Source organism: Neorhizobium turbinariae, assembly GCF_023223505.1.
GTDB lineage: Bacteria > Pseudomonadota > Alphaproteobacteria > Rhizobiales > Rhizobiaceae > Neorhizobium > Neorhizobium turbinariae.
Genome location: NZ_JALPRY010000015.1, coordinates 1 through 54593 on the forward strand (window position 1 = coordinate 1; position 54593 = coordinate 54593).

Below are 54593 nucleotides of genomic sequence, written 5' to 3' on the forward strand. Positions count from 1 at the left end.
TGTGGCGCCCTTATAGAGAGGCGATTTCTTTCCCGCAAGCACCAAAATCATCTTTCCTGCAAAAAAATCCGGAAGACCTTCGAAAGGCGCAAAGAACCCCGAAGATCCGGGCTTTTCAGCAGCTTAGCTCTGCCCCGGTTTGTGGATCAAGGCCACATGCGGTGGCGGGAACCGCTTGCGGCGCGCTGTAAACGCTCGCCGTCATGGCGTTGAAGTTCCGGCGTGGCAAGTTTGCCGGTACGGGCCCGGTGGCGGACGGATCGGTGGCCGCAGGAAGGGGTGGTGCGGCGGAGAAAATGGTACCGGTCCCGGCGCGCACGCCCGTGGGCTGCGTGGCAAGACCCGCCATGGGGTTCTGCACCGGTTGCTCAGGTGCCGGCGGGAAGGCATCTTGCGGTGTGGATGCCGAAGCGTCGCTCACTGCGGCCACCTGGGGCGATTCTTCAGGATTGGCAGGCGAGGGTCGGGCAACCGACACAGCGGTTCCGCCATTGGCGAGATCGCGCTTCAGGGCTTCAGGAATGGCGTTGCGCGGTGCGGCTGCCGGCGAATCTTCGGCCACCTTCTTCGTGGATGTGCATCCTGCAAGGGTGAGGAGCGAGAGCCCGGCTACCGCCAGAACAAGTCTGGCGCCTGGGATGGTGGAAGGCACTGAATGCAATTTTTGCCCCGTCAGTTCATGTCGCGCGCATCATGCCGCGAATCATGTCCGACAGCATCGGACCGGGGCTTCGCACGGACAAGCGCCCAATGTGTCAGGACGAGGGCGGCGACAGCCTGGAGTAAGCTTCGCCAAAGGGTGCGGCGGCCATGGGCGGCCGCCGCGACAGATCTTACCAGCTTCCGATATTCGGCGCGGACGCCCAGGGTTCGGCAACCGGCAGATTCTCGCCCTTCTGCAGGATCTCGATCGAAATGCCATCCGGCGAGCGCACAAAGGCCATGCGGCCTTCGCGCGGCGGGCGGTTGATGGTGATGCCGTTGTCCTGCAGGTGCTTGCAGAAGTCGTAGATGTTGTCGACTTCATAAGCGAGGTGGCCGAAGTTGCGGCCGCCGGTATAGTCCTCGGTATCCCAATTGTAAGTCAGCTCAAGGCAGGGCGCCTTGCTCGGGTCGCCCGATGCGATGTCTTCCGGTGCTGCAAGGAAGACCAGCGTGAACCGGCCCTTCTCGTTTTCGCTCCTGCGGATTTCCTTCAGGCCGAACAGCGTTGTGTAGAAATGAAGCGAGGCGTCCAGGTCCTTGACCCGCACCATGGTGTGTAGATAGCGCATTCTTATTCTCCCTGAGCGAAAACGCAGAAAAAAGTGCCGGATGGCGCTGCGAATATGTGTTCGCGCCAGCCTCGAGCAAGGCTTCCGGAATAGACGTCAAGGTGGATAAAGCCAAGGCAGGGTCTTGCGCTAGACGGTTACCGGGATGTTAATCTATCCTCTAAGAATCAGTTAATCGTCAGGTGTAACGCGTAATCGAGGGGCCGACAGGATATGGCAGACAGGATGTCGTCGAAGGGCGTTGCCACTTTCGAGGAACTCGCGGGCGAACCGGTCGAATTGATCGAGATTACCGGCGTCGTGAAGTGGTTCGACGTGGCGAAGGGCTTCGGATTCATCGTTCCTGACAACGGGATGCAGGATGTTCTCCTGCATGTGACCTGCCTTCGGCGCGACGGTTACCAGACCATCCTGGAAGGCACGCGCATCGTGGCCCTCATCCAGAAGCGGGACCGCGGTTACCAGGCATTCCGCATTCTTTCCATGGATCAGTCGACGGCCGTTCACCCGTCGCAGCTTCCGCCGGTGCGCACGCATGTCCAGGTGACGGCAACGAGCGGCCTGGAACGGGCACTGGTGAAGTGGTTCAACCGCACCAAGGGGTTTGGCTTTCTGACCCGCGGCGAGGGGACCGAGGACATCTTTGTTCATATGGAAACGTTGCGTCGCTTCGGCCTCACGGAACTTCGTCCGGGCCAGGTCGTTCTGGTACGCTTCGGGCCTGGCGATAAGGGCCTGATGGCAGCGGAAATCCATCCCGACAATCCAAACCCCGTGAGCCGGTCACACTGATGCGTTTGTCATATTCAGCAGTTCTCCAAAGCGCCCTTGTGGCGCTTTTTGTCTTTGTGGGTGCAGCATTCGCGGCCGCCCAGGACGTCACCTTTCCCCGCGAAGAGCTCGTGATCCAGACGAAGGCGGGCAAGACGCATAAGTTCACCGTCGAACTCGCGCTCACCGATGCTCAACGTCAGCAGGGGCTGATGTTCCGCAAGTCGATGGCGCCGGATCACGGCATGTTGTTCGATTTCGGTCTGCCCCGGCAGGTTGGCATGTGGATGGAGAACACGATTCTCCCACTCGACATGCTGTTCATCCAGGGTGATGGCACGATCTCCCACATTCGGGAAAACACCGTGCCGTATTCGCGCGATGTGATTGATTCGCGCGGAGCAGTGAAGTTTGTGCTGGAACTCAATGCGGGCACCGCCAAGCGTTTGGGCGTCAGTGTTGGCGACAAGGCTGTCTCCAAGCGCATCGGCAACAAGTGGTAATCCACTGCATCTTTTCAGTGGGATCAACATTGTTGGATTTGGGTATTGCGGCCCCGAAGGGAACCGTGTATCTCGCAACCAACGTAGGACGGAGTGTAGCGCAGTCTGGTAGCGCATCTGGTTTGGGACCAGAGGGTCGGGAGTTCGAATCTCTCCACTCCGACCACGCTTTCAGGTGGTGCAACGTTCTGCGTCAGCTGATGGAGCGTTTCAGGAATGCCTGCCAAGATCTTTCGTCCCGCCAAAACCGCCATGCAATCTGGCAAAGCCAAGACGCATCTGTGGGTTCTGGAATTCGACCAGGAAGGTCCCAAGCGCATCGACCCGATCCTGGGTTATACCTCTTCTGCAGACACGAAACAGCAAGTGCGCCTGACGTTTGAGACGCAGGAGAAGGCCGAAGCCTATGCCAAGCGTGAGGGCATCGAATACCGTGTGATCCCGCCGAAGCAGGCGAACCGTCAGGTGGTTTCTTATACCGACAATTTCCGCTTCAACCGCATCCAGCCCTGGACGCACTGAAGAATTGGTAGGCAGCGCCGCTCGCGCTGCCTTGAACGGCCCCTTAGCTCAACTGGATAGAGCAGCTGCCTTCTAAGCAGCAGGTCGTAGGTTCGAGTCCTACAGGGGTCGCCACACTGCCAGACCATCTTTCAACTATCAGGCCGACGTGCCCTACCTGGAGACGTCTAGGCGCGCGCCGTGTAGTTCTTCGCCAGTTCATCTGCGGCGACGCGATTGCCGCGCGCCTGCCGGATGATCTCGATGGCTGCCTCCTTGGGGAGGCTGTGCCTGTCGGCGAAGGCATCGACCTCACGCTCCTCATCCAGCGAGATCACCGTGCGATCGGTTCCATCCATTGCTTGAATGTCAGACATAGCTGCTCCTTTCTGTGCTCGTCTGTAACAGATCGAGGCACCCAGACGTTCCGTGGAAGTTACCCGGAGATGTTGGTATGTGGTTCTCGGGAGCAATGGCCGCCGGTGGAGCGGCAGGAAGGGTGCGTGCACACGCAGTGGAAATGCTTGCGGTGCGAAGCGCCACAAAAGGAGAGGGGCACCGCAGCGCCCCTTGTTGTCCACCTAGTGCAGGATCTGGCTGAGGAACAGCCGCGTGCGTTCATGTTGCGGATTGTCGAAGAACTCGGCAGGTGAGTTCTGCTCGACGATCTGACCCTGGTCCATGAAGATCACGCGATTGGCTACCTGGCGGGCAAAGCCCATTTCGTGGGTGACGCAGAGCATGGTCATGCCTTCTTCGGCAAGGCTCACCATGGTGTCGAGAACTTCCTTCACCATTTCCGGGTCCAGCGCCGAGGTCGGCTCGTCGAAGAGCATGATCTTCGGCTTCATGCAGAGCGAGCGGGCAATTGCGACGCGCTGCTGCTGGCCGCCGGACAACTGGCCGGGATATTTGTGGGCCTGTTCGGGGATCTTGACGCGCTTCAGGTAGTGCATCGCGATCTCTTCGGCTTCCTTCTTCGGCATCTTGCGCACCCAGATCGGCGCCAGCGTGCAGTTTTCAAGAATCGTCAGATGCGGGAACAGGTTGAAGTGCTGGAACACCATGCCGACTTCGCGGCGCACTTCATCGATCTTCTTCAGGTCGTTGGTCAGTTCGATGCCATCGACCACAATGCTCCCGGACTGGTGTTCTTCCAGCCGGTTGATGCAGCGGATCATCGTGGATTTTCCCGAGCCGGAAGGCCCGGCGATGACGATGCGCTCGCCCTTCATCACCTTGAGGTTGATGTCGCGCAGAACGTGGAAGTCGCCATACCACTTGTTCATGTTGGTGATTTCAACGGCGACGTCGGTTGCCGACACTGCCAGGTTCTTGGGTTGGGCTTCAGCCATGTGTTTCCCTTTTTGAATTGCGTGGCGGTCAGCGCTGATGAGCCGTGTCCAGATGCCGCTCCATGAAGGCGGAGTAGCGGGACATGCTGAAGCAGAACAGCCAGTAGATAAAGCCTGCAAAGATCAAGCCGGTGATCGGCGTCACGGGCGTGATCCAGGTCGTATCGATGAAGTTGAGCCGGATGATGTTGAGCAGGTCGAACATCCCGATGATGGAGACGAGCGAGGTATCCTTGAACAGCCCGATGAAGGTGTTGACGATACCCGGGATGACCAGCTTGATCGCCTGCGGCAGGATGATCAGCCGCATCTTCTGCCAATAGCTGAGGCCGAGTGATTCCGCACCTTCCGACTGTCCCTTCGGGATCGCCTGCAGGCCGCCGCGGATAACCTCGGCCATATAGGCGGAAGCGAAAAGCGCAACGGCGACAAGCGCACGCAGGAAGTTGTCGATCGTCCAGCCGGTCGGCAGGAAGAGCGGCAACATCACATTCGCCATGAACAAGACCGTGATGAGCGGCACGCCGCGGATCACCTCGATGAAGGTGACGCAAAGCGTCTTGATCACCGGCATCTTGGACCGGCGTCCGAGCGCCAGCAGCGTTCCGAGAGGGAACGAGACCGCAATCCCGACGAAGGACAGGATGAGCGTCACCATCAGGCCGCCCCAGAGCGGGGTCTCGACGACCCGCAGCCCAAATCCGCCATGCAGCAGGAAAAAGGCGACGATCGGGAAGACGATGAACAGCAGCAGGGCGTTGAGGCCCTTGCGCGGCACCTTGGGGATGAGGAGCGGCGTCAGCAGCGCGATGAACATGATCGTCACGAGAATCGGACGCCAGCGTTCATCGAGCGGGTATCGACCGAACATGAACTGCACGAAGCGGTCCTGCACGAACGCCCAGCAGGCGCCCTTCCAGCCATCCGGCTGGATGCCGCCCTGAACCAGGGTGGAGCAGACGGATCGGTCGGAGCCGAGCCAGCTTGCCTGGAAGAACAGCCAGTTTGCCGCCGGCGGCACGATCATCACCAGGATGGCGATCGCGAGCACCGTCAGGACAATGTCCTTCGGCGTCGCCAGCAGGTTCTTGTGCACCCATCCGAAGAGGTTGCCGCTTGCCGTCGGTGCAGGTTTTGCGTCCAGCATTTCTCTGCGGACAAAGGAGACAGAGGTGTCAGCCATGGTCTTACCTCTCCACCAGTGCCATTCGGGCGTTGAACCAGTTCATGAACAGCGAAGTCGCGATGCTGATCGTCAGGTAGACGATGAGCCAGATCGAGATGATCTCGACGGCCTGGCCAGTCTGGTTCATCGTCGTGCCGCCCGTTGAAACAAGCTCCGGGAAGCCGATGGCAACGCCGAGCGACGAGTTCTTCGTGAGGTTCAGATACTGGCTGGTCAGCGGGGGAATGATGATGCGCATCGCCTGCGGAACCACAACCAGACGCGTGGTCGTGGAAGGTTGCAGGCCGAGCGCGAAAGCCGCTTCCGACTGGCCCTTCGCCACGCCGCGGATACCGGCGCGGATGATTTCGGCGATAAACGAGGCGGTGTAGAAGGAGAGGGCGAGATAAAGCGCCACGAATTCCGGCGCGATGACCGAACCGCCCGACAGGTTGAAGCGGCCAGCGACCGGGAAGTCGAAGGTCAGCGGGGCGCCGGCGGCCAGGAAGGCAAGAACCGGAATGCCGACGATGAGACCGGTCGACACCCAGATCGTGTGGAACTGCTCGCCGGTGCGCATCTGGCGACGCTTCGCCCAGGATGCGACGACGACGGACACCACAATACCGATCAGCAGTGCGATCGGGATCACCCAGGCCGTTTCACCCCAGACGGGCTTCGGAAAGGCGAGGCCGCGGTTGTTCAAGAACATGCCGAGCGGCAGTTCCACGGAATCGCGCACCTGCGGGAGCGAGGACAGGACGCCGGAATACCAGAAGAAGATGACGAGCAGCGGCGGGATATTACGGAAAACTTCGACGTAAACCGTGCAAAGCTTGGCGATCAGCCAGTTCTTCGAAAGCCGTCCGATGCCGATAATGAAGCCGATGATGGTGGCGGTGATGATGCCGGTAACGGCGATCAGCAGCGTGTTGAGCAGGCCGACAAGAATGGCCCGGCCATAGGTCGAATCGCTTGAGTAGGAGATCATCGCAAAGCCGATATCGAAACCGGAGCGGCCGGACAGGAAGCCGTAGCCGGAGGCGATATTGGCGCGTGCAAGGTTGGTAGCGACGTTGTTGCTGATAGACCAGACCGCAAGAACAACAATTACTGCCGTCAGAATCTGGAAGAAGATGCTGCGCACCCTCGGGTCGTAGATCGGCGAGACTTTCGAATCCCCCCGATGAGATGACACACGTATGGCGTGATCTGTCATGCTGCCTTTTCCCCGCTGGCCTTGATGGCCCATGCTTTTGCTTTTTTTATTTTTGTTTTTATTCGTGGTTGCGGGGCGACAAGGCCGCCCCGCACTGCATTTCTTTTAGATCAACGGATCGGCGGTGCGTACTGCAGACCGCCCTTGGTCCACAAGGCATTGAGGCCGCGCTGGATCTTCAGCGGCGTGTTGGCGCCGATGTTGCGCTCGAAGACTTCGCCATAGTTCCCAACACCCTTGATGATGTTGTAGGCCCAGTCGTTGGTGAGGCCGAGGTCGGTACCGACCTTGGTGTCCTGCTCAACGCCGAGGAAGCGACGAACGTCCGGGTTCGTCGAAGAGCCCTTGATTTCGTCTACGTTAGCCTGGGTGATGCCCATTTCTTCGGCCTGAACGAGCGCGTAACCGGTCCAGGTCACGATGTCGAACCACTTGTCATCGCCCTGGCGAACGGCCGGAGCCAGCGGCTCCTTGGAGATGATTTCCGGCAGAACGACGTGGTCATCCGGGTTCGAGACAGCGAGGCGGATCGAATACAGGCCCGACTGGTCGGTGGTGTAAACGTCGCAACGGCCAGCCTGGTATGCAGCGTTGACTTCTTCGAGCTTCTCGAAAACGACCGGCTTGTATTCGAGGTTGTTGGCGCGGAAGTAGTCAGCGAGGTTGAGCTCGGTCGTGGTGCCGGACTGGACGCAGACGGCAGCGCCGGACAGTTCGAGAGCGGACTTCACGTTGAGGCTCTTGGGCACCATGAAGCCCTGGCCGTCGTAGTAGTTGACGTAACGGAAGTTGAAGCCGAGCGCGGTGTCGCGGCCGATGCTCCAGGTGGTGTTACGTGCCAGCAGGTCGACTTCGCCAGACTGAAGGGCCGTGAAGCGGCTCTGTGCAGTGGTGGGCGTGTACTTCACCTTGTCCGGGTCGCCGAAAACGGCGGCAGCAACAGCGCGGCAGTAATCAACGTCGAAGCCCTTCCAGTTGCCGGAAGCGTCAGGCTGAGCGAAGCCCGCAAGACCGGTGTTGACGCCGCACTGGATAAAGCCCTTCGCCTTCACATCTTCAAGCGTGCCGGCAGAAGCTGCCGAGGCGATGCCAAATACCGCTGCGCCAATCGCGGTAGACAAAAGCGTCTTTTTCATTTTCCCAACCTTATATGTATATTGATGACACCGAGCCGCCCCCAGTTTGTTTCCGTTACGGCCGGTTCCCGCTGGCCCTCCCGGCGCGGGTACTCACTATCACAGTCGTAAAACTACGCATGGTCAAGTGTCGCCTTTCCGAATTGCGTCAGAAATGAGGTAAATTCGTTAATCACGGTGAGAAGTTGAGCATGTGCTCGCTTGCTGGGCAAGTGATGCCGAAAAGTCCGGCTGTTGAACCGAAGTATTGAGGTTGGAACCACCATCCGAAAGCCATGGGTTGACCGAGGCTTGTTCGGGCGGCAAGACTTCGGCCCTCATCTGTCACGGGGAAGCAATCTACCACATGAAAAAGACACAAGACCCGCTGCTTGCAGAAGCAGGAACGAACACGCGCCTTGCCCATATCGGCCACGACCCATCGGGATACCACGGCTTCGTGAACCCGCCGGTCGTTCATGCATCGACCGTTCTCTTCCCGAACTCTTCCACGATGGAAAAGCGGTCGCAGAAATACACCTACGGCACGCGCGCAACCCCCACGACAGATGCACTATGCCAGGCATTCGATGAGCTTGAAGGATCGGCCGGCACGATTCTCGTGCCGTCGGGACTGGCGGCCATTTCGGTGCCGTTCCTCGCCTATCTCTCGTCAGGCGATCACGCCCTGATCGTTGATTCCGTTTATGCGCCGTGCCGCCATTTCTGCAACACGATGCTGACGCGGCTTGGTGTCGAGATTGAATATTATGATCCCGAGATCGGTGCCGGAATCGAAGCGCTGATCAAGCCGAACACACGCCTGATCCATACCGAAGCGCCCGGTTCGAACACGATGGAAATGCAGGATATTCCTGCCATCACCGAGGTCGCGCACCGGCACGACATCATTGTCACCATGGACAACACCTGGGCGACGCCGCTTTTCTTCAAGCCGCTGGATTTCGGCGTCGACGTCTCCATTCACGCGACGACAAAATACCCGTCCGGCCATTCGGACATCGTCATGGGTTCTGTTTCCGCCAATGCCAAGCACTGGCCGAAGCTCGAAGAGGCTCGCATCACGCTTGGCATCTGCGGGGCGCCGGATGATTCCTACATGATCCTGCGTGGCCTGCGCACCATGGGCGTACGCCTCGAACACCACCAGAAGAGCGCGCTCGACATCGCAACCTGGCTCGAGACCCGCGACGATGTGGCTCGCGTGCTCCATCCGGCGCTGCCAAGCTTCCCAGGCCATGCCATCTGGAAGCGCGACTTCAAGGGTGCCAGCGGCGTTTTCTCCTTCGTTTTGAAGGCGGATGCAGAGAAGGCGAAAGCCAAGGCGCATGCCTTCCTGGATGCGCTGTCCTTCTTCGGCCTGGGCTACTCTTGGGGTGGCTATGAAAGTTTGGCGGTTCCGGTCAATCTGTCCGATCGGACCATCCGCACCGCTCCGACCGATGGCGCGCTCATCCGCCTGCAGATCGGCCTGGAGGATGTTGCCGACCTCAAGAAGGACCTGGAGATCGGCTTCGCCGCGGCGGCCGCCGTTTGATTCACTCAGCGTCGAAGCCGTAAAGCCAGTCAAAGTCCGCCGCGAGCGATTGCGGCAGGCGCATGGACAAGACAAGGTCGCGTGCAAGGCGCACCGGCCCACGGGCGTGGTAGGCAAAGCGGTTGAACTGGCCGCGGGCCTTCACCTTAGCGACCCTCGGTTTTCGTGAGTTTTCGTACTGGACGAGAGCCTGGGGAATATCTGGCGCGTTCATCACGCGATTGCTGAGGACATAGGCATCCTCGATGGCCATGGACGAGCCCTGGGCGGCAAACGGCATCATGGCGTGGGCCGCGTCACCAATCAGAACCGTGTCCTTGCCGTTGTGCCATCTCCCTGGACCGACGGCGTAAAGCGGCCAGAAACCCGGCTTCTCGATCGTCTTCAAAAGGTCGGCGATCTGCCGATCCCAGTGTCGGAACTGCGCAACCAACATGTCCCGCTGGGGCTCGGAGGCGCTCGCATCCCAGGTGTGGCCGGGACTGATGCCGGACGCGATCGCCACGATGTTGATGCTGTCCATCTCGCAGAGCGGATAAGCCACCAGATGTGTCGATGGCCCGAGGAACGCCGTCACCTGATTGCGCGGGAGCCATGACGGAGCTGTTTCCGAAGGGATGGTGAACCGCCAGGCGACATTGTGAGAGAAGTCCGGATCCGGCCCCTGCGGAACGGAGGCTCGCACATTCGACCACACGCCATCAGCGCCCACGATCAGCGGGTAGGACGTGCCTGTCACCGTCTGGAGACTTTCGGTGGCACTGCCGCGAACTGGCGTGCCGAGACGGATTGTGCAGAGAGGGTTGCGTTCGACCGCTGACAGCAAAATTTTCTGGAGCGTCGCGCGGTGAAGGACGCCATATGGCGCGCCCCAGCGTTCGCGGGCATGGCGCCCTGCCGGCACATGCGCGATGGGGCGCAGCGATGTGCCCGAGACCAGCGAAATCCGATCAGGCTCCGTCCAGACGGCTTCAAGTTCAGGCAGAACACCAAGTTTGCCGAGAACCCGGGCGGCGTTGGGCGAGACCTGCAGCCCGGCGCCCACTTCGATCAATTCGCCTGCTTCTTCGAAGATGTCGCAGCGAACACCCTTGGAGGCAAACGAAAGTGCGGCCGTCAGGCCCGCAATACCGGCGCCGACGACCGCGATGTTCTCGAGATGCATTGGAGGTGCCGGTCAGGCAGCCTTGACGTTGAAGACGCAGCCCGGCGGAATCGTCTGGTCAGCCTTCAGCGAAGGATTGTAGCGATAGAGAGTCGAGCAATAGGAGCAGATCTTCTCGTTGTCGTCGCCCATGTCGATAAAGATGTGTGGATGATCGAAGGGAACGGTAGCTCCCGTGCACATGAATTCCTTCACTCCGATCTCGATCAGGCGATGTCCGCCGTCATTTTGAAAGTGAGGAATGCTGTGACCGGCCATGATGCTCTCCGCAATTTGAAAGGCTTCTGATTTGCGGCGGACATTACCCCTGCGGCTTCCAAAAGTGTAGTGGGAAAACTATAGCAACAATGCGCTTGGCTCCTTATGGCCTGCGCCATCGTCTCCGTAATGTAGCTCACCAGAAGGATGCGCTTCACATGAACCTGAACGCCCCTGCCTTTTCCGTCTTCCAGCATGATGGTCTCGATCTCGCCTATTTCGACGAGGGCGACCCATCTGGCGAGCCAGTTCTGCTAATCCACGGGTTTGCTTCGAGCGCGACGGTGAACTGGGTCCATCCAGGTTGGCTGAAGACGCTGGGAGATGCCGGTTATCGGGTAATTGCGATCGACAACCGCGGCCATGGCGCCAGCGGCAAACCAAAAGATGCGGAAGCCTATCGCCCCTGGGTCATGGCAGAGGATGCGATCGCTCTGCTCGATCACTTGCGCATCCCGGAAGCGAGCCTGTTTGGTTATTCGATGGGCGCAAGGATTTCCGTGTTTGCGGCCCTGGCGCACCCGGACCGGGTTCGCTCGCTGGTGCTCGGCGGCCTTGGCATCGGCATGACCGATGGCGTCGGCGACTGGGATCCGATCGCGGATGCGCTTCTCGCGCCGTCGCTGGATGACGTGAGCCACGCGCGCGGGCGCATGTTCCGGGCTTTTGCCGACCAGACGAAGAGCGACAAGGTGGCCCTGGCTGCATGTATTCGAGGATCGCGCGACCTCGTCAGCCGCTCCGACATGGGCAAGATCGACGCGCCGACCCTGATCGGCGTCGGCACCAAGGATGACATCGCCGGGTCGGCACAGGAACTGGCCGCCTTGATGCCGAATGCCAGGGCACTCGACATCCCCGGGCGCGACCACATGCTGGCGGTTGGCGACAAGGTATTCAAGCAGGCAGTTCTGGAGTTTTATGCCGGTCTGGGCCGACAGTAACGAACAGACCGGCGCATCCTCAACATTTCTTTATCATCACGATCAACGGAATGCGTTTTCGCATCCGTTGGTGTACATGTGATTCCGTTCTATATATTGCCGCTAAGGCAAACCGAGGAGACGGCTATGGCCGCACGTACCGAGATCCGCAGCAAGGGTACCGTTCCGACGGTCGATCCGATCTGGGACACGCTTCGCGAAGAGGCAATGACAGCCGCGGCAAGTGACCCGCTTCTGGCTGCATTCCTGTATTCGACGGTGCTGAACCACCGCTCGCTGGAAGACTGTGTTGTGCACCGCATCTGTGAGCGCCTCGATCATCCGGACCTGCAGGCGATCCTACTGCGGCAGACCTTCATGGAGATGCTGGATGACTGGCCGGAGTGGGGCTCCATTCTTCGCGTCGACATTCAGGCTATCTACGACCGTGACCCGGCCTGCCTGCGCTTCCTCGAGCCGGTGCTCTACTTCAAGGGCTTCCACGCCATCCAGACACACCGGCTGGCGCACTGGCTGTTCAACCGTGGACGCCGCGACTTTGCGCTTTACCTGCAGAGCCGCTCGTCGAGTGTCTTCCAGACCGACATCAACCCCGCCGCACGTGTCGGCAAGGGCATTTTCCTTGATCACGCAACGGGCCTGGTGGTCGGCGAAACCGCCGTCATCGGCGACAACGTCTCGATCCTCCATGGTGTGACATTGGGTGGAACCGGCAAGGAAGGCGCTGACCGCCACCCGAAGATCGGCAATGGCGTGCTGATTGGCGCTGGCGCCAAGATTCTCGGCAACATCGAAGTCGGTTCATGCTCGCGCGTGGCCGCCGGATCCGTGGTGCTGAAGCCGGTGCCGCCGAAGTCGACAGTCGCTGGTGTGCCTGCTAAGGTCGTCGGTGAGGCAGGTTGCTCGGAACCATCGCGCCTGATGGACCAGATTCTCGGCGCCGAAATCTGACGGCAGGGTGCGGCATAAAGGGCGGGAGGTTTAGCCTTTAGCGGCTTTACTTTCGCCTTTCTCCCATGCCACAAGCGCGCCACTTGAACCGCTGACGGAGAAAATCGTGAAACCTGACGAAATCAAGAAGCTGGACGCTTATTTCAAGCGCGTGCTGAACCCGCAGGTCGTTGTCAAGGCGCGTCCGCGCAAGGACGATTCGGCTGAAGTCTATCTTGGCGAAGAATTCCTCGGCGTTGTTTATCTCGACGATGAAGACGGCGATCGCTCCTACAATTTCTCGATGGCGATCCTCGACGTCGACCTCTGAGACGATCGTATCGTGATCGATCTGAACGGGCCTTCGGGCCCGTTTCGCGTTTTGGAAATGCGTTCCCGCAAGCGCATCTCGCAGCGCACAAGTCGCCTTGACATTCCGCCCGATGAGCCATTCTATGAGCAGGTGCGAATGAACAGGGGTCACGCTATGTTCAATTTCGATGAAGCCAGCAGGCAGAGCAAGGTTGCGATGGACGGGATGCTGAAAAGCTATTCCGAAGTGGCGAGCGGCTTCCAGGCGATCGCCACGGAAGCAGGAGATTTTTACAAGAAGGCTTTCCAGGACCTGTCCAGCTACGTGGAAGCCTGGGCTTGCGTTCGCAGCGTCGAAGCAGCCTACGATCTGCAGGCCAGCTTCGCGAAGTCTTCCTGTGATGATTACATTGCCCGGGCGACGAGGATCAGCGACATCTATGCCGATCTCGCCAAGGCAGCCTATCGACCTTTCGAAGCGCCGGTGCTCAAGCCGCCCGCTGTCGTGGAGCCGCAAGCGGCTTGAGATCTGCCCCCTGAGGGAGGATGCTTGCGACGCGAAGGTCGGTTGTGTTTGACGCTGCCGGCCTTTTTGATTCCGAGCGCTCGTTGCGTGGGAATCATGGGCGGCGGTGCGGCCCGAATAGTGATTGCGTAGCAGCGAGGGGGGCTTAAAATCCGTCTCGAATGAACTAAGTTAGGGTAACTGAAGTTCGTGCGACGGCATCCGGCAATCAAGGCCTCTGCCGATCGGACGATGGGGAATGAATGAACATGATCGCACGGCCGATCTTAATGCAGAATGAGAAGGGCGGTGACGGGAACGCTAATCGCGGGACCTCGGTCATCACCCGAACCAAACCTAAGACCAAGAAGCCAAATCTTTATCGCGTACTTCTGCTGAATGACGATTACACGCCGATGGAGTTCGTCATCCACATTCTGGAGCGTTTTTTCCAGAAAGACCGCGAGGCTGCCACGCGTATCATGCTCCACGTTCACAATCACGGCGTGGGGGAATGCGGAATATACACATATGAAGTAGCGGAAACCAAGGTTTCCCAAGTCATGGACTTTGCTCGGCAACACCAGCATCCGCTGCAATGTGTTATGGAAAAGAAGTGAGGAACCCGACGTGCCAACATTTTCGCCTAGCTTAGAAAAGGCGCTGCATCAGGCACTGACCTTTGCCAACGAGCGGCATCACGAATATGCCACGCTCGAGCACCTGCTGTTGGCGTTGATCGACGACGCAGATGCAGCGGCGGTCATGGGCGCTTGTAACGTCAATTTGGAAACACTGCGCAAGACGGTTGCTGACTATGTCGACAATGAACTTGCCAACCTCGTCACCGGCTACGACGAAGATTCGAAGCCGACTTCCGGCTTCCAGCGCGTCATCCAGCGCGCTGTGATCCACGTCCAGTCTTCGGGTCGCGAGGAAGTGACCGGTGCGAACGTTCTCGTGGCGATCTTCGCCGAACGGGAAAGCCATGCTGCGTTCTTCCTGCAGGAGCAGGAAATGACGCGCTACGACGCGGTCAACTACATCTCGCACGGTATCGGCAAGCGCCCGGGCGCCTCCCAGCCCCGCACACCGCGCGGTGTCGATGAAGCCGATGCGGATGCAAAGCCGTCCGCCCGCGACCAGGACGAGTCGTCCGCCAAGAAGCCGCAGGACGCCCTGAAGGCCTACTGCGTCAACCTGAACGAAAAGGCGAGGGAAGGCCGTATCGATCCGCTGATCGGTCGCCATTCCGAAGTCAATCGCACGATCCAGGTGCTGTGCCGCCGTTCCAAGAACAACCCGCTTTACGTGGGTGACCCAGGGGTCGGCAAGACAGCGATCGCCGAAGGACTCGCCAAGCGGATCATCGAAGGCAAGGTGCCGGAAGCACTCGCCGACGCGACCATCTTCTCGCTCGACATGGGCACGCTGCTTGCTGGCACGCGCTACCGCGGTGACTTCGAGGAGCGCTTGAAGCAGGTCGTCAAGGAACTCGAGGAATATCCGGGTGCCGTCCTCTTCATCGACGAAATCCACACCGTGATCGGTGCTGGTGCCACGTCGGGAGGTGCGATGGATGCTTCAAACCTCCTGAAGCCGGCGCTGTCTTCCGGCGCAATCCGTTGCATCGGTTCGACCACCTATAAGGAGTATCGCCAGTTCTTCGAAAAGGACCGGGCCCTGGTTCGCCGCTTCCAGAAGATCGACGTCAATGAACCGTCGATCGACGACGCTGTCGAGATCATGAAGGGCCTGAAGCCCTATTTCGAGGACTACCACAAGCTCCGTTACACTAACGACGCAATCAAGGCAGCCGTTGAACTCTCGGCCCGCTACATCTCCGACCGCAAGCTGCCGGACAAGGCGATCGACGTGATCGACGAGACCGGGGCGGCGCAGATGCTGTTGCCCGCTTCCAAGCGGCGCAAGCTGATCACCGAGAAGGAGATCGAGGCGACGATCGCAACGATGGCACGGATCCCCGCGAAGACGGTGTCCAAGGATGACGAGATGGTTCTCGCCAACCTGGACAAGGAACTTCGTTCGGTAGTCTACGGCCAGGATGCCGCGATCGAGGCTCTGTCGACTGCGATCAAGCTGGCACGTGCCGGCCTTCGCGAGCCGAACAAGCCGATCGGTTCCTATGTCTTCTCCGGCCCGACGGGCGTCGGCAAGACTGAAGTTGCAAAGCAGCTTGCGGCGTCGCTCGGCGTTGAACTGCTGCGGTTCGACATGTCGGAATACATGGAGCGCCACACCGTTTCGAGACTGCTTGGGGCACCTCCGGGCTACGTCGGGTTTGACCAGGGCGGTCTGCTGACCGACCAGGTGGACCAGCATCCGCACAGCGTCGTCCTGCTCGATGAAATCGAGAAGGCGCATCCGGATATCTACAATATCCTGCTGCAGGTCATGGACCACGGCTCGCTGACGGATCACAACGGCAAGAAGATCGACTTCCGCAACGTCATCCTGATCATGACGACCAATGCGGGTGCGTCTGAAATGGCCAAGGCCGCCATCGGCTTCGGTTCGTCGAAGCGCACCGGTGAGGACGAAGAGGCGCTCAACCGCCTGTTCACGCCGGAGTTCCGCAACCGCCTGGATGCGACGATCCCGTTTGCGCCGCTGCCGACGGAAGTCATCCATCAGGTTGTCCAGAAATTCGTCATGCAGCTTGAGACGCAGCTCTCGGAACGCAACGTCACCTTCGACCTGCACCAGGATGCAATCGCCTGGCTCGCGGAACGCGGTTACGACGAGAAGATGGGTGCACGCCCGCTCTCGCGCGTCATCCAGGAGCACATCAAGAAGCCGCTTGCCAACGAGATCCTGTTCGGTGCGCTCCGCAAGGGCGGCGTCGTTCGGGTGACGGTCGGCAAGGACGAAAACGGCAAGGACAAGTTGCTGCTGGATTCGATTCCCGAAGCCGTGCCTGTGAAGCCGAAGCCGGAAGCTGAGGTGGAAGAGGCGGCTGAGGAAGCCGGTACCAAGACTACCAAGGCCAAGGCGAGAAAGTCTGGCTCGAAAGGCAAGGACGGGGGCACCAAGGCGCAAGCCGCCGCGGACGCCGACGTTCTGACCGACGAAGCACCTGCAAAGCCTTCGTCGCGGAAGGGCGGCACTGTGCCGCGTGTGCCGAAGAGCCGATAGGTTTTCATCATCAGAGACTTGCGATGCCGGGCTTGTCCCGGCATCGTCGTATCAACACGAGGCTGATTCCGAACACGCGTGGCCGATGCAAGAGATTGACGACAATAGCGGCCGCGCGTCCTCGTGGTTCTTCGCCGGGATGCGGGGCATCCTGTCTCTGCCCGCCTTGATCCTCATGACATCCTATATCGGCTTCAGTGCCTTTGCGCTGGAAGCCGGTTTGACCCGCTGGCAGGCGGTTTTCATGACCCTGTCGATCTGGGCGCTGCCGGCGCAGATGATCCTGGTCGGCTCGATGCTGAGCGGCGCACATATCGCGGCGTCCTTCCTCGCCGTCACACTCTCATCGATCCGGATGATGCCGATGGTGGCATCCATCATGCCGGAGATGCGCACCAGCCGCACACCGGTCTGGCTTTTGCTGTTCGTGTCGCATTTCATCGCCATTACCTCCTGGGTCTTCGCACTCCAGAACTTGAGGAAGGTGCCGAAAGAGCATCGGCTGGCGTATTTCTCCGGATTCTGCGTGACGCTGACCCTGACGAACTCGGTTCTGGTTGGCATCGGTTACGGGCTCGTCTCGAGCTTCCCGCCCATCATCGCCGGCGCCCTGTTCATGCTGACACCCGTCTACTTCCTGTCTTCGATATGGCGAAGCGCCCAGCAGACCGTCGTACGGATTGCCTTCATCATCGGCGTCGTGATGGGACCGGTCATGGCCTATCTCGCTCCGGGCTTCGACCTTCTGTACGCCGGCATCGGGGGCGGTACGGTCGCCTATCTCATTGACCGCAGACGCCGCAGGAGCTTGGCACATCCCGCGGGAGGCGCGGCGTGATCGACGGTTGGTGGACCTATGTGGTGATCATCGTCGCCGGGTTTGTCGCGACAGATTTTTGGCGGTGGCTCGGCGTGCTGTTCGGCAATCGCCTGCGCGAGGATTCCGAAGCGCTCTACTGGGTAAAGGCGGTTGCGACGGCGCTTGTCATGGCGGTGACGGCCAAGCTCATTGTCTTTCCCACCGGGACACTTGCGGCCTCGCCACTCTGGCTGCGGCTCGCCGCCGCTGGCATCGGCTTTGCCGTGTTTCTCACTACGGGCCGCAGGATCGCGGTTGGCGTGCTTGTGCCGATCGCGATCCTCGTGATCGGCCTGTGGTGGATCGGCTTCTAACGTGTTCATCACATCCTAAGCTTTCGCCTGTAGCGATCGTTGCTGGTATTGGATGTGGGGCGGGGGATGCTTAATCCAGTAGAGCGGCTGATCGCCTGCACGATCCTGCTGGTCGCCGTTGTTGATATCGCTTTCGTGGTAATAAAAGACGTTGCCGTCGATATCGAAGGCTACGCGGCAGCAACGCTGATCGGGCTTTTTCTGCTGCTTTCGGGCCAGCTTTATCGCCGGTTCCGTCCAGCATTGCGCGTCTCAACCGCCTTGTGCGGATCCGGCCTGTTCATTCTGTTTTCCCTGGTCGGCTCCACGCTGAACTACACGTTCTTACCCACCGTCAACCAGTCGATCGACCCATTCCTCATGCGCTTCGACGCCATGCTCGGCTACGACTGGCCTTTGGTTGTCACCTTCGCCGCGCAGCATTCATGGATCGGCTACACGCTGTTTCTCGTCTATGCGACGTCGCTGCCGCAGCTCCTGCTGCTGGTGTGCTGGTACGGCTTCAGCGGTGATGACCGAAGGCTGCACCATTTCCTGCTGACCGGCATGGTCGGAGCGCTTGCTTCCGTCATCTTCTGGTTCTTTTTCCCGACATTCGGTGCGAAATCCTACAACACGCTTCCGCAATGGGTGATGGAGACGATCCCCCTTGCCGTTGATCCGGCCTATGGGCGGGAACTGCTGCGGCTGGCGGCGGAAGGGGTGAGCTACCTCTCACCCAAGAATGTCCTGGGCCTGATCGCCTTTCCATCCTTCCACATCGTGATGGCGTGCATGTCACTGGCCTTCGCACCACGGCTGATGCCGGTCCGGATTCTGTTCTACGTTGTGAACGTCCTGATGTTTCCGGCTGTCCTGGTGCAGGGCGGGCACTTCCTCGTCGACATCGCAGGTGGTGTTATCATGTTCCTGCTGGCCTGGCTGGTTGCGCGCGCGCTCCTGTCGAGGCTGAGCCCAGAGCGCGCGCCGTCGACGACGCTTCAGGTCGCCTGAACTTGCTCAGCCAATGCCTCGATCAGCTTCCGTGCGTGGGCAGCCAGCACTTCATTGTCTTCCATCTGACCGGAATGCGGGCGAAGGGCGACGCCTTCGTAACGCGGAACGATGTGGAAATGCAGGTGGAACACGGTCTGCCCGGCAGGCGCCTCGTTGAACTGCATGATGGTGACGCCGTCAGCGTCGAAGGCTTCCTTTGCGACCTTGGCAAGCCGCTGCACCACCGGCATCAGCTTTGACAGGACAGCCGGATCCGCATCGAGCACATTGCGCGACGGCGCCTTCGGTATCACCAGGAGGTGACCTGGCGACTGCGGCATGACGTCCATGAAGGCAAGGGTGTCATCATCTTCATAGACGCGGTGGGAGGGAATTTCGCCGCGCAGGATTTTGCCGAAGATGTTGTTGGCGTCGTAGGTCTGGTTGCTCATGATCTTGTCTCCCTCATGCGGTGTCGCGGCGTTGGCTCTCAATCCTGTTCCTGCTGGCGCTCCCCCTTGCGAAAGGGGCTGTGCTCCTGCAGGTACTCGTTCATGTATTCCACTTCCTGGCGCTCGCGCTCAAGATAGTCGGCGACGGCGCGGCGCAGGCCAGGATGGGCGATGTAATGCATCGAATGTGTTGTCACCGGTAGGTAACCGCGCGCCAGCTTGTGTTCGCCCTGCGCACCGGCTTCGACACGCTGCAGGCCTTTGGCAAGCGCAAAATCGATCGCCTGGTGGTAACACACCTCAAAATGCAGGAAGGGGCGGTCTTCGATGCAGCCCCAATGGCGACCGTATAGCGCATCGCCACCGATGAAATTGATGGCTCCAGCGATGTAACGGCCGTCGCGCCTGGCCATGACGAGCAGGATGTCGTCGGCCATGCGCTCGCCGATGAGCGAGTAGAACTGCCGGGTCAGGTAGGGCCGGCCCCACTTGCGCCCGCCAGTGTCCATGTAGAATTCGTAGAACTGGTCCCAGATGGCTTCCGTAAGGTCTTTGCCGGTGAGCCAGTCGATCGCGATGCCGTTCTCAAGCGCGGCGCGCCGTTCCTTCTTCAGCGCCTTTCGCTTTCGGGATGCCAGCGTCTCCAGGAAGGCCTCATGATCGGCATATCCCTGGTTCAGGAAGTGAAACTGCTTGTCCGTGCGGTGCAGGTATTCCGCTTCTTCGAAGGCTGCCAGCTGGTCTTCCGCCACGAAGGTGACGTGGGCTGAGGACACACCGAGTTGTCGTGTCACTTCCTGGAGACCTGCCGCGAGCGTCAGTTCCGTTGATGGCTTGTCGTGGCCTGCGGAGACAAGGAGGCGAGGGCCGGTTGCCGGCGTGAAAGGCACCGAGCATTGAAGCTTTGGATAATAGCGACCACCGGCGCGCTCGAAGGCGTCCGCCCAGCCATGGTCGAAAACATATTCCCCCTGGCTGTGGTTCTTGAGATAACCGGGCACTGCACCGATCAAGTCGCCCTTGTCATCCTCCAGCAGGAGGTGATGCCCCAGCCATCCGGTCTTTGCTGTTGCAGACCCGGATTCTTCCAGCGCCGACAGAAAAGCATGAGATATGAACGGATTATAGGGTGTCCCGTCCGTTGCATTCCTGGATGCGCCGGAAAGGCGCGACCAGCTCTGGGAACTGATCGCGCTCAGCGACTGCTCGACACGGATTGTCAGTTTACCGGTCATTCGTCCCTTATTGGGCATCCATTTCACGCGGGTCGAAACCCTCGAAGGTCATTTGGTCCGCATGAAGATAGCTTTGAGCCCGTCCGTTTCCATTACTGACTGTCCAGGTAATCACCGGGACGCCGGATCCGCGCTGCGCGGTGATGAAGCTGTTTGGTAAATGCGGCCAATGGTAGGAGATGAAATCGACCCCGAGTTGCATTGCCTCGTCGTGCTTGAAGAGGTCTTCCGGCTTGTCGCCTTCCGCAGTAAGCCCGACCGGCCAGGGGGAACCGGCCATTTTCAGGTCCCTCAGGATATGGTGGTCGAAGCTCATCAGGGCGACCTTGCCCTTGTATCCTTCCAGCGCTTCGAGCACGGCTTCGGCAAAACCGTCGTCGTCGCCTGCGGTGCGGCCCTTGACCTCGATGACCAGCGGAACGCGACCGTCCACGAGCTGGAGCATCTGCTTCAGCGTCGGGACCTTGTCCTTCGTGCCGCCAACGGCGAGCATGCCAAGCTCGGCGGAAGTCTTCTCACGCAGATCACCCTTGATGCCGCACAGACGCTGGAGGTCGTCATCGTGGAAGACCACCGGCACGCTGTCGGCCGCAAGCTGCACGTCACATTCGATCGCAAAGCCCGCTTCCGCGGCACGCGCAAAGGCGGACAGGGTGTTTTCCCAAACCAGCTTGTTCGTGTCGTGGTAGCCGCGGTGGGCGATCGGCGTTTCCTTGATCCAGCTTGTATCGGTCATGCCGTGATCTCGATAATGGCTTCGATTTCAACCGATGCGTTGAGCGGCAGCGCGGCCATGCCGACGGCGGCACGTGCATGCTTGCCGGCCTCGCCGAGGACGTTGGCGATCAGGTTCGAGGCGCCGTTGGTAACTACATGCTGTTCGACGAAGTCCGGAGCGGACGCGATGAAGCTCGAAAGCTTCACCACCTGCTTCACGCGTCCAAGATCACCGCCCAGAGCTGCCTTGGCCTGGGCAAGGATGTTGATCGCGCAGAGTTCTGCCGCGCGGGTTGCCGTCGCGACATCGACATCGCGTCCCACCAGACCGGTGACGGCAACCTTCCCGTTTTCGTTCGGCAACTGGCCGGAAATGAACAGAAGATTGCCGGTGATCACGTAGGGAAGGTAGTTGGCGGCAGGCGCAGCTGCAATGGGCAGGGTGATCCCCAATTCCTTCAGGCGCGCTTCGATTACTTCGGCCACATCAGACTCCGTTTTGTTGTAAAAAATCCAAAAATCCTGCATCAAGGCCTTAGCTTGGCCAGATGCAGTTCTTATTACACCTGGGCTGAGTCCAACAGGAGAATGTGAATGTTGCGCAAGAGCCTCGTGGCGCTCCTTTTCGGCGGGTCGAGCCTGGTCGTTGCTACTTCAAGCGAGGCGACTGTCGAGAGCGGGGCTCGGGCACTGGTGCCACATCGCGCCATTTACGATCTCAAGCTGAAGGATGCATCGGAGCGTTCCGGCATCGAAGGCATGGTCGGGCGCATGGTCTACGAGTTCACGGGCTCCGCCTGCACTGGGTTCTCGACCAACTTCCGCCTTGTAACCAAGATCAGCACCGGCGAGGAGACGCGTCTCAGCGACCAGCAGACGACGACCTACGAGGATCTGACTGCCGGCCAGTTCCACTTCGAGACAAAGTCTTTCACGGACGAGCAACTGGACAAGCAGCTGGTAGGCGACGCCAAGGCAGCCGAGAACGGTGTCAAGGTGGAGCTGACGCAGCCGGATGGCCGCGAGATCGAACTGCCGATGAGCGACTTCCCGACCGGCCACATGCTGGACGTTATCGAAAACGCCAAGCAGGGGAAGAACTTCTTTGAAGCGCGCGTCTTTGATGGATCCGAAAATGGCGACCAGGCGCTTGTGACGACGACGGTCATCGGCAAGAAGCAGGAGCCGGCGAAGGACGATGCGGACGCCGAGAAGGCAGGTGAGTTCGCCGCGGAGCCTTACTGGCCGGTGACCATCGCTTACTTCAACGAGAGCGCGGTGGGGGACCCGACGCCGGTCTACAACATGTCGTTCAAGCTTTATGAGAACGGCATCACCCGCGACCTTACCATGGACTACGGCGACTTTTCGCTGTCCGGCAACCTGGTGAAGCTGGAAACGCTGAAGCCGGAGGAAGACACATGTCCCGCTCCGTCTAAGTAGGCGCGGGCGCAACAAGCATTTTTCGTATCTCGCACCTCCGGGAGGGGACAATGAGCATCGAATTCCTGCTGACATCTCTTTTCATCATCGCCTCGCCGGGAACTGGCGCGCTTTACACGATCGCCGCGGGGCTGACGCGTGGCGGGCGGGCGAGCCTCATTGCTGCCTTCGGCTGCACGCTCGGGATCATCCCGCATATGGCGGCCGCGATTACGGGTTTGGCGGCGATCCTGCACACCAGTGCGCTCGCCTTCGACATAAGCAAGTATCTTGGCGTCGCCTACCTTCTCTACATGGCCTGGAACACCTTGCGGGAGAAGGGCGCGTTGAGCGTGGACGAGGGGAACGTGCCGAAGTCGGCACGGCAGGTAATTGTCACCAGCATCCTGATCAACCTCCTCAATCCGAAGCTGTCGATCTTCTTCTTTGCCTTCCTGCCGCAGTTCGTTCCGTCGCAGGATCCGGGTGCGTTCCTCAAGATGCTGACTCTGAGTGCGGTCTTCATGGCAATGACCTTCATCGTCTTTGCGATATACGGATGCTTTGCCGCTGTCATGCGCGACCAGGTAATCAGCCGTCCACGCGTGCTCGCCTGGATGCGGCGCAGCTTCGCGGCAGCCTTCGTCGGGCTTGGCGCCAAGCTCGCACTGACAGAGAGGTGATTTCTCGCCTTTGCCGCTTGCTTTTCCGGCCTAACAGCTATATGGCCACCACCATTCCACACGTAAGGCATGGGATCGGTCGGGAGAAATCCGAACGGTTCCGCCCGGTGGCGTCCTCGAAGAGGATGCTGGTCGCCTTGCGGAGGTTCAACCGGAAAAGGAGAAAAAGGCATGGCATTGCCTGATTTCAGCATGCGCCAGCTTCTGGAAGCTGGTGTTCACTTCGGCCACCAGACCCATCGCTGGAACCCGAAGATGAAGCCGTACATCTTCGGCGATCGTAACAACATCCACATCATCGACCTGGCTCAGACCGTTCCGATGCTGTCGCGCGCCCTTCAGGTCGTGTCCGACACCGTTGCTCGCGGCGGCCGCGTTCTGTTCGTTGGTACCAAGCGCCAGGCTTCTGAACTGATCGCCGACTCGGCGAAGCGTTCGGCCCAGTACTACGTCAACTCCCGCTGGCTCGGCGGCATGATGACCAACTGGAAGACCATTTCTAACTCGATCCAGCGTCTGCGCAAGCTCGACGAGATCCTCGGTTCGGAGCAGTCCGGCTACTCCAAGAAGGAGCGCCTGAACCTCGAGCGCGAACGCGAAAAGCTTGAAAAGGCTCTTGGCGGTATCCGCGACATGGGCGGCACGCCGGACCTGATGTTCATCATCGACACGAATAAGGAAAAGATCGCTATCGATGAAGCCAAGCGCCTGGGTATCCCGGTCGTTGCCATCATCGACTCGAACTGCGATCCGGACCTCATCGACTACCCGATCCCGGGTAACGACGACGCTTCGCGCGCCATCGCTCTCTATACCGACCTGATCGCTCGCGCTGCCATCGACGGCATCGCTCGCCAGCAGGGCGCTTCGGGCCGTGACCTCGGCGCTTCCGCTGAAGCTCCGATCGAGCCGGCTCTCGAAGGCGAAGCAGAAGCTTAAGGCCGTCCGGGCGGCTCATCCGCTCGGCTCCGTGATTACGACAGAGGCCAGAGATACCGTTATCCCTGGCCTTCGTCATTTGAAGCGACCGTCACCGCAGGCCATTGAGGCCCGTCGTAGAGACAGTCGCGACCGTGATGTCTAGCATCACGCCGTCATACATCCGGGTACATTCGTCCCAAAACCTCGAGTCTGCCGACGTTCTTCCGGCGACACGCAATCGAAACGATAAGAGGCACGAAAATGGCTGAAATCACCGCTGCACTTGTTAAGGAACTGCGCGAAAAGTCTGGCGCTGGCATGATGGACTGCAAGAAGGCGCTTGCTGAAAACAATGGCGACATCGAAGCAGCCATCGACTGGCTGCGCGCCAAGGGCATCGCAAAGGCCGACAAGAAGTCTGGCCGTACCGCTGCAGAAGGCCTGATCGGCGTTGCCAGCAACGGCACCAAGGCCGTTGTTGTTGAAATCAACTCCGAAACCGACTTCGTTGCCCGTAACGACGCATTCCAGAGCATGGTTCGCGGCGTAGCCGACGTTGCTCTTGGCACCGATGGCTCGGTTGACGCCGTCAGCGCTGCTACCTACCCGGCAACCGGCAAGTCCGTTACCGACACCATAAAGGACGCAGTTGCCACCATCGGCGAAAACATGAACCTGCGTCGTTCGGCTGCTCTTGAAGTCGAAGACGGTGTTGTTGCCACCTACATCCACAACGCTGCTGCTGACCGTCTCGGCAAGCTCGGTGTTTTGGTTGCCCTCAAGTCCACCGGCAACAAGGACGCTCTGAACGCCATCGGTCGCCAGATCGCCATGCACATCGCTGCAACCAACCCGCTCGCCATCCGCGCCGAAGAAGTCGACGCAGCAGTTGCCGAGCGCGAGCGCAACGTGTTCATCGAGCAGTCGCGCGCTTCCGGCAAGCCGGACGCCATCATCGAAAAGATGGTTGAAGGCCGCATGCGCAAGTTCTTCGAAGAAGTTGCACTTCTCTCGCAGGCTTTCGTCATCAACCCGGACCAGACCGTTGGCGATGCCGTCAAGGCTGCTGAAAAGGAAGTTGGCGCGCCGATCGAAATCACCGGCATGGCCCGCCTGCTGCTCGGCGAAGGCGTTGAAAAGGAAGAGTCCGACTTCGCTGCTGAAGTCGCGGCTGTTGCCAAGGGCTGATCGCCCTCAGTTGGCCTGAGTTATTCAGCATCCAAATCTGCGAAATAGAAAAGGGCACCGGTGACAAGCCGGTGCCCTTCGTGTATCCGCAAACGCGTTTGACCTTGCCCAGGCAGTTTTCCCAAGGAGTAGCCGATGTCGTCCAAGCCAATCTACAAGCGTGTCTTGCTCAAGGCTTCCGGCGAGGCGCTCATGGGCAGCCAGGGCTTCGGCATCGACGTGAATGTTGCCGATCGGATCGCCTCTGATATCGCCGAGGCTCGCGCCATGGGCGTGGACGTTGGCGTGGTTGTCGGCGGCGGCAACATCTTCCGCGGTGTCGCAGTCGCCTCGAAGGGCGGCGATCGCGTGACGGGCGACCACATGGGCATGCTCGGTACGGTGATTAACGCACTGGCGCTTGCGACCTCGCTGCGCAAGCAGAACATCGACACGGTTGTCTTGTCGGCGATCTCCATGCCCGAGATTTGCGAAAGCTTCTCGCAGCGCCAGGCACTGCATCACCTCGCACAGGGTCGCGTTGTGATCTTCGCGGGCGGCACCGGCAACCCGTTCTTCACGACCGACTCGGCTGCGGCGCTGCGTGCAGCCGAAATCGGTGCCGAGGCAATCCTGAAGGGTACCCAGGTCGACGGCATCTACACCGCCGACCCGAAGAAGGATCCAACCGCGACTCGGTTCGAGACGCTGACGCATGGCGAAGTCCTGGAAAAGGGTCTCGCCGTCATGGACGTCGCGGCCGTGGCACTGGCGCGCGAAAACGCGATCCCGATCATCGTCTTCTCGATCCACGAGAAGGGCGGCTTCGCGCAAATCTTGACCGGCGGCGGTCGCAAGACCATCGTAGCTGACGATTGAACGGCAGCGTTGAACGCTGCCAGGAAAAGTTAAGGGAGTATTCGGATGAGTGGAATTGATCTTAGTGACATCAAGCGGCGCATGGATGGTGCAGTCGCCGCATTCAAGAACGATATCGCATCTCTGCGTACCGGCCGTGCGTCGGCCAACATTCTCGACCCGGTAACGGTTGAAGCCTATGGATCGCGCGTGCCGCTGAACCAGGTTGCCAACATCACCGTGCCGGAGCCGCGCATGCTCGGCGTGTCCATCTGGGACAAGTCCATGGTGGGTGCCGTCGATCGCGCCATCCGCGAATCGCATCTCGGCCTCAACCCGATCGTTGACGGCCAGAACCTGCGTATTCCGCTTCCGGAGCTTAACGAAGAGCGCCGCAAGTCGCTCGTCAAGGTCGCCCATGACTACGCCGAAAAGGCCAAGGTGGCGGCTCGCCACGTGCGCCGCGACGGCATGGATGGACTGAAAAAGGCGGAAAAAGACGGGGTAATCGGCCAGGACGAAAGCCGCGCCCAGTCGGAAAAAGTACAGAAGATGACGGACGAGACGATTTCGGAAGTCGACCGCTTGCTTGCCGAGAAAGAAAAGGAAATCATGCAGGTCTAGCTGGCGCAGGCCACCCTGTTACTTGGCCTGCTGAAGGAAACGCATCGAAATGGCGAAGCTTGAACTTGCGATAATTCCTCAACACGTTGCCATCATCATGGATGGCAACGGGCGGTGGGCCAACAAGCGTGGGCTGCCGCGCACTGTCGGGCACAGCAAGGGCGTCGAGGCCGTTCGCGAGACCGTACGTGCCGCGGGCGAGGCGGGCGTCAAATATCTGACGCTGTTCGCCTTCTCGTCTGAAAACTGGCGCCGGCCCGAAAGCGAGGTGAACGACCTCCTGGGCCTGCTGCGCCGGTTCATCCGTCGCGACCTGGCTGAACTGCACCGTGAAAACGTGCGAATCAAGATTATCGGCGAGCGCGAGAACCTGCGTGGCGACATCCTTCCGCTTCTTCTGGAGGCGGAGGAAACCACCAAGTTCAATACGGCCCTGACGCTGGTGATCGCCTTTAACTATGGTGCCCGCAACGAGATTGCGCGCGCCATGGCCAAGCTTGCCACGCAGGTGGAGCAGGGCGCCCTCAAGGCGTCCGACATTGATGTCGAGATGATAAGCCGCAATCTCGACACCGCTGAAATCCCCGACCCGGAACTGATCATCCGGACGAGTGGCGAAGAGCGACTGTCGAACTTCCTGCTCTGGCAGGCGGCCTATTCAGAGCTCGTCTTCATTCCCGACTACTGGCCGGATTTCGACCGCAGGCTCTTCAACCATGCGCTGGAGATCTTCGCCTCGCGTGACCGTCGGTTCGGTGGCTTGTCGACCAAGACCGCTGCGGTGGTTGGTTGATGAGCGGGGAACTCAAGCGTCGCATTCTTTCCGGGATCGTTCTGGCGGTCGTCATCCTGGCGGCGACCTACTATGGCGGAAACTGGTTCCGCCTTGTCGCGGCGCTCACGGCGCTGCTGATCTATTACGAATGGTCAACGATGACGCGGCTGGCGGAGCGCAACTTCCGCACCAATGCCTTCGGTTGGGTCATCATCGGGCTTTTGGCTGCCGACCTTGTCCTCAATGAAGGCGTCTTCAGCGTACCGGTTTTGGGTGGTGCAACGATCACAGCGATCCTTCTGGTTCTCCTCGGGCGAGCCAACTGGTGGCTCCCTGGCGGCATCGTCTACTCCGGCCTGAGCGGCATCTCGCTTGCTGCAATCCGCGCCGATGACCAGGCCGGCCTGATGGCGATGCTGTTCATCTTCGCGGTCGTCTGGGCGACCGACATCCTGGCCTACTTCGTGGGCCGCGCCCTGAAGGGTCCAAAGCTTGCGCCGCGAATCTCACCCGGCAAGACCTGGTCCGGTGCGGTCGGCGGTACCGTTTCGGCAATCATCGCGAGCTCGGCTCTGACGCTTGTCGTCTTTTCGCGCCTGTCGCTGTGGACGATTGTCATCGCCTTTCTGCTCTCGGTCGCGAGCCAGATTGGTGATCTCTTCGAATCCTTCATCAAGCGCCGGTTCGGCGTGAAGGACTCAAGCCACCTCATCCCGGGACACGGCGGCGTGATGGATCGGGTCGATGGCCTCGTTTTCGCCTGCTTCGCAGCGTTTTTGCTGTCTGTAGCGTATTCGGCCCTGGCGGGCCGTCCCGAAATGCCCGTAGCGGCCTTCCTGTTTGGATTCTGACGTCCATCGACGGTCGATACATTTGTGAAACGGAAACTTCGATGGCCATCTTCAGCTTCCTCACCGGCTATATCATTCCCTTCATTCTGGTGCTGTCCCTGCTCGTCTTCGTGCACGAGATGGGCCACTACCTGGTGGGTCGCTGGTGCGGAATCCGCTCGACCGCTTTCTCTGTTGGATTTGGCCCGGAGCTTGTCGGTTTCACCGACAAACATGGGACGCGATGGAAGCTCTCGGCCATCCCACTTGGCGGCTATGTGAAATTCTACGGCGACGACGACGTCGCCAGCATGCCGGATGCCAGCGGGCTGGAAGGACTGTCCGAATCCGAAAAGGCGCAGACGCTTGCCGGCGCAAAGCTGTGGAAAAGAGCGGCCACGGTCGCTGCCGGTCCAATTGCCAATTTCATCCTGGCGATTGCAATCTTCGCCATTCTCTTCAGCGTCTATGGCAAGGTCATTGCTGACCCGGTCGTCGCCGAAGTGCAGCCCAACAGTGCGGCCGAGGCTGCCGGCGTTCTGCCGGGCGACCGGCTGGTGGCGCTCGATGGGACCCGCATCCGCACCTTCGACGATGTCCGCCGTTATGTCAGCATCCGGCCGGAGACGCCCATCACCGTGACCGTCGAGCGCGACGGCCGCGACATGGACCTGCCGATGGTGCCGAAGCGCTCGGAAGTGACCGACCAGTTTGGTAACAAGGTTGAACTTGGGCTGATCGGGATTGTCACAAACGAGCAGCGCGGCAACTTCCGCGTCGAGACCTTTTCGCCGATCCAGGCGGTCAGCGAGGGCGTGAAGGAAACCGGGCACATCATCACCGGCACCTTCCGTTATATCGGCAATCTCGTCACGGGACGCATGAAGGCGGACCAGCTCGGCGGGCCGGTGAGGGTGGCCCAGGCATCCGGCCAGATGGCGACCTTGGGCTTTGCCGCGGTGGTGCAACTGGCTGCCGTCTTATCGGTATCGATCGGCCTCCTGAACCTCATGCCTGTGCCAGTTCTGGACGGCGGGCATCTCGTATTTTACGCGATCGAGGCGATCCGCGGACGCCCGCTCGGCGCCGGCGCTCAGGAGATTGCCTTCAGGATTGGGCTTGCCATGGTGCTTAGTCTCATGGTCTTTGCGACCTTCAACGACATCACCAACCTGATCGGTTAACGCTTAAAAACAGGCGAAATAACAGTTTGTTGACCATGTTTCCAACAGTTGCGTGGCCATTGGGCCACGGCTATGAAGGAAGTAAATAGAAATTAACGCGATAGCTTGCTTGTAGGGCAAAAGAAGGTAAAACCACACACGTGGCCGGAGTCGGGTTCCGCCCGCCGAGGGACAACGGGAAAAGGTAAAGATTGAAATGAAGGCTGGTTCAAAGTTTTTGAACGCAGTGTCGGCGGTTGCGCTGTCTGCTAGTGTTGTTGCCCCCGGCGCAGGTGTTGTGTTGCTTGCCTCCACCCAGTCTGCCGAGGCTGCAGTCGTGCGCAACATTGCTGTGCGCGGCGCTCAGCGGGCAGGCGAAGAGGCTGTTCGTTCCAACCTCACGATCCGTCCCGGTGTGAGTTTTTCCAATAGCGATGTCGATGAATCCGTCCGTCGCCTTTACGCAACCGGCTACTTCTCAGATGTGAAGATCGCTGTTTCCGGCGGCACGCTGGTCGTGACGGTTAGCGAAGCGCAACTGGTCAACACGGTTGTCTTCAACGGCAATCGCAAGATCACCGACGAGAAGCTGCAGGCTGCTGTTCAGACCCAGCCGCTCGGCCCCTACACCGAAACCATGGTGAATGCCGATATCGAGCGTCTGCGCCAGGCGTATAGCGCCATCGGCCGCAGCGACGTTCAGATCACGACGCAGGTCGTGCCGGTGGGCCAGGGTCGCGTTAACCTTGCCTTCGTGATCAACGAGGGCGACCGCACCAAGATTGCTGATATCGATTTCGTCGGCAACCAGGCTTATGGCGACAGCCGCCTGAAGGCCGTTATCCTGACGAAGGAATCCGGTCCGCTGTCGTTCCTGACCCGTAAGGACGTCTATAGCGAAGACAAGCTGCGTGCCGACGAGGATGCGCTGCGCCAGTTCTACTACAACCACGGCTATCCTGACTTCCGTGTGATCTCGTCGAACGCCGTGCTCGACGAAGCCAACAACAAGTACAACATTACCTTCACTGTCGAAGAAGGCCAGCGCTACCAGTACGGTCCGATCGGCGTCGAATCGACGGTTGACGGCATCAGCGGCCAGGACCTTCAGGGTCTCGTGCAGACTCGTGAGGGTGCCACCTACGACGCTCGCGAAGTCCAGAAGACGATGGAAGCGATCTCGCGTCGTGTTGCCTCTGCCGGTTATCCGTTCGCACGCGTCACACCGCGCGGCGACCGTAACCTTCAGAATGGCACGATCGGCGTAACCTATCTCGTCGACCAGGGCGAGCGCGCCTATGTCGAGCGCATCGAAGTGCGCGGCAACACCCGCACGCGCGACTATGTCATTCGCCGCGAGTTCGACTTCAGCGAAGGCGACGCCTTCAACCAGGAAATGATCTCGCGCGCCAAGCGCCGCCTCGAAGCGCTGGGCTACTTCACCAAGGTCAATATCTCGACCTCGCAGGGCAGTTCGCCAGACCGCGTTGTCGTTATCGTTGACGTGGAAGACCAGGCAACCGGTTCGTTCGGTATCGGTGCCGGTTACTCCCCGGGCAGCAGCGGCAATGGCTTCCTGCTCGAGGCTTCGGTTGAAGAAAAGAACTTCCTTGGTCGTGGCCAGTTCATCCGCGTCGCCGTTGGTGGCGGTCTTGAGGATGCTCGCACCTACAACATCTCGTTCACCGAGCCTTATTTCCTCGGTTATCGTCTGGCCGCCGGCTTCGACCTCTTCAAGAACCGTACGTCGTCCAACGACTACTACGACTACGACGAACAGGGCGTAACGCTGCGCGTAACGGCGCCGATCACCGAAGATCTGGCAACGACCTTCCGCTACACCTACAAGCAGATCGAATACGGCAACGATGGTGCCTATGGTGCGGACAATCTGCCGTTTACGGCTGATGACAACCTGTCCTATCCGTACATCTCGATGGTGGACAAGGGCGAGTTCGTTCAGTCGTCGATCTCGCAGACGCTGACCTACAACACGCTCGACAGCACCACGCTGGCACGTGAAGGTATCTACGCGACGTTCACGCATGAATATGCGGGCCTTGGCGGCGACTCCGACTTCTACAAGATCTCGGCGCGTGCGCGTTACTTCCACACGCTCTCGACCGAAGCCGACCTGATCGGCTCGATCGCGATCGGCGCCGGCCATGTGTTCTCAACGGGTGACCGCCTGCGCGTCTTCGATCAGTTCACTCTGGGTGGCCGTCAGGTTCGTGGCTTCGAGAACGACGGTATTGGTCCGCGCACGGTTGATCACGGCGATCCGCTTGGCGGCACGACCTACTTCACCGCATCGGCTGAAATGACGATGCCGATGCCGGCAATTCCGGAAGACTTCGGGCTCCGCGCTGCAGTCTTTGCTGACGCCGGTACGCTCTATGGCAACAAGGTCGATCTCGGCACCAGCACAGCGCAGGGCACCGACATGACCTGGCGTGCATCGGTCGGTGCGGGCATCATGTGGGCCTCGCCGTTCGGCAACATCCGCTTCGACTATGCGCATCCTGTGGTGAAGGAAGACTTCGACGAGACCCAGGAATTCCGGTTCAGCATGGCGAACCAGTTCTGATCGTTTCCGCCCGCTCGTCGGGCGGAAATCCGCTCCGGAGCCTGGCTTATGGACCATAATGAATTTTTTCCGCCCCATGGTGGCGTGAGCCTGCGAGAGCTGGCCGCCCATCTTGGGGCCGATCTGCTTGATCCGTCCGCAGGCGATCGCATCATCCGTTCGGTCGCGCCTGTCGCTCGGGCGGTCGAAGGGCAGATCTGCTACATCATTTCCCGCAAGAGCCGCGACGAACTGGCGACCTGCAAGGCATCGGCGATCATCTGCGATGCTGCGCTCCAGAGCGTGGTGCCGGAAGGCATCGCGGTCCTCGTCAGCAAGATGCCGCATGCCGCCTTCGCGATGGCCGGTGCTTTCCTGCACCCGATCGCAATGCGCCCGTCTCCGGTGACTTCGACTGGAGGGATCTCTCCGGCGGCCTTCATCGACCCCACAGCCAAGTTGGAAGCGGGTGTTGAGGTTGAGCCGATGGCTGTTATCGGTGCACGCGCCGAGATCGGCAGCGGCACCCGCATCGGGGCCGGCAGCGTGATCGGCGCTGACGTCAAGATCGGCCGCGACTGCACAATCGCCGCAGGCGCCAGCATTGTCGCTTCCCTGATTGGCAACAACGTCATCATCCACAACGGCGCACGGCTCGGGCAGGATGGCTTCGGCTTCGCGCCCGGACCCCGCGGTATGCTGAAGATCGTTCAGGTCGGCCGCGTCATCGTCCAGGACAATGTCGAGATCGGCGCCAACACGACCATCGACCGTGGCGCGATGGATGACACTGTCATCGGCGAAGGCACGAAGATTGACAACCAGGTGCAGGTTGCCCACAACGTCCGCATTGGCCGTCATTGCGGCATCGCGTCGGGTGTCGGCATCGCCGGGTCGACAAGGATTGGCAACGGCGTGCTGATCGGCGGTGCTGCCGCCATCAATGGCCATATCACCATCAACGACGGCGTACAGATCGCAGCGTTCAGCGGTGTTGTCGCGAGCGTGCCGGCAGGCGCGGTTTATGGCGGTGTGCCGGCCCGGCCGATCAAGGACTTCCTGCGGGAGATGGCCGAGAAGATGGCCCAGTCTGATGAACGGGCGAAGCGTAAAGGAGAGAAGAACAATGACTGAAGAGACCAAGCCGGAACTCGGTGCGGCCGATATTCAGGAAATCATGAAGCTGCTGCCCCATCGCTACCCGTTTCTTCTGGTCGACAAGATCATTGATATCGACGGCGACAACTCGGCGATCGGCATCAAGAACGTGACGGCAAGCGAGCCGCATTTCGCGGGCCATTTCCCGGACCGTCCGATCATGCCGGGCGTGCTTCTGGTCGAAGGCATGGCCCAGACGGCTGGCGCGATCTGCGCGCGCAAGGACGGCGAGGGCGGCCATCTCGTCTATTTCATGACGATTGATAACGCCCGTTTCCGCAAACCGGTGGTTCCCGGCGACCGGGTGGAGTACCATGTCACCAAGCTGAAGCAGCGCGGCAACATCTGGAAGTTCCACTGCGATGCCAAGGTAGATGGCGCGCTGGTGGCTGAGGCAGATATCGGTGCAATGATGCGCAAGGGCGAGGAATGAGCGGGATCGCAGCGAGTGCGCAGATTCACCCCATGGCGGTGGTCGAGGACGGCGCTATCCTCGGCGAGAACGTCGTCGTGGGTCCGTTTGCGCATGTGGGCCCGCGCGTTGTCCTGAAGGATAGCACGAAGCTGCACTCGCACGCGGTCGTGACGGGGAAGACGGAAATCGGCAGCAACTGCCAGATCTTTCCGATGGCGGTCATTGGTGGCGTGTCCCAAAGCCTTCATGAGGCAGGTGAGGAATCGTCACTAACAATCGGCGATAACTGCACGATCCGTGAAGGTGTTACGATGAACTGCGGCACCGTCGGTGGTGGCGGCAAGACGGTCGTCGGCAGCAACTGCCTGTTTCTCGCCAACTCGCACGTGGCGCATGACTGCCAACTGGGCAGTGACATCATCATGTCGAACAACGTCATGCTGGCTGGCCACGTCCATGTCGCCGATCGTGCCATTCTCGGCGGCGGATGTGCCGTGCATCAGTTCACGCGAATTGGCCGTCAGGCCTTCATCGGCGGACTGTCCGCGGTCAATTACGACGTGATCCCGTATGGAATGCTGAACGGCAACCCTGGTGTGCTGGGCGGACTGAACGTCGTCGGCATGAGCCGCGCCGGCATCGAACGTTCAACGATCCACGTCGTCCGCCGCGCGTACAAGGCGATCTTCGAAGGCGAGGGAAATATCCGCGCCAACGCAGCCGCCATTCGCGATGAATATGCCGATAGCAAGGAAGTCATGGAAATCCTCGACTTCATCGCCGCCGCAAGCGACCGGGCAATCTCGTCGCCCTTCCGCAACAAGAGCTGATCGGCTGTGGCCGATCAGCGGCAATCTCCTGCGGCGGGCCGGCTCGCCATCATCGCTGGAGACGGTTTCCTACCAATCTACCTGGCGCAGGCAGCGCGCGATGCGGGTGACGAGCCGCTGATGATCCGGCTTCGAAATGAAGCGGCTCAGGCCTTCGAAGGCTTCGAGACCGTCACCGCAAGCATTGCCGATATAGCCGGCTTCGCCAGCATCTTTCGCCAACATGGGATCAACCGGGTCGTCCTGTCGGGTGCGGTAAAACGCCGGCCGGACTGGCGCGATATCCGTCCGAACTGGAAGGCGCTGCGCCAGCTTCCGTCGCTGGTCGGCACGCTGATCTCGGGCGGAGACGATGCGCTTCTGCAGGCGGCGATAGGCATCATCGAGGCGCAGGGATGTACCGTAGTGGGCGCACACGAGATTGCGCCAGCGCTGCTTGCCCGCGTCGGCGCGCTCGGCATCCATCAACCGAGTGACGATGATCAGCGTGACGTGACGAAGGCGGCCGAGGCCGCAACCAAGCTCGGTGAACTCGATATCGGGCAAGGTGCGGTCAGTATCGGCGGTCGCGTTGTTGCCCTTGAAGGGGTCGAAGGGACCGACCAGATGTTGCACCGGGTTGCAGTGCTGCGCGCAGAGGGACGGATCTCAGCCCGTCGCAAGGGCGTTCTCGTGAAGCTCTGCAAACCTCAGCAGGATATGCGGGCCGACCTGCCATCGATTGGACCCTCGACGGTCGAAAATGCGGTGCGCGCGGGTCTGGCTGGCATCGCCGTCGAGGCAGGACGCTCGCTCGTGCTTGAGGAAGACAAGATGGTTGCAGCCGCAAACGAGGCCGGAATTTTCATTTGCGGCATCGACATGGGGTTGCCGGACGGAGGCTTGTCATGACCGGACCATTGAAAATTGGCGTCGTGGCCGGCGAGGTCTCCGGCGACCTGCTTGGTGGAAATCTTGTTGCCGCACTCAAGGCGCCCCGGGGGGATGAGATCGAACTGGTCGGCGTCGGTGGAGAGGCTCTGCAGGCGCAGGGGCTGAAATCCCTGTTCGACTTCTCCGAGCTTTCGATCATGGGTTTGACGCAGGTCCTGGCGCGCTTGCCAAACCTGATCAAGCGCATCAACCAGACGGCTGCGGCGATTGTCGCCGCAAAGCCTGATGTGCTCGTGATCATCGACAGCCCCGATTTTACGCACCGCGTCGCGAAGAAGGTGCGCGAGGCGCTGCCTGACTTGCCGATCATCGACTATGTCTGCCCCAGCGTCTGGGCGTGGAAGGAGTATCGTGCCGAGGCGATGCTCGATTACGTCGACCATGTCTTGGCCGTGCTGCCTTTCGAGCCGGAAGCGATGCAGCGCCTCGGTGGTCCGCCCACCACGTTTGTCGGCCATCGTTTGACGGATGATCCTGCCGTGCTCAAGGTTCGCGGTCTTCGGGCAGAACGTCCGCTTCCCCTGGAAGGCGAGCAAAAAACGATTCTTCTGCTGCCGGGCTCGCGGTCCGGGGAGATCAAGGCGCTGCTGCCGATCTTCGCTGAGGCTGCGCGTCAGTTTTCGGAGCGCAATGGTCCGACGCGGTTCCTCCTGCCCACGGTGACCCGCCAGGAGGCTCTAGTCCGTTCGCTGGCGGCGGAGCTTGGCCTCAACGCCGAGATAACGGTCACAACCGACGCAAAATGGGATGCCTTTGCCAAAGCTGATGCTGCAATTGCAGCCTCGGGCACCGTCATCCTCGAACTGGCGCTGTCGAACGTTCCGGTCGTCTCCGCCTATAAGGCCGACTGGCTGATCACCCTGATGTCGAAGCGCATCAAGATCTGGACCGGCGCGCTCCCGAACCTCATCACCGACTATCCTGTCGTTCCGGAATACATCAACGAAGTCGTGCGACCGGCGAGCCTCTGCCGTTGGGCCGAGCGACTTTCCTCCGACACACTGCAGCGCCGGGCGATGATGGAGGGTTTCGACCTCACGTGGCAACGGCTGCAGGTTCCTGCGCCATCGGGAGAGGCGGCCGCGGATGTGGTGTTGAGCGTCCTGTCCCAGCGCAACCGATAGGCGGCGCACCCTTCAGCCCTTGAACTTCAGCGCCTTGTCATTGCGGCACTGCGACAGCTTGAGCTGCCTGAACGAGATGATCCTGGTGATGCGTTCGTCTCCGTCTGTTTCGACGGAGAGGCAAGCGCAGGCATAACCATAGTTCCCGTTTGTCCTGACATACTCCTTCTCCGAGATGTCCGGGATCAGGTCCATTCCCTCCGGCTCCTGGTCATCCGGCCCCTGTGTCATGATCACCCAAGTCTTGTCGCGGTCATCGAGCCACCAGTTGCGCGGCGTCGGGTTGGAAATCCAGCCGCAGCGAGTCTCGGCCGCCGGGGCAAGTGAGGGCAGGGCGGCGAGCGTGGCCGCCGCCAACAAGATCATGACGTTTTTCAAGATGCTTTCCCCTCCATGGATGGGGTTGATCATAAGCGGAATCGAAAAAAGCGATAGGGCGTTCGTGACCGCTTGACGATGGCGCTGGATCGGCTATAGGAACGGAACCGTACGGTACGGTACGTGAAGAATTTGAGCCTGAGAGTTGAGCAGTGAGACCCGAGACGAGTGACATGCCCGAATTTTCGCCGCGGCAGAACGAGGTTCTGGAGCAGGCACTTCGGTTGCTTGTAGAGGGTGGTGAAAAGGCGCTGACGACATCTGGCTTGGCGCGCGCCGCCAACTGCTCCAAGGAAAGCCTCTACAAGTGGTTCGGCGATCGTGAAGGCCTGCTTGCCGCCATGATCGCCTATCAGGCCTCCAAGGTCCGCACCCAGGAACGGTCCGGCGAACGGCTGACGGCGCCGCTTCTGCGAGACCACCTGGAGCTTTTTGCTCGCGACCTTCTTGAAGTTCTGTCGGGTGATGTCTCGCTGGCGCTGAACCGCCTGGCGATCGGCCAGTCGCATCGCGAAGGCTCCAAGCTCGGAAAGCTGCTGCTTGAGCATGGGCGCCGGCAGATCGATCGCCGCGCCATGGCCCTCATGGACCAGGGGAAGCGGGCAGGGCTGCTGCGTTTTGACAATGCCGATGCCGCCTATCACACGCTTTACGGGCTGATCGTTTCCGACCTGCATGTGCGCATGCTGATCGGCGAACCGGGCCTCAAGGACAATGCGCGGCAAGCGCAGAAGGCAGTTGATGCCTTCCTGGTCCTGCATGGCACGCATAACCAATCTGCTGATGCGCAACGCGCCTCGGCTGGACGCTAAACCAAGAACCAAACACACACGCATAGGGAAGGATCTTAAGATGCGCGTTTATTACGATCGTGACGCTGATCTCAATCTGATCAAGTCGAAAAACGTTGCCATCATTGGCTATGGCTCGCAGGGTCGCGCGCACGCGCTGAACCTCAAGGACTCGGGCGCCAAGAACGTGGTGATCGCGCTCAAGGCCGGCTCGCAGACCGCCAAGAAGGCAGAAGCCGACGGCTTCAAGGTCATGACCGTTGCAGAAGCTGCCAAGTGGGCAGACCTGATGATGATGGCGACCCCTGACGAACTGCAGGCTGACATCTACAAGGACGAGATCGCTGCCAACATCCGTGACGGCGCTGCTATCGCTTTCGCTCACGGCCTCAATGTTCACTTCGGCCTGATCGAGCCGAAGGCATCGGTCGACGTTGTCATGATCGCGCCGAAGGGCCCCGGCCACACGGTTCGTGGCGAATACCAGAAGGGCGGCGGCGTCCCCTGCCTCGTGGCCGTTCACCAGAACGCTTCCGGCAACGCGCTTGAACTTGCTCTCTCCTACGCTTGTGGCGTTGGCGGCGGTCGTTCGGGCATCATCGAAACCAACTTCAAGGAAGAGTGCGAAACCGACCTCTTCGGCGAACAGGTCGTTCTCTGCGGCGGTCTCGTCGAACTCATCCGCGCTGGTTTCGAAACGCTGGTTGAAGCCGGCTACGCACCGGAAATGGCATATTTCGAATGCCTGCATGAAGTGAAGCTGATCGTCGACCTGATCTATGAAGGCGGCATCGCCAACATGAACTACTCGATCTCCAACACGGCAGAGTGGGGCGAATACGTCACCGGTCCGCGCATCATCACGGAAGAAACCAAGGCCGAGATGAAGCGCGTGCTGAAGGACATCCAGACCGGCCGCTTCACCTCCGAGTGGATGCAGGAGTACCGTTCGGGCATGGCTCGCTTCAAGGGCATTCGTCGCAACAACGACAGCCACCAGATCGAAGAAGTTGGCGCAAAGCTGCGCGGCATGATGCCTTGGATCGGCAAGAACAAGCTGGTCGACAAGGCCGTCAACTAAGCTTCTGAAGTATGATAAGACCACGGCTGGAGCGAGAGCTTCGGCCGTGGTTTTTTGTGACTAGACCGCGGGAGTAAAAGCAGCAAAAATTTTGCTCCACGGCGCGATAGGTCAGTATTGCTGACCTGTCGATGTTTCTGTAATGTATCCACATAACAAATTGAAATATGAGGAAACATCCGATGCTCGATTGGGAACAAATCTTCGCCTCACGCTCCAGCCGCATGAAGGCATCGGAGATTCGCGAGCTCCTGAAGCTGCTCGATCAGCCTGACATCATTTCCTTTGCCGGCGGCATTCCGGACCCGGCGCTCTTCCCGGACGAGGCTTTCAAGGAAGCTTATGCCGACATCTTCTCCAGCGGGCAGGTAGGCTCGGCACTGCAGTACTCGGTCAGCGAAGGCTACAAGCCATTGCGTGAGTGGATCGTCGCCGAGGTGGCCAGGATTGGCATCGACTGCACCGCGGACAACGTCTTCATCACCTCCGGCTCGCAGCAGGCGCTCGATTATCTCGGCAAGCTGTTCCTGTCGCCGAAGGATACGGCCCTCGTCACCTGGCCGACCTATCTCGGCGCGCTTTCAGCCTTCAACGCCTACGAGCCGACCTATGACAAGCTGTCGCTGAACGGCAACCGTACGCCGGAAGCCTATCGCGAAACGGCGGCAAAGGCAGGCGGCAGCGTCAAGTTCGCCTACCTTTCCTCCGACTTCTCCAACCCCACCGGCGAGACGGTTGATCTCGCAGGCCGCCAGAAGCTGCTCCAGCTCGCAGACGAGCTTGACATCGCCATTCTTGAAGACGCGGCCTACCAGCACCTGCGCTATGATGGCGAAGCGGTCGCGCCGATCATGGCGCTGGACATCGCCCGCAATGGCGGGATCGAGAACACACGGACCATCTATAGCGGCAGCTTCTCCAAGACCTTGGCGCCGGGCCTTCGCGTCGGTTTCGTGATCGCTTCCATGCCGGTCATCCGCAAGCTGGTGCTGATGAAGCAGGCGGCAGACCTTCATTCGTCGACGATCAACCAGATCGCTATCGAACATGTTGCGTCGCGTGGCTTCGATGCCCAGGTTGCGAAGATCCGCACCGTATACAGCCGCCGCCGTGACGTGATGCTCGCTGCCATGGACAAATACATGCCGAAGACGGCCACCTGGACACGCCCGGAAGGCGGCATGTTTGTTTGGGTGACGCTGCCGGAAGGGCTGGATGGCGCAGAGCTGCTGGCAAAATCGATCGCGACCGAGCGCGTCGCCTTCGTCCCGGGCAAGGCTTTCTACGCGGACGGCAGCAATGCCAATACGCTGCGCATGAGCTTCTCCTGTGCCGATGACGCGATGATCGAGGAAGGCATCAAGCGGCTGGGCCGCCTGATTGCTAACGCGCTTCCCGCTGCAGCTTAACAAATGATCTGCGAGACCTGCCGCCGTTGCGGGGCAGGTCTGGTGGTGCCGACAGGCGTTCGGCGAGCTTCATTGCATTTCCTTGAAAATAAGGGTGTTGGGTGAGCTTGTCAAATGCCTGTCAAGCAAGGATGGTTATGGTCCGCTTGAATTCACCAGGGACCCCTCGATGACGAAGCTTCTTTCCGCGTTTACTGCCCTTGTTGCCTTTGGATCGATGTCAGGTGCGAACGCAGCTGATCTTGTGGTCTATACCAGCCAGCCGAACGAGGATGCCCAGGCAACCATCGACGGGTTCAAGGCTGCCAATCCGGGCATCGATGTCCAGTGGGTGCGCGATGGAACGCCGCAGATCATGGCAAAGCTGAATGCCGAGATCCAGGCGGGCAATCCGGTGGCTGACGTTCTGCTGATCGCGGATACGGTCACCCTGGAGCGTCTGAAGCAGGCGGGTCAGCTGCTGGCCTATAAATCACCGGAAGCGGTGAACTATGATGCAGCTCTTTATGATGCCGATGGCTATTATCATTCCACCAAGCTGATCACCACCGGCATCATGTACAATACGCAGGCGGGGATGAAGCCGAAAAGTTGGGCGGACCTCGCCAAGCCCGAGGCCAAGGGACTTGTCACCATGCCAAGCCCGCTCGCATCCGGCGCGGCGCTCATTCACGCACAGACGCTGGCAGGCGTCTCCGAGCTGGGCTGGGACTACTACAAGAACCTCAAGGAAAACGGTGCGGTTGCTGCAGGCGGCAATGGCGGCGTGCTGAAGGCTGTTGCGACTGGCGAGAAAGCCTATGGCGTCGTGGTCGACTACATGCCGATCCGCGAGAAGGCCAAGGGCGCACCGATCGAGTTCGTTTTCCCGACAGAAGGGGTCTCGGCGGTCACCGAGCCGGCGGCCATCCTGTCCTCCACGAAGCACGCGGACGACGCAAAGAAGTTCATCGACTATCTCCTTTCGGAAGACGGGCAGAAGACAGCCGTCAAGCTGGGCTATATTCCCGCCCGCAACGGCATTGACCTGCCGGCAGGTTATCCCTCCCGTGACCAGATCAAGGTGCTGCCGATCAACGCCGCCGAAGCGCTGAAGAGCTCGGAAAAGGACCTGAAGACCTTCGCCGATATCTTCGGTCTCAAAGGCTGATATAAGCGCCGGATGATGCGAGTGCAGAATCGTGGAAACAGCCAGCCGCGCTGGCTGTTTCCTTTTGTCCTTACCGTAATATGTCTCCTGAGCGTGCTGCCGCTGGCAAGGCTTGCGGTAACGGGCGTCAGTTCCGCGCTGCAGGGCCGCATGGGCGACTTGCTGACCGATGCGGTAGTGTGGCACGCGCTCTACAACACGCTGGTCACTTCGTTCTGGGGCATGGTCGCCGCCGTGATCCTGGGCGGCGCCTTCGCGCTGCTGCTGACCCTGTTCGACATTCGTGGAAAGGCGGCGCTCGGTTTCCTGTTCATGCTGCCGACGATGATCCCGCCGCAGGTGACGGCACTGTCATGGATCGGCATGACGGGCCCATCGAGTACGCTGCTGAAGGCGCTCGGCCTCGCGCCGCCGCTTGGCTCGCCGCAGCCGCTCTATTCGATTGGCGGTATCGCGTTGCTGTTCGGTGTGCAGAACGCACCACTGGTCTTCCTGTCGCTGCGTGCAGGGCTGCTTGCCCTGCCGCGCGATGGGATCGAGGCCGCACGGCTTTCAGGCGCATCATCCTGGCAGGTGATGAAGCATATCATCCTGCCTCTGTCTCTACCGGGACTGGCGGCTGGAGCGGCGATCGCTTTTGTATCCTGCGTCGGGAATTTCGGCATTCCCGCGATCCTCGGCATCCCGGCGTCGATCTACACGCTGCCGACGCTGATCTACACCAAGTTCGCGACCTTCAACGCGGGGACCTTCGGCGAGGTGTCGGTACTGTCGGCCATGATCGGCATCCTTTCGATTATCGGTCTGGCGGTCGAGGAAAGGGTGCTCCGCGGCCGCGATTATCGCGTCATCGGTCTCACCGGCCAGGCAGCCGTGTTTCGCATGAACGGATGGCGCTGGTTTGCCGAACTCGGCCTCTGGCTGACGATCGTGGTGATCCTTGTCATGCCGGTGACCGCGCTTGTGGCAAGTTCGTTGGCGCCCGCCTATGGCGTGCCGCTGAACCTGTCCACCGCGACCCTCCATGCCTATGAAGAGATCCTCTTCCGCCAGTCGATTACCCGCACCGCCTTCACGAACTCCATCTCCTTGTCGCTGGCGACCGCTTTTGGTCTCCTGGTGGTGACAGTGCTTACGGGCTACTTCCTGGTCCGCAGTGGCAGCAGGCTCGCTCCGGTTCTGGCGGCTCTTGCAGAGATCCCCTATGCGCTGCCGGGCATCGTGCTCGCCGTCGCGCTGATCCTGCTCTTCGCCGCGCCGCTGCCGATCGTCGGGATCTCGCTCTACGGGACGATCTGGATCATCCTGATTGCCTATTTCTCCAGCTTCTTCGCGGTCAGCCTGAAACCCGTCGTGAGCGCCTTCCGGCAGATTGACCCGTCGCTCGAGGAAGCCGCCCGGCTTGCCGGTGCGGATTTTTGTCGCCGCCTCACCGACATTATCGTGCCGCTGATCGCGCCGGCGGCCGGCGCCTCCGTGATCCTCGTTTTCCTGATCGCCTGCAACGAACTGACGGTCTCGGCCCTTCTCTGGTCGGCTGGTACCCAGACGCTTGGCGTAGCGATCTATAACCTCGACGACAGTGGCAGTTTTAACCTCGCGTCCGCGCTTTCGGTCCTCGTCGTGCTCATGGTGGTCGCCATGATGCTGGTGCTGGAGACGATGGCAAATCGACTGCCCAAAGGTGTGGTGCCATGGCGAAGCTGATCCTCAATCATCTGTCGAAGACCTTCCACCTGGGTGGCACGGCAGCCGTGCGCGACCTGTCGCTCACGGTGCGAGAGGGCGGCTTTCTGGCGCTGCTCGGGCCCTCCGGCTGCGGCAAGACCACCGTTTTGCGCATGATCGCGGGCTTTGAGCAGCCGACAGACGGGTCGATCCTGCTTGGCGAGCGCGTGCTGGCAGATGCCAGCGAGATGGTGCCGCCCGAACATCGCAACATGGCGATGGTGTTCCAGTCCTATGCGCTGTGGCCGCATATGAGCGTGGCGGAGAACGTCGGTTATCCGCTCAAGGTGCGCGGCGTCTCCAGCGCCAAGCGCCAGGCGAAGGTGCTGGAGGCACTCTCGGCGGTTCGCCTCGAAGCTTACGCGGATCGGCGCCCGGCCGATCTTTCGGGTGGGCAGCGGCAACGCGTGGCATTGGCACGGTGCCTCGTCACCGAGCCTGACGTTGTCCTGCTGGACGAGCCGCTCGCCAACCTCGACCGTCACCTGCGGCAGGAGATGGAAGAAACATTCCGCGAATTCCACGCGCGCTCTGGCGCCACGATGATCTATGTGACGCATGACCAGGCGGAGGCGATGGCGCTCGCCACGGACGTCGCCGTGATGTCGGAAGGCCGGTTGCTGCAGATGGCGACGCCTGAGGATCTTTATGCGCGCCCGGAAGGACGCCTTGTCGGCAGCCTTGTCGGGCAGGGCGCGATCCTGACGCTTGCGTCACCACCGGGTGCCCAGCGCCAGCTCGACTGGGCGGCGTTGAAGGCGTTGTACGAAGAACGGGGAATGACGACCGCTGAAGTTCTCGTGCGTCCGCAGGACGTCGAGGTCTCCGCCGACGGTTTGCCGGCGACCGTGAGTTCAGCCCTGTTCGAGGGGGAGCGCTATGCGCTTCGCCTGACCCTTGCCGACGGCCAAATGCTGCGGGCCTTTTCGCGCAGCCCGGCCAAGATCGGCGACCAAGTTTCTGTCGTCATTCATTCCGGTTGGAGATTGTAGCCCGCTCCCTCTGCTCCAGTTATGCTGTTGCGAACAGCAATAGGACAGACGGATGCCGCTGAGGCTGGGTACCTTCAATATCGAAAATCTCATGACTCGATTCGATTTTTCCGGCTGGCGTAACCGCCTGCGGCAGGATCGTGTGCTGCAGCTTTATGACGTGCAGGACAAGGCGCTCTACCAGCAACTGGAGCAGGCCCGGATGATCGCCGAAACCGACGACAACCGGCAGCTTTCAGCTCTGGCCATAGCCCAGGCGAACGCAGATATCCTCTGCCTGCAGGAGGTCGACGACATGCCGGCACTGGAGGCCTTCGAGTATGGCTACCTGTATCGTATGATGGGCACCGGCTACCGCCAGAAATATCTTGTCGAGGGAAACGATAGCCGCGGCATCGACGTGGCGGTGCTGCTGCGCCAAGAAACCCACGACGGCGAGCCAATAGAGGTCGTGAGGGTCAACAGCCACGCCACTCTCACCTATGAGGATCTCGATCTTTTCAACGATGAACTGGCGCTTACCAACCAGCCGCAGGACCGCATCTTCAAGCGCGACTGCCTTGAACTGGAACTGAAGATCGGCGGCAGGCCGCTGACGATCTACATCGTGCATTTCAAGTCGATGGGCAATGCGCGAGAGAACAAGGACGGACGGACCGGCACTATGGCGGTTCGCACCGCCGAAGCAAGGGCCGTACGCCACATCATCGAAAAACGGTTCGGGAAGGGCGAGACGGCGAAGCATAACTTCGCGATCTGCGGCGACATGAATGACTACCAGGAGAAGGTCCAGGTGATCGGCAATGCCCGCGACGGTTACCGTTTCGAGCCTCGCCGCGAGGAGACGAGCGCGCTCGATGTCTTCAGCCATGATGGTTTTGCCATCAACCCGATCATGGCTCGGGACGTTCTTGATCGCTGGACGCTCTATCATGCGCGCGGGCCGGAAGAGCAGCATCTGTGCCAGCTGGATTACATATGGCTTTCGCCCGCACTTGCCGCTGCCAACCCGAAGAGCGTGCCAAGCATTATCCGCGGCGGTCAACCATACCGCACCGTGTTCCCGCCGGGACAGGAGGTGGAGCGCTTTCCGCGTGTCGGATGGGACAGACCCAAGGCCTCCGACCACTGCCCCCTGGTGATGACACTGGATCTACCATGACGCTTGAACTGCACGAACATTTTGACGACTGGCCGAACGAGAAGACGGTGTTCGATGTCTCTGACGTGGAACTGCGTGTCCGCGAGGATGACCACCCGCTTTTTCTCGCCAACCGCGCGGCGATCGACGGCAACTGGCATAAGGAACTTGCCGCCAATCCGGCGCTCTTCGACGGTCGCATGGTTCTCTACCACTCCACCGCAAGGACAGAGGATCGTATCATCGCTCAAGGGCATATCGTGCCTTACCGCGCCTTCCTCTGGTGGAGGAAGCAGCCGGAGCGTCAGGGTGCGATCCACATCCACGCCTATCCTGTCCTGCAATCATCCGACGGTGCGCTCATCGCGATCAAGATGGGAGCGCATACGGCCAATGCAGGCCTTGTTTACTTTGCCTGTGGCTCCTTCGAGGCCGAAGACGTGTTCAATGGCATCTGCAACGCCGACCACAACATGCGGCGCGAGGTTCTCGAGGAGACGGGGCTCGACCTGCAGGATGCGCGGACAGACACAGGCTTCCACGTCAGCCATATCAGGCGAGCCATAACACTTTTCCGGCTGTACCGCTTCAACCTCACGGCCGCGGAGATGGTCGCGAAGATCGAGCAACACATGACGGTCGCGGAGGACAAGGAGATCGCCGGCGTCGTGGCGATCCGTTCGGCCGATCATGCGGCTCACAACTATCATGTCGGGATGTTGCCGATCCTCAACTGGTATTTCGGGGATCAATCGACACCCGTCTGAACAGGGTTGCGTCGCGCAAAACGGTCGGGCAGGTTGGCGTCATCGCCACTATGGAGGAGATGCACTTTGTCCCGTCGTTATGCCGTCTATGATGTGTTCACCGACAAGAAGCTTTCGGGCAATCCGCTAGCGGTGATCTTCGACGGCGACGGCCTGACCGACGACATGATGCAGGCAATCGCCAAGGAGATGAACCTGTCGGAGACGGTGTTCATTCAGGGTGCCGAGAACCGTGCGTACGCGGCACGGGTGAGGATCTTCACGCCCGGCAAGGAACTGCCCTTCGCGGGCCATCCAACCGTTGGTGCAGCCGTGGCGCTCGCTGAGCGTAATCATGAGGGGCAAGCGGCGAACCTGGACCTCGTCTGCGTGCTGGAGGAAACGGTGGGGCCAGTACGGTGCGCGGTGCGCCTGAGACCGGGCGAGGCGGGCTTTGCCGAGTTCGATCTGCCGAAGCGGCCCTACCGCATCAACCTCGCATTCGAACGCCAAGGGCTGGCGGATGCCTTCAGCCTCAAGGCGACGGACATTGGCTTCGAAAACCACGTTGCCTCCGTCTGGAGCGCCGGCGTGCCGTTTCTGATGATTCCACTGCACAGCCTCGCGGCCGTCCAGCAACTGGAGTTCGATTCCAATCTCTGGCAGAAGGTTGCGCCCTTCGTCGAAGGCTCAATTGCGTCGGCCTACGTCTATTGCCGCGGCGGCGTTCACCACCAGGCGAAGTTTCACGCGCGTATGTTTTCGCCAGACATGGGCATACCGGAAGACCCTGCCACGGGTTCTGCCGTCGCAGCTCTGGCTGGTGCTATCCATCACTTCGATGCGCTGCCGGACGGCCATCATCCGGTGCTGATAGAGCAGGGGATCGAGATGGGGCGTCCGTCCTTCATTCACCTGCATATCGACGTCAAGGAAGCGGCAATTGCCAAGGCTCGGATCGGTGGCCAGGCGGTCAAGCTTGCGGAGGGAACGCTGGCGCTTTAAGCGCCTGCGGTTTCACGTATCTACCAACATTATCAGGAAGTTGATGGTGGGTGATGTAGGGCTCGAACCTACGACCCGCTGATTAAGAGTCAGCTGCTCTACCAACTGAGCTAATCACCCAAGACCGTCTTCTGCGAGGCGTCCTCGCCGCCGGTGAATGGCCGTATAAAGCGGTTATTCGACCTTGTCTAGCGGCCGACGGAAGATTTTTGCATGCACCGCAATATTTTTTGCGGGACGCCTGGAAATCGGGTTTTCCCGGCCGGTGGAAATCGAAGTTCCCGCTGTAACGATATGTGAATCGAACGACTGCGGGTGCTGCCTTTTTAAGGGAACTCCCTGCCGTGAGTCGGCATTTGGATCAAAAGTAATTGATGGAGGCGGTCGTGAAACCTGTACTCATGCTTCTGGCGAGCCTAGTCCTGGTCGTCATGGTTTTCCTGAGCGGCGTGATCATCACCGCCAATGTTATTGCAGAGCCGGAGCCGCACAGGTTTGCGAATCTGGACACGCCTGATCTTTGGACCTCCAAGCCCAAACCCGTGGACGCGAGCAAGCAGACCTACGAGCGGATTGAGCCTGCCTTGCCTGCCGCGACAGAGACTGCATCCACTGCGACCGACAACGACGCTGCCGCCATTCAGAATGCCTCGGCCCCGGCAAACGACAACCAGATGCCGAACGCAATCGACGCCACCACGACGGCGTCCGTCCAGCCCGACATGGCCGTCGCCAATACGGCCGACATGCTGCCAATCGAAGAACCGCAGCAGCCTATGATCAATTCCGCTCAGGCGCAGTGGTGTTATGCCCGCTACCGCTCGTACCGCGTCGAGGACAATACCTATCAGCCCTACGGCGGCGGTCCTCGCCGGCAGTGCAAGGCACCCGGGCCGGTAGCAACGTCAGTGGCGGACGAGAACGTCGCAACTGTAAGCAATCAACGCTCGCAGCAGCGGCAAAGCGTTGCGCCGGCGCAGGAGGAGTATGTCCGGGATCCGGATATCGACATCGGCTATGATGAGCCTGTGGATAACCAGCAGCCGCAGTACGCCGACAGCGCCACCGTTGGTGCGCATCTGGAATGGTGCTTCAACCGCTATCGCTCGTATCGCGTCGAGGACAACAGCTACCAGCCTTCGGGCGGTGGTCCGCGCCGCGAATGCCGCTCGCCTTACTGAGCGGGCTAACGCAGTGTCACCGGGTGGTGCGTTCTGAATGACGCAGGCACAGCGCCAGCACGAAGCCGATGGCGCCCATCGTCCCGATATAAAGCGGCGCACCTGACCAGCCCATCGCCGAGGCGATCGCAGCAAGAAGCATGGGGCCGAAGACCTGGCCAACACTTGATCCCTGCACCACAAAGCCGCTGAACGTGCCGACGAGATCCTGCCGCGGGGCGTAGACCGGTAGCAGGCCCATGATCGTTGCCGGGATAGCGCCACTGCTCACTGCATAGAGGATCGACGCGCCATAGCGCAGCCAGACGGGATAACCGTCCGCGAAAACCACGAAGGAGAGCACGCCGAGCAGCACACTTGGTATCGCGATGAGGAGCCAGCGCGGGGCATCCCTGCGTGCAAGCACCCCGCCGATGATGTTGCCCGCCCCGTTCATCAGCACGGCGAATGCGGTCATCAAGGATGCTGCGGTGAGGCTGATCTGCAGTTCTTCCACAAGCAGCGTCGGCAGGAAGCCGAACAGCGACATGAAGCTCCCGCTATAGGCAGCGAAGATTCCGGCCAGGATCCAGGAGGCGCGGCGCGATGCCACGAGTTTCACTGCCTGCAGAAGCGAGCCGGAAGCAGGGGCGGCGGCACCGCCTGTAGGCACCCTCGCCAAGATCAGCAGGGCCATCGGAACCAAGCTAAAGAGGCCTGCGAAGATCCATAGCCCCTGCCAGCCGAACAGCGGCAGGAGGAACGGCGAGGTCATCATCATCACGGCAACCCCCACCGGCATCCACACGCCCCACAAACCGAGCGCTACCTGCCGATCCTCGAGCTTGATGGAGGAGTTGATGAAGCCGGGCGCCGCGACCGACACGGCGATAAGGCCAAAGCTTTCCAGGAACCGGCTTGCAAAGATCACAGCCTCGATGTGAGTAGCGGCACCGATGAAGCTACCAATGACAAGCAGCGCCAGACCGTAGATCATCGCCTTGCGATGCGTGAGGTGATCGGTAAAGCGGCCAATCGCGAGGCCACAGACCGCGCCCAGCACGCTGACGACGCCCATCAACCAGCCGGCTGTCACGAGATCCATGCCGAGTTCGGCGCGAAACAGCGGGATCGCCGGAGGTACCTTGCCGACATGCAGTGCCGCGGCCACACCACTCAGTACCGCAATGTAAACATGTCCCCAGCGTGTCATCAGGCCTGCATCCCATACTGCTTCAACCCAACGGCCATAACATCTGGCATCGAGTCGGAGCATAAATTCCGTTACGTGAGCATGAGATCACGTTGCGCATAGCGCATTTTTGCTCGTCGGCGAGCGAGTGGAACGATTGCATCTTCGGGCCTTGCCCGCTACGCAATCGGCGTCTTCCCAACTGTGAGTTTTGCCTTGCTTCCGATCATCCCCACGAAGTCTTATGCCGGTTTCCTGTTCGACATGGACGGCACCATCCTCAACTCGCTTGCGTCAGCGGAACGCGTCTGGGGCCGCTGGGCCGCCGAGATGGGACTTGATGTGGAGAAGTTCCTGCCGACGATGCATGGCAAGCGCGGCATCGACACCATCACGGCGCTGAACCTGCCAGGTGTTGATCCCGTCGTGGAAGCCGAAAAGATCCTTCGGGGCGAGATCGAGGATGTCGAAGGTGTCGTCGCGCTTCCAGGTGCCGCTGAGTTCCTGGCGCAACTGCCGGAAGGGCAGTGGGGAATCGTGACCTCATCGCCGATTGAGCTGGCAAAGGTGCGCCTTGCCGCGGCAGGCTTGCCGCAGCCGACGATGCTGGTGACGGCCGAGGACGTCACGATCGGCAAGCCTGACCCTCAGGGTTACCTGCTGGGCGCGAAGCGGCTCAACGCGGCACCGTCTGACGTGCTGGTGTTCGAAGACGTGCTCGCCGGTGTCCGTGCCGGTGAGGCGGCGGGTGCCGACGTCATGGTCATTACCGCCACCCATACCCATCCGCTGGAGACCCAGCATTCCCGCATCGTCGACTACCGGCAAGTGCTGCTCGATATCGGCAGCGATGGCCGCATGACGCTGCGCGCCGCCGCTTAAGCGCCTGCTGCAGCGGTGCGCATGAAGCGGACCGTTGCCAGCCAGAGCACGACGCCAAGCCCGAGAAGGCAGGCGCCGATCATATACTGCACCGGGTCCCGGCCGGCCCAGGGCCCGGCAAGGAATGCGCAGCTGAGCGCACCAAGCACGGGCATGATCGTAGGCGTCTTGAAATGCTTGTGGCCCACCTTGTCCTTGCGCAACATCAGCACGGCGATATTGACGATGGTGAAGACGCAAAGCAGCAGCAGCGCTGTCGTGCCGCCGAGCTCGGGGACACCACCGGCAAACAGGATCAACACCACGGCCAGCAGGGACGTGAAGCCGATCGCGATATACGGCGTGCGGCGGTCGCTATGCACCTTGCCGAAGGCGCTGGGCAGCACGCCTTCGCGGCTCATGCCGTAGATCAGGCGGCTTGCCATCATCATGTTGATGAGCGCAGAATTTGCAACGGCGAACATGGTGATGACCGCGAAGATGCTGATCGGGAAGCCGGGCGCCCCGGCCTGGATGACCTTCAGAAGCGGTGTTTCACCTTGACTGAGTTCCTCGGCCGGCACCAACGTGATGGCCGAGATCGCGACAAGCACATAGATCACGCCAGTGATCGCCAGGCCGCTGAGCAGGACCTTCGGAAATATCTTGCTCGGCTCATTGGACTCCTCAGCCATGTTGACCGAGTCTTCGAAGCCCACCATGGCAAAGAAGGCGAGGGTGGTGCCGGCGATAACGGGCCAGAACATGCCCGATCCTTCCGGCGTCGAGAAAGTCCAGGTGCGCGATACGTCGCCCTGGCCGCCTGCGATAGCATAAGCGCCAATGCCGATGATGATCAGCAGGCCCGAAAGTTCGACGACCGTCAGCAGCACGTTCATCTTGACGCTCTCACCAACGCCACGGAAGTTGATCGCCGCGACCAGAGCGATGAAGGCTACAGCAATCAGCGGCACGCCCAAGGCGCCCATCTCCAGTCCCAGCGAGGCTGTGAAGTTGGAGGCGAAGGCGCGCGAGGCGGTCGCTGCTGACGTGATGCCGGAGGCCATGACGGCGAAGGCAACGAGGAAGGTCAGGAAGTGGATGTTGAAGGCCTTGTTTGTGTAGAGCGCCGCGCCCGCCGCACGCGGATATTTCGTGACCAGCTCAAGGTAGCTGAAGGCGGTCAGGATCGCGACCACGAATGCCACCAGGAACGGCAGCCACACGACGCCACCAACTTCGGCCGCCACCTGGCCGGTCAGCGCATAAATCCCGGTGCCAAGAATATCGCCGATGATGAAAAGCAGCAGGAGCCCCGGCCCAATCACCCTACGCAGTTCCGTATCCTTTTCGCCTTCCTGAGCCCCGCGCTTGTCCATAATGCCTCCTCAAAGTCTGCCGCATTTATGCCATCAATGGGAACAACGTCATGTTGTTCCAAGACATTCGCGCTTTTGGGCAGAGGAGAGGCGGCGATCAGATCATGCTGAGTGTCGCTGCCGCCAGGACAGTATAGCGCAAGGCCTTGCCGATGAAGACGAGGACGAGGAAGGTCGGCAGCGGTTCGCGCATAACGCCCGCCGCCACTGTCACGGCATCACCGACAACAGGGATCCAACTGACCAGGAGCGACCACTTCCCATATCGATGGTACCAGCGCTGCGCTCTTTCGAGCTTGTCACGTTTCAGCGGAAACCACCGGCTGTCGCGGTAACGTTCGACACCGCGCCCCAGGAGCCAGTTGACGGCCGCGCCCATGGTATTGCCGACGGAAGCGACCAGCACCAGCAGGACCACAGAGAACCGGTTGCTGAGGATCAGCCCGACGAGGATCGCCTCCGACTGCATCGGGAAGATGGTGGCCGCGATAAAGGCTGCTGAGAACAGACCGATATAGGTGGTGAAGTCGAGCATCCGCTCTCCGCTTAAAGAAAAGGGGCGGATCTGCATCCGCCCCTTCGTGTTTTCTTTTTACTAAAATCAGGCCTTGGTCGCGTGCTCGACGTCTTCGGCGGCGGCCTGCACCTGCTTCTGGTGGCGGGTGCGCCAGTCGCCGAGGAACAGCAGGATCGGCGCTGCGATGAAGACGGACGAGAGGGCTGCGACCGCGATGCCGAAGACCATCGGAATTGCGAAGCTTTCCACCGCGCTGCCGCCCCAGATCGCCATTGGCAGCATGGCGAGGAAGGCGGTTGCCGAGGTGTAGAGGCTTCGTGCCAGGGTCTCGTTGATCGAAAGGTCGATCACGTCGCGCAGCGGCATCTTCTTGTAGATGCGCAGGTTTTCGCGCATCCGGTCATAGACCACGACCTTGTCGTTGACCGAGTAACCGACCAGCGTCAGGACGGCAGCGATTGCCGTCAGGTTGAAGTCGAGGCCGGTGATGGCAAAGAAGCCGACCGTTTTCGTCACGTCGAGAATCAGCGTGATGATTGCACCCACGGCGAACGGCCATTCGAACCGCGCCCAGATGTAGATCGTCATTGCGATCGACGCGAGGGCGAGCGCCAGGAAGCCTGCGACCGCGAGCTCGCCGCTGACCTTCGGGCCAACCACTTCCGTGCGTTCAACCCTGGCAGTCTCGTCGATCTTGACGATCTCCGCCTTGAGCTTTTCGACCGCAACGGTCTGCGCTTCTTCGCCGCCAGACTGGCGCTCGACGCGAACCAGAACGCGGTTCTTTGCACCGAATTCCTGCAAGGCAACTTCACCTAGGCCAAGCTCGCTGAGCCCGGAGCGGAAGGCTGCCAGATCGGTGTCCTGGGCCGTCGTGACCTCGAGCTGGATACCGCCGCGGAAGTCGACGCCATAGTTGAGGCCCGGCTTGAAGAACAGCACGACAGACGCGATCGAAAGCAGCACGGAGACGGTGATGCCGACGAAGCGACCCTTCATGAAGGGAATGCGCGTACCATCGGGAACGAGGTTGATCGGCAGCAAGGGCTTGATGTCGATCTTCTTGAGCTTCTTGCGAGCAGCAATGAAGATCATCATGACGCGCACAACCGAAACAGCGGTGAACATCGAGATGATGATGCCAAGGCCCATGGTGACGGCAAAGCCGCGAACTGGACCGGAGCCGAACCAGAACAGCAGAATGGTGGCGATCAAGCTCGTGACGTTACTGTCAACGATCGTCGCATAGGCGCGCTGGAAGCCGGCGTCGATCGCGGCAAAAGCGCTCTTGCCCTTGCGGGTTTCTTCCTTGATGCGCTCGTTGATGAGGACGTTTGCGTCCACCGCAAGACCGATGCCGAGCACGACACCGGCGATGCCGGGCAACGTCAGTGTCGATCCGATCAATGTCAGGCCCGCAAAGGTCAGGATGACGTTGATCATCAGCGCCAGGTTGGCGAGGATGCCCCAGAAGCCATACAGGAAGAACATGAAGGCGACGACGAGGGCAAAGCCGATGAGGCCGGTGAAGATGCCCATCTCGATCGCGTCGGAACCGAGGTCAGCACCAACGGTGCGTTCTTCGATGACGGTCAGCTTGGCCGGCAGAGCGCCAGCGCGCAGCAGTGCGGAAAGCGTGTTGGCTTCCTGAACGGAGAAGCCGCCGGAGATCTGTCCCGAACCGCCGGTGATCGGCGTGCGGATGACCGGGGCACTCAGGACCTTGTTGTCGAGGACGATGGCGAAAGGACGGCCAACGTTCTGCTGGGTGATCTGCGCGAAACGGTTGGCGCCGGCCGAATCAAAGCGGAAATTGACAACCGGCTCATTTGTCTGCTGGTCAAACGCGGCGCGCGCGTCGGTGAGGCGGTCGCCCGAGAGTTCAACGCGGTCAAGCACCGGATACTGGTTGCCACCTTCGTCAGACAGCATGGTGACGCCGGGTTCACCCGCCTGGCCAAGCAGGTGGAAGCTCATCTTGGCGGTGGAGCCGAGAAGCTGGCGAAGGCGGGACGGATCCTGCTCGCCGGGAAGCTGGACCAGGACGCGGTCGGAGCCGACGCGCTGGATGGTCGGTTCTGCAACACCAACCTGGTCGACACGCTGGCGGATGATTTCAAGGCTCTGCTCGACGGCGGCGGTGATGTGGGAATTGATGCCGGCTTCGGTCTGCGCAATCGAGATGGTGTTCTCGCTCGGGGTGGTGATGGCAAGATCCGATCCGCCAACGGTCGTGCCGAAGCCGACGGGGTTGGCGAGCGTCTGGAGTTCGGTCACAGCGGCATCGCGTTGTGCCGGATCGCGTAGCGTG

Annotated in this window: 57 protein-coding genes, 3 tRNA genes and 1 pseudogene (1 of these 61 running past the window's edge); 42 read left to right on the plus strand and 19 right to left on the minus strand. The window is 60.4% G+C overall.

Annotated elements, in window-relative coordinates; genetic code table 11:
• Window positions 1-115: 115 nt before the first annotated feature.
• On the minus strand, window positions 116-562 hold the full coding sequence (locus tag M0654_RS13360) for a hypothetical protein (RefSeq protein WP_248683561.1): 447 nt from the start codon (window positions 560-562) through the stop codon (window positions 116-118).
• A 271-nt stretch (window positions 563-833) separates the two neighbouring features.
• Window positions 834-1274: a lactoylglutathione lyase gene (gene gloA / locus M0654_RS13365; RefSeq protein ID WP_248683562.1), complete on the minus strand. Its 441-nt coding sequence runs from the start codon at window positions 1272-1274 to the stop codon at window positions 834-836.
• 213 nt (window positions 1275-1487) lie between these two features.
• Here gloA and M0654_RS13370 point away from each other — a divergent pair, with 213 nt between their 5' ends.
• The 5 genes from M0654_RS13370 to M0654_RS13390 all read left to right on the plus strand — a co-directional run bounded on the left by M0654_RS13370 (window position 1488) and on the right by M0654_RS13390 (window position 3184).
• Window positions 1488-2066 (plus strand): cold-shock protein, encoded by a 579-nt coding sequence (locus tag M0654_RS13370; protein ID WP_118849574.1) that lies wholly within the window; start codon window positions 1488-1490, stop codon window positions 2064-2066.
• The gene (locus tag M0654_RS13375) at window positions 2066-2548 is read left to right on the plus strand and encodes a DUF192 domain-containing protein (protein WP_248683563.1); all 483 of its coding nucleotides are present in this window, start codon (window positions 2066-2068) and stop codon (window positions 2546-2548) included. The genes M0654_RS13370 and M0654_RS13375 overlap by 1 nt, the downstream gene beginning before the upstream one ends.
• Window positions 2549-2637: 89 nt before the next feature.
• A tRNA-Pro gene (locus tag M0654_RS13380) sits at window positions 2638-2714 on the plus strand.
• A gap of 50 nt (window positions 2715-2764) precedes the next feature.
• Entirely contained in the window at window positions 2765-3070 is a 306-nt protein-coding gene (locus tag M0654_RS13385; RefSeq protein WP_248683564.1) for an ETC complex I subunit, read from the plus strand.
• 37 nt (window positions 3071-3107) lie between these two features.
• A tRNA-Arg gene (locus M0654_RS13390) sits at window positions 3108-3184 on the plus strand.
• A gap of 53 nt (window positions 3185-3237) precedes the next feature.
• On the opposite strand, the gene M0654_RS13395 is transcribed toward M0654_RS13390, so the two are convergent.
• The 5 genes from M0654_RS13395 to M0654_RS13415 form a co-directional block, all read right to left on the minus strand.
• On the minus strand, window positions 3238-3426 hold the full coding sequence (locus M0654_RS13395; RefSeq protein WP_248683566.1) for a hypothetical protein: 189 nt from the start codon (window positions 3424-3426) through the stop codon (window positions 3238-3240).
• A 204-nt stretch (window positions 3427-3630) separates the two neighbouring features.
• Window positions 3631-4404: an amino acid ABC transporter ATP-binding protein gene (locus tag M0654_RS13400; protein WP_248683567.1), complete on the minus strand. Its 774-nt coding sequence runs from the start codon at window positions 4402-4404 to the stop codon at window positions 3631-3633.
• Between the two features lie 28 nt (window positions 4405-4432).
• Window positions 4433-5587: an amino acid ABC transporter permease gene (locus tag M0654_RS13405; RefSeq protein ID WP_118849579.1), complete on the minus strand. Its 1155-nt coding sequence runs from the start codon at window positions 5585-5587 to the stop codon at window positions 4433-4435.
• A 4-nt stretch (window positions 5588-5591) separates the two neighbouring features.
• Window positions 5592-6788: an amino acid ABC transporter permease gene (locus tag M0654_RS13410; RefSeq protein WP_248683569.1), complete on the minus strand. Its 1197-nt coding sequence runs from the start codon at window positions 6786-6788 to the stop codon at window positions 5592-5594.
• 110 nt (window positions 6789-6898) lie between these two features.
• Window positions 6899-7924 (minus strand): amino acid ABC transporter substrate-binding protein, encoded by a 1026-nt coding sequence (locus tag M0654_RS13415; RefSeq protein WP_248683570.1) that lies wholly within the window; start codon window positions 7922-7924, stop codon window positions 6899-6901.
• 346 nt (window positions 7925-8270) lie between these two features.
• Here M0654_RS13415 and M0654_RS13420 point away from each other — a divergent pair, with 346 nt between their 5' ends.
• Entirely contained in the window at window positions 8271-9461 is a 1191-nt protein-coding gene (locus M0654_RS13420) for a cystathionine beta-lyase (RefSeq protein ID WP_248683571.1), read from the plus strand.
• Window position 9462: 1 nt separating this feature from the next.
• Here the strand turns inward: M0654_RS13420 and M0654_RS13425 are convergent, their stop codons facing one another.
• A complete protein-coding gene (locus M0654_RS13425; RefSeq protein ID WP_248683573.1) occupies window positions 9463-10626 on the minus strand; it encodes an FAD-dependent monooxygenase in 1164 nt (387 codons plus the stop codon).
• Between the two features lie 12 nt (window positions 10627-10638).
• Window positions 10639-10884: a zinc-finger domain-containing protein gene (locus M0654_RS13430; RefSeq protein WP_118849584.1), complete on the minus strand. Its 246-nt coding sequence runs from the start codon at window positions 10882-10884 to the stop codon at window positions 10639-10641.
• 158 nt (window positions 10885-11042) lie between these two features.
• Here M0654_RS13430 and M0654_RS13435 point away from each other — a divergent pair, with 158 nt between their 5' ends.
• The 9 genes from M0654_RS13435 to M0654_RS13475 all read left to right on the plus strand — a co-directional run bounded on the left by M0654_RS13435 (window position 11043) and on the right by M0654_RS13475 (window position 18897).
• On the plus strand, window positions 11043-11828 hold the full coding sequence (locus tag M0654_RS13435; RefSeq protein WP_248683574.1) for an alpha/beta fold hydrolase: 786 nt from the start codon (window positions 11043-11045) through the stop codon (window positions 11826-11828).
• 126 nt (window positions 11829-11954) lie between these two features.
• Window positions 11955-12779, plus strand: a complete 825-nt coding sequence (gene cysE / locus M0654_RS13440) for a serine O-acetyltransferase (RefSeq protein WP_118849586.1) — start codon at window positions 11955-11957, stop codon at window positions 12777-12779.
• 106 nt (window positions 12780-12885) lie between these two features.
• Complete coding sequence (locus M0654_RS13445) at window positions 12886-13089, plus strand: DUF3126 family protein (RefSeq protein WP_118849587.1); 204 nt, start codon at window positions 12886-12888, stop codon at window positions 13087-13089.
• 156 nt (window positions 13090-13245) lie between these two features.
• Window positions 13246-13596, plus strand: coding sequence for a phasin family protein (locus M0654_RS13450; RefSeq protein ID WP_248683576.1), 351 nt, complete (start codon window positions 13246-13248; stop codon window positions 13594-13596).
• A 248-nt stretch (window positions 13597-13844) separates the two neighbouring features.
• Complete coding sequence (clpS, locus tag M0654_RS13455; protein ID WP_118849589.1) at window positions 13845-14195, plus strand: ATP-dependent Clp protease adapter ClpS; 351 nt, start codon at window positions 13845-13847, stop codon at window positions 14193-14195.
• A gap of 10 nt (window positions 14196-14205) precedes the next feature.
• Window positions 14206-16731, plus strand: coding sequence for an ATP-dependent Clp protease ATP-binding subunit ClpA (clpA, locus tag M0654_RS13460; RefSeq protein WP_248683577.1), 2526 nt, complete (start codon window positions 14206-14208; stop codon window positions 16729-16731).
• Window positions 16732-16816: 85 nt separating this feature from the next.
• The gene (locus tag M0654_RS13465; protein WP_118849591.1) at window positions 16817-17569 is read left to right on the plus strand and encodes an AzlC family ABC transporter permease; all 753 of its coding nucleotides are present in this window, start codon (window positions 16817-16819) and stop codon (window positions 17567-17569) included.
• The gene (locus M0654_RS13470) at window positions 17566-17904 is read left to right on the plus strand and encodes an AzlD domain-containing protein (RefSeq protein WP_248683578.1); all 339 of its coding nucleotides are present in this window, start codon (window positions 17566-17568) and stop codon (window positions 17902-17904) included. The genes M0654_RS13465 and M0654_RS13470 overlap by 4 nt, the downstream gene beginning before the upstream one ends.
• 66 nt (window positions 17905-17970) lie before the next feature.
• Window positions 17971-18897 carry a phosphatase PAP2 family protein gene (locus tag M0654_RS13475; protein ID WP_248683579.1) on the plus strand — a complete coding sequence of 309 codons (927 nt, stop codon included), beginning with the start codon at window positions 17971-17973 and terminating at the stop codon, window positions 18895-18897.
• Here the strand turns inward: M0654_RS13475 and M0654_RS13480 are convergent.
• The 4 genes from M0654_RS13480 to M0654_RS13495 are packed head-to-tail and all read right to left on the minus strand — an operon-like array spanning window position 18885 to window position 21769.
• Window positions 18885-19331 (minus strand): HIT family protein, encoded by a 447-nt coding sequence (locus tag M0654_RS13480; protein WP_248683580.1) that lies wholly within the window; start codon window positions 19329-19331, stop codon window positions 18885-18887. The two genes, M0654_RS13475 and M0654_RS13480, sit on opposite strands and share 13 nt — an antisense overlap.
• A 38-nt stretch (window positions 19332-19369) precedes the next feature.
• Window positions 19370-20566, minus strand: coding sequence for a GNAT family N-acetyltransferase (locus tag M0654_RS13485; RefSeq protein WP_248683581.1), 1197 nt, complete (start codon window positions 20564-20566; stop codon window positions 19370-19372).
• Between the two features lie 7 nt (window positions 20567-20573).
• A complete protein-coding gene (locus M0654_RS13490) occupies window positions 20574-21302 on the minus strand; it encodes a glycerophosphodiester phosphodiesterase (protein WP_248683583.1) in 729 nt (242 codons plus the stop codon).
• Entirely contained in the window at window positions 21299-21769 is a 471-nt protein-coding gene (locus tag M0654_RS13495) for a RidA family protein (RefSeq protein ID WP_248683585.1), read from the minus strand. The genes M0654_RS13490 and M0654_RS13495 overlap by 4 nt, the downstream gene beginning before the upstream one ends.
• A 108-nt stretch (window positions 21770-21877) precedes the next feature.
• On the opposite strand from M0654_RS13495, the gene M0654_RS13500 reads away from it, so the two are divergent.
• The 15 genes from M0654_RS13500 to lpxB all read left to right on the plus strand — a co-directional run bounded on the left by M0654_RS13500 (window position 21878) and on the right by lpxB (window position 36752).
• Window positions 21878-22726, plus strand: a complete 849-nt coding sequence (locus tag M0654_RS13500; protein ID WP_248683586.1) for a cell envelope integrity EipB family protein — start codon at window positions 21878-21880, stop codon at window positions 22724-22726.
• 50 nt (window positions 22727-22776) lie between these two features.
• Window positions 22777-23388, plus strand: a complete 612-nt coding sequence (locus M0654_RS13505) for a LysE family translocator (protein WP_248683587.1) — start codon at window positions 22777-22779, stop codon at window positions 23386-23388.
• A gap of 171 nt (window positions 23389-23559) precedes the next feature.
• Window positions 23560-24327: a 30S ribosomal protein S2 gene (rpsB, locus tag M0654_RS13510; protein WP_117191361.1), complete on the plus strand. Its 768-nt coding sequence runs from the start codon at window positions 23560-23562 to the stop codon at window positions 24325-24327.
• Window positions 24328-24570: 243 nt separating this feature from the next.
• Window positions 24571-25497 (plus strand): translation elongation factor Ts, encoded by a 927-nt coding sequence (tsf, locus tag M0654_RS13515; RefSeq protein WP_118849597.1) that lies wholly within the window; start codon window positions 24571-24573, stop codon window positions 25495-25497.
• Window positions 25498-25632: 135 nt separating this feature from the next.
• Window positions 25633-26355, plus strand: coding sequence for a UMP kinase (gene pyrH, locus M0654_RS13520; protein WP_118849598.1), 723 nt, complete (start codon window positions 25633-25635; stop codon window positions 26353-26355).
• A 45-nt stretch (window positions 26356-26400) separates the two neighbouring features.
• Window positions 26401-26958, plus strand: a complete 558-nt coding sequence (gene frr, locus M0654_RS13525) for a ribosome recycling factor (protein WP_118849599.1) — start codon at window positions 26401-26403, stop codon at window positions 26956-26958.
• A gap of 49 nt (window positions 26959-27007) precedes the next feature.
• Entirely contained in the window at window positions 27008-27751 is a 744-nt protein-coding gene (locus M0654_RS13530) for an isoprenyl transferase (RefSeq protein WP_118849600.1), read from the plus strand.
• Window positions 27751-28584, plus strand: coding sequence for a phosphatidate cytidylyltransferase (locus M0654_RS13535; RefSeq protein WP_248683589.1), 834 nt, complete (start codon window positions 27751-27753; stop codon window positions 28582-28584). Before M0654_RS13530 ends, M0654_RS13535 begins: the two co-directional genes overlap by 1 nt.
• Before the next feature lie 41 nt (window positions 28585-28625).
• Window positions 28626-29747, plus strand: coding sequence for an RIP metalloprotease RseP (gene rseP, locus M0654_RS13540; protein WP_248683590.1), 1122 nt, complete (start codon window positions 28626-28628; stop codon window positions 29745-29747).
• Window positions 29748-29943: 196 nt separating this feature from the next.
• Window positions 29944-32313 (plus strand): outer membrane protein assembly factor BamA, encoded by a 2370-nt coding sequence (bamA, locus tag M0654_RS13545; protein WP_248683591.1) that lies wholly within the window; start codon window positions 29944-29946, stop codon window positions 32311-32313.
• Between the two features lie 48 nt (window positions 32314-32361).
• Window positions 32362-33426, plus strand: coding sequence for a UDP-3-O-(3-hydroxymyristoyl)glucosamine N-acyltransferase (gene lpxD, locus M0654_RS13550; protein WP_248683592.1), 1065 nt, complete (start codon window positions 32362-32364; stop codon window positions 33424-33426).
• Window positions 33419-33883, plus strand: coding sequence for a 3-hydroxyacyl-ACP dehydratase FabZ (fabZ, locus tag M0654_RS13555; RefSeq protein ID WP_118849605.1), 465 nt, complete (start codon window positions 33419-33421; stop codon window positions 33881-33883). The genes lpxD and fabZ overlap by 8 nt, the downstream gene beginning before the upstream one ends.
• The gene (gene lpxA, locus M0654_RS13560; RefSeq protein ID WP_248683594.1) at window positions 33880-34695 is read left to right on the plus strand and encodes an acyl-ACP--UDP-N-acetylglucosamine O-acyltransferase; all 816 of its coding nucleotides are present in this window, start codon (window positions 33880-33882) and stop codon (window positions 34693-34695) included. Before fabZ ends, lpxA begins: the two co-directional genes overlap by 4 nt.
• Window positions 34696-34701: 6 nt before the next feature.
• Entirely contained in the window at window positions 34702-35586 is an 885-nt protein-coding gene (locus tag M0654_RS13565) for an LpxI family protein (protein ID WP_248683596.1), read from the plus strand.
• Window positions 35583-36752: a lipid-A-disaccharide synthase gene (gene lpxB, locus M0654_RS13570; RefSeq protein ID WP_248683597.1), complete on the plus strand. Its 1170-nt coding sequence runs from the start codon at window positions 35583-35585 to the stop codon at window positions 36750-36752. Before M0654_RS13565 ends, lpxB begins: the two co-directional genes overlap by 4 nt.
• Before the next feature lie 12 nt (window positions 36753-36764).
• Here lpxB and M0654_RS13575 read toward each other — a convergent pair whose 3' ends face one another.
• A complete protein-coding gene (locus tag M0654_RS13575) occupies window positions 36765-37118 on the minus strand; it encodes a DUF4087 domain-containing protein (protein ID WP_248683598.1) in 354 nt (117 codons plus the stop codon).
• Window positions 37119-37303: 185 nt separating this feature from the next.
• Here M0654_RS13575 and M0654_RS13580 point away from each other — a divergent pair, with 185 nt between their 5' ends.
• The 9 genes from M0654_RS13580 to M0654_RS13620 all read left to right on the plus strand — a co-directional run bounded on the left by M0654_RS13580 (window position 37304) and on the right by M0654_RS13620 (window position 47173).
• The gene (locus M0654_RS13580; RefSeq protein WP_118849609.1) at window positions 37304-37942 is read left to right on the plus strand and encodes a TetR/AcrR family transcriptional regulator; all 639 of its coding nucleotides are present in this window, start codon (window positions 37304-37306) and stop codon (window positions 37940-37942) included.
• 40 nt (window positions 37943-37982) lie between these two features.
• Complete coding sequence (gene ilvC / locus M0654_RS13585) at window positions 37983-39002, plus strand: ketol-acid reductoisomerase (RefSeq protein ID WP_118849610.1); 1020 nt, start codon at window positions 37983-37985, stop codon at window positions 39000-39002.
• A gap of 182 nt (window positions 39003-39184) precedes the next feature.
• Window positions 39185-40411: an aminotransferase-like domain-containing protein gene (locus M0654_RS13590; RefSeq protein ID WP_248683600.1), complete on the plus strand. Its 1227-nt coding sequence runs from the start codon at window positions 39185-39187 to the stop codon at window positions 40409-40411.
• 169 nt (window positions 40412-40580) lie between these two features.
• Window positions 40581-41561, plus strand: a complete 981-nt coding sequence (locus M0654_RS13595) for an ABC transporter substrate-binding protein (RefSeq protein ID WP_248683601.1) — start codon at window positions 40581-40583, stop codon at window positions 41559-41561.
• 12 nt (window positions 41562-41573) lie between these two features.
• Window positions 41574-43268, plus strand: coding sequence for an ABC transporter permease (locus tag M0654_RS13600; RefSeq protein ID WP_248683602.1), 1695 nt, complete (start codon window positions 41574-41576; stop codon window positions 43266-43268).
• On the plus strand, window positions 43256-44281 hold the full coding sequence (locus tag M0654_RS13605) for an ABC transporter ATP-binding protein (RefSeq protein WP_248683604.1): 1026 nt from the start codon (window positions 43256-43258) through the stop codon (window positions 44279-44281). The genes M0654_RS13600 and M0654_RS13605 overlap by 13 nt, the downstream gene beginning before the upstream one ends.
• A gap of 52 nt (window positions 44282-44333) precedes the next feature.
• A complete protein-coding gene (locus M0654_RS13610) occupies window positions 44334-45443 on the plus strand; it encodes an endonuclease/exonuclease/phosphatase family protein (protein WP_248683605.1) in 1110 nt (369 codons plus the stop codon).
• Complete coding sequence (locus M0654_RS13615; protein ID WP_248683606.1) at window positions 45440-46189, plus strand: NUDIX hydrolase; 750 nt, start codon at window positions 45440-45442, stop codon at window positions 46187-46189. The genes M0654_RS13610 and M0654_RS13615 overlap by 4 nt, the downstream gene beginning before the upstream one ends.
• Window positions 46190-46255: 66 nt before the next feature.
• Window positions 46256-47173 (plus strand): PhzF family phenazine biosynthesis protein, encoded by a 918-nt coding sequence (locus M0654_RS13620; RefSeq protein WP_248683607.1) that lies wholly within the window; start codon window positions 46256-46258, stop codon window positions 47171-47173.
• A 44-nt stretch (window positions 47174-47217) separates the two neighbouring features.
• Here M0654_RS13620 and M0654_RS13625 read toward each other — a convergent pair.
• Window positions 47218-47293 (minus strand) — tRNA-Lys (locus tag M0654_RS13625).
• Between the two features lie 680 nt (window positions 47294-47973).
• On the opposite strand from M0654_RS13625, the pseudogene M0654_RS23040 reads away from it, so the two are divergent.
• Window positions 47974-48057, plus strand: a pseudogene (locus M0654_RS23040) (BA14K family protein); the annotation flags it as partial.
• Between the two features lie 24 nt (window positions 48058-48081).
• Window positions 48082-48354 carry a BA14K family protein gene (locus tag M0654_RS23045; RefSeq protein ID WP_449289665.1) on the plus strand — a complete coding sequence of 91 codons (273 nt, stop codon included), beginning with the start codon at window positions 48082-48084 and terminating at the stop codon, window positions 48352-48354.
• Window positions 48355-48370: 16 nt separating this feature from the next.
• Here the strand turns inward: M0654_RS23045 and M0654_RS13635 are convergent, their stop codons facing one another.
• Window positions 48371-49546: an MFS transporter gene (locus M0654_RS13635; protein ID WP_248683609.1), complete on the minus strand. Its 1176-nt coding sequence runs from the start codon at window positions 49544-49546 to the stop codon at window positions 48371-48373.
• A gap of 243 nt (window positions 49547-49789) precedes the next feature.
• Here M0654_RS13635 and M0654_RS13640 point away from each other — a divergent pair, with 243 nt between their 5' ends.
• Entirely contained in the window at window positions 49790-50407 is a 618-nt protein-coding gene (locus M0654_RS13640; protein WP_118851523.1) for an HAD-IA family hydrolase, read from the plus strand.
• Here the strand turns inward: M0654_RS13640 and M0654_RS13645 are convergent.
• The 3 genes from M0654_RS13645 to secD all read right to left on the minus strand — a co-directional run.
• A complete protein-coding gene (locus M0654_RS13645; protein ID WP_248683610.1) occupies window positions 50404-51765 on the minus strand; it encodes an APC family permease in 1362 nt (453 codons plus the stop codon). The genes M0654_RS13640 and M0654_RS13645 overlap by 4 nt on opposite strands.
• A gap of 97 nt (window positions 51766-51862) precedes the next feature.
• Complete coding sequence (locus tag M0654_RS13650) at window positions 51863-52300, minus strand: YqaA family protein (protein ID WP_248683611.1); 438 nt, start codon at window positions 52298-52300, stop codon at window positions 51863-51865.
• A gap of 66 nt (window positions 52301-52366) precedes the next feature.
• Window positions 52367-54593, minus strand: partial view of a protein translocase subunit SecD gene (secD, locus tag M0654_RS13655; RefSeq protein ID WP_248683612.1) — the 3' portion only. The gene runs 299 nt beyond the window's last position; 2227 of the gene's 2526 nt are visible here — the last part of the coding sequence; its start codon lies beyond the right edge, outside the window; it ends in the stop codon at window positions 52367-52369.

What these genes read in the sequence shown, in the direction of transcription:
- M0654_RS13615 (WP_248683606.1), top strand. Translation starts at nt 45,440, where the DNA reads ATGACGCTTGAACTGCACGAACATTTTGACGACTGGCCGAACGAGAAG.
- M0654_RS13650 (WP_248683611.1), bottom strand. Translation starts at nt 52,300, where the DNA reads ATGCTCGACTTCACCACCTATATCGGTCTGTTCTCAGCAGCCTTTATC.
- M0654_RS13370 (WP_118849574.1), top strand. Translation starts at nt 1,488, where the DNA reads ATGGCAGACAGGATGTCGTCGAAGGGCGTTGCCACTTTCGAGGAACTC.
- rseP (WP_248683590.1), top strand. Translation starts at nt 28,626, where the DNA reads ATGGCCATCTTCAGCTTCCTCACCGGCTATATCATTCCCTTCATTCTG.
- M0654_RS13640 (WP_118851523.1), top strand. Translation starts at nt 49,790, where the DNA reads ATGGACGGCACCATCCTCAACTCGCTTGCGTCAGCGGAACGCGTCTGG.
- M0654_RS13430 (WP_118849584.1), bottom strand. Translation starts at nt 10,884, where the DNA reads ATGGCCGGTCACAGCATTCCTCACTTTCAAAATGACGGCGGACATCGC.
- M0654_RS13485 (WP_248683581.1), bottom strand. Translation starts at nt 20,566, where the DNA reads ATGACCGGTAAACTGACAATCCGTGTCGAGCAGTCGCTGAGCGCGATC.
- M0654_RS13385 (WP_248683564.1), top strand. Translation starts at nt 2,765, where the DNA reads ATGCCTGCCAAGATCTTTCGTCCCGCCAAAACCGCCATGCAATCTGGC.
- M0654_RS13530 (WP_118849600.1), top strand. Translation starts at nt 27,008, where the DNA reads ATGGCGAAGCTTGAACTTGCGATAATTCCTCAACACGTTGCCATCATC.
- M0654_RS13580 (WP_118849609.1), top strand. Translation starts at nt 37,304, where the DNA reads ATGCCCGAATTTTCGCCGCGGCAGAACGAGGTTCTGGAGCAGGCACTT.
- M0654_RS13490 (WP_248683583.1), bottom strand. Translation starts at nt 21,302, where the DNA reads ATGACCGATACAAGCTGGATCAAGGAAACGCCGATCGCCCACCGCGGC.
- tsf (WP_118849597.1), top strand. Translation starts at nt 24,571, where the DNA reads ATGGCTGAAATCACCGCTGCACTTGTTAAGGAACTGCGCGAAAAGTCT.
- M0654_RS13535 (WP_248683589.1), top strand. Translation starts at nt 27,751, where the DNA reads ATGAGCGGGGAACTCAAGCGTCGCATTCTTTCCGGGATCGTTCTGGCG.
- M0654_RS13480 (WP_248683580.1), bottom strand. Translation starts at nt 19,331, where the DNA reads ATGAGCAACCAGACCTACGACGCCAACAACATCTTCGGCAAAATCCTG.
- M0654_RS13635 (WP_248683609.1), bottom strand. Translation starts at nt 49,546, where the DNA reads ATGACACGCTGGGGACATGTTTACATTGCGGTACTGAGTGGTGTGGCC.
- M0654_RS13605 (WP_248683604.1), top strand. Translation starts at nt 43,256, where the DNA reads ATGGCGAAGCTGATCCTCAATCATCTGTCGAAGACCTTCCACCTGGGT.
- frr (WP_118849599.1), top strand. Translation starts at nt 26,401, where the DNA reads ATGAGTGGAATTGATCTTAGTGACATCAAGCGGCGCATGGATGGTGCA.
- M0654_RS13400 (WP_248683567.1), bottom strand. Translation starts at nt 4,404, where the DNA reads ATGGCTGAAGCCCAACCCAAGAACCTGGCAGTGTCGGCAACCGACGTC.
- ilvC (WP_118849610.1), top strand. Translation starts at nt 37,983, where the DNA reads ATGCGCGTTTATTACGATCGTGACGCTGATCTCAATCTGATCAAGTCG.
- bamA (WP_248683591.1), top strand. Translation starts at nt 29,944, where the DNA reads ATGAAGGCTGGTTCAAAGTTTTTGAACGCAGTGTCGGCGGTTGCGCTG.
- M0654_RS13395 (WP_248683566.1), bottom strand. Translation starts at nt 3,426, where the DNA reads ATGTCTGACATTCAAGCAATGGATGGAACCGATCGCACGGTGATCTCG.
- M0654_RS13375 (WP_248683563.1), top strand. Translation starts at nt 2,066, where the DNA reads ATGCGTTTGTCATATTCAGCAGTTCTCCAAAGCGCCCTTGTGGCGCTT.
- lpxD (WP_248683592.1), top strand. Translation starts at nt 32,362, where the DNA reads ATGGACCATAATGAATTTTTTCCGCCCCATGGTGGCGTGAGCCTGCGA.
- M0654_RS13505 (WP_248683587.1), top strand. Translation starts at nt 22,777, where the DNA reads ATGAGCATCGAATTCCTGCTGACATCTCTTTTCATCATCGCCTCGCCG.
- M0654_RS13425 (WP_248683573.1), bottom strand. Translation starts at nt 10,626, where the DNA reads ATGCATCTCGAGAACATCGCGGTCGTCGGCGCCGGTATTGCGGGCCTG.
- M0654_RS13435 (WP_248683574.1), top strand. Translation starts at nt 11,043, where the DNA reads ATGAACCTGAACGCCCCTGCCTTTTCCGTCTTCCAGCATGATGGTCTC.
- M0654_RS13595 (WP_248683601.1), top strand. Translation starts at nt 40,581, where the DNA reads ATGACGAAGCTTCTTTCCGCGTTTACTGCCCTTGTTGCCTTTGGATCG.
- M0654_RS13500 (WP_248683586.1), top strand. Translation starts at nt 21,878, where the DNA reads ATGTTGCGCAAGAGCCTCGTGGCGCTCCTTTTCGGCGGGTCGAGCCTG.
- M0654_RS13575 (WP_248683598.1), bottom strand. Translation starts at nt 37,118, where the DNA reads ATGATCTTGTTGGCGGCGGCCACGCTCGCCGCCCTGCCCTCACTTGCC.
- M0654_RS13415 (WP_248683570.1), bottom strand. Translation starts at nt 7,924, where the DNA reads ATGAAAAAGACGCTTTTGTCTACCGCGATTGGCGCAGCGGTATTTGGC.
- M0654_RS13600 (WP_248683602.1), top strand. Translation starts at nt 41,574, where the DNA reads ATGATGCGAGTGCAGAATCGTGGAAACAGCCAGCCGCGCTGGCTGTTT.
- rpsB (WP_117191361.1), top strand. Translation starts at nt 23,560, where the DNA reads ATGGCATTGCCTGATTTCAGCATGCGCCAGCTTCTGGAAGCTGGTGTT.
- M0654_RS13645 (WP_248683610.1), bottom strand. Translation starts at nt 51,765, where the DNA reads ATGGACAAGCGCGGGGCTCAGGAAGGCGAAAAGGATACGGAACTGCGT.
- clpS (WP_118849589.1), top strand. Translation starts at nt 13,845, where the DNA reads ATGATCGCACGGCCGATCTTAATGCAGAATGAGAAGGGCGGTGACGGG.
- gloA (WP_248683562.1), bottom strand. Translation starts at nt 1,274, where the DNA reads ATGCGCTATCTACACACCATGGTGCGGGTCAAGGACCTGGACGCCTCG.
- lpxA (WP_248683594.1), top strand. Translation starts at nt 33,880, where the DNA reads ATGAGCGGGATCGCAGCGAGTGCGCAGATTCACCCCATGGCGGTGGTC.
- M0654_RS13610 (WP_248683605.1), top strand. Translation starts at nt 44,334, where the DNA reads ATGCCGCTGAGGCTGGGTACCTTCAATATCGAAAATCTCATGACTCGA.
- M0654_RS13465 (WP_118849591.1), top strand. Translation starts at nt 16,817, where the DNA reads ATGCAAGAGATTGACGACAATAGCGGCCGCGCGTCCTCGTGGTTCTTC.
- M0654_RS13405 (WP_118849579.1), bottom strand. Translation starts at nt 5,587, where the DNA reads ATGGCTGACACCTCTGTCTCCTTTGTCCGCAGAGAAATGCTGGACGCA.
- pyrH (WP_118849598.1), top strand. Translation starts at nt 25,633, where the DNA reads ATGTCGTCCAAGCCAATCTACAAGCGTGTCTTGCTCAAGGCTTCCGGC.
- cysE (WP_118849586.1), top strand. Translation starts at nt 11,955, where the DNA reads ATGGCCGCACGTACCGAGATCCGCAGCAAGGGTACCGTTCCGACGGTC.
- fabZ (WP_118849605.1), top strand. Translation starts at nt 33,419, where the DNA reads ATGACTGAAGAGACCAAGCCGGAACTCGGTGCGGCCGATATTCAGGAA.
- M0654_RS13475 (WP_248683579.1), top strand. Translation starts at nt 17,971, where the DNA reads ATGCTTAATCCAGTAGAGCGGCTGATCGCCTGCACGATCCTGCTGGTC.
- lpxB (WP_248683597.1), top strand. Translation starts at nt 35,583, where the DNA reads ATGACCGGACCATTGAAAATTGGCGTCGTGGCCGGCGAGGTCTCCGGC.
- M0654_RS13450 (WP_248683576.1), top strand. Translation starts at nt 13,246, where the DNA reads ATGTTCAATTTCGATGAAGCCAGCAGGCAGAGCAAGGTTGCGATGGAC.
- M0654_RS13420 (WP_248683571.1), top strand. Translation starts at nt 8,271, where the DNA reads ATGAAAAAGACACAAGACCCGCTGCTTGCAGAAGCAGGAACGAACACG.
- M0654_RS13410 (WP_248683569.1), bottom strand. Translation starts at nt 6,788, where the DNA reads ATGACAGATCACGCCATACGTGTGTCATCTCATCGGGGGGATTCGAAA.
- M0654_RS13590 (WP_248683600.1), top strand. Translation starts at nt 39,185, where the DNA reads ATGCTCGATTGGGAACAAATCTTCGCCTCACGCTCCAGCCGCATGAAG.